The sequence below is a fragment of the Pedobacter nanyangensis genome (assembly GCF_003313505.1).
GTDB lineage: Bacteria > Bacteroidota > Bacteroidia > Sphingobacteriales > Sphingobacteriaceae > Pedobacter > Pedobacter nanyangensis.
In genome coordinates, this window is record NZ_QMHO01000002.1 from 418,332 (window position 1) to 476,002 (window position 57,671).

Annotated in this window: 45 protein-coding genes (2 of these 45 cut by a window edge); 11 read left to right on the forward strand and 34 right to left on the reverse strand. The window is 40.7% G+C overall.

The window, feature by feature from the left end; genetic code table 11:
- Nucleotides 1-261, reverse strand: the start of a protein-coding gene (kdsA, locus tag DUT71_RS04955) for a 3-deoxy-8-phosphooctulonate synthase (RefSeq protein ID WP_113661408.1). Its footprint begins 552 nt before the window's first position; only the first 261 of its 813 coding nucleotides appear in the window; its start codon is at nt 259-261; the stop codon falls past the left edge of the window.
- An 82-nt stretch (nt 262-343) separates the two neighbouring features.
- Complete coding sequence (recQ, locus tag DUT71_RS04960) at nt 344-2,533, reverse strand: DNA helicase RecQ (RefSeq protein ID WP_113661409.1); 2,190 nt, start codon at nt 2,531-2,533, stop codon at nt 344-346.
- A gap of 87 nt (nt 2,534-2,620) precedes the next feature.
- Here recQ and DUT71_RS04965 point away from each other — a divergent pair, with 87 nt between their 5' ends.
- The gene (locus tag DUT71_RS04965; RefSeq protein ID WP_113661410.1) at nt 2,621-3,586 is read left to right on the forward strand and encodes a KpsF/GutQ family sugar-phosphate isomerase; all 966 of its coding nucleotides are present in this window, start codon (nt 2,621-2,623) and stop codon (nt 3,584-3,586) included.
- Between the two features lie 21 nt (nt 3,587-3,607).
- Entirely contained in the window at nt 3,608-4,699 is a 1,092-nt protein-coding gene (locus tag DUT71_RS04970) for a mannose-1-phosphate guanylyltransferase (RefSeq protein WP_113661411.1), read from the forward strand.
- A gap of 38 nt (nt 4,700-4,737) precedes the next feature.
- Here the strand turns inward: DUT71_RS04970 and rlmB are convergent, their stop codons facing one another.
- Nucleotides 4,738-5,502: a 23S rRNA (guanosine(2251)-2'-O)-methyltransferase RlmB gene (gene rlmB, locus DUT71_RS04975; RefSeq protein WP_113661412.1), complete on the reverse strand. Its 765-nt coding sequence runs from the start codon at nt 5,500-5,502 to the stop codon at nt 4,738-4,740.
- Nucleotides 5,503-5,693: 191 nt separating this feature from the next.
- On the opposite strand from rlmB, the gene dnaB reads away from it, so the two are divergent.
- Nucleotides 5,694-7,250 carry a replicative DNA helicase gene (gene dnaB, locus DUT71_RS04980; RefSeq protein WP_113661634.1) on the forward strand — a complete coding sequence of 519 codons (1,557 nt, stop codon included), beginning with the start codon at nt 5,694-5,696 and terminating at the stop codon, nt 7,248-7,250.
- A gap of 193 nt (nt 7,251-7,443) precedes the next feature.
- Here the strand turns inward: dnaB and DUT71_RS04985 are convergent, their stop codons facing one another.
- Genes DUT71_RS04985 through DUT71_RS04995 form a run of 3 tightly spaced genes read right to left on the reverse strand, consistent with a single transcriptional unit; the run spans nt 7,444 to nt 9,769 of the window.
- Nucleotides 7,444-8,190, reverse strand: a complete 747-nt coding sequence (locus tag DUT71_RS04985) for an LOG family protein (protein WP_113661413.1) — start codon at nt 8,188-8,190, stop codon at nt 7,444-7,446.
- Between the two features lie 2 nt (nt 8,191-8,192).
- Nucleotides 8,193-9,392: a chromate efflux transporter gene (gene chrA / locus DUT71_RS04990; protein ID WP_113661414.1), complete on the reverse strand. Its 1,200-nt coding sequence runs from the start codon at nt 9,390-9,392 to the stop codon at nt 8,193-8,195.
- A gap of 41 nt (nt 9,393-9,433) precedes the next feature.
- Entirely contained in the window at nt 9,434-9,769 is a 336-nt protein-coding gene (locus DUT71_RS04995) for a tetratricopeptide repeat protein (protein WP_113661415.1), read from the reverse strand.
- A 181-nt stretch (nt 9,770-9,950) separates the two neighbouring features.
- Here DUT71_RS04995 and DUT71_RS05000 point away from each other — a divergent pair, with 181 nt between their 5' ends.
- The 5 genes from DUT71_RS05000 (at nt 9,951) to DUT71_RS05020 (ending at nt 14,902) form a co-directional block, all read left to right on the forward strand.
- Nucleotides 9,951-10,688: an electron transfer flavoprotein subunit beta/FixA family protein gene (locus DUT71_RS05000; RefSeq protein ID WP_113661416.1), complete on the forward strand. Its 738-nt coding sequence runs from the start codon at nt 9,951-9,953 to the stop codon at nt 10,686-10,688.
- 77 nt (nt 10,689-10,765) lie between these two features.
- Complete coding sequence (locus tag DUT71_RS05005) at nt 10,766-11,728, forward strand: electron transfer flavoprotein subunit alpha/FixB family protein (RefSeq protein WP_113661417.1); 963 nt, start codon at nt 10,766-10,768, stop codon at nt 11,726-11,728.
- A gap of 31 nt (nt 11,729-11,759) precedes the next feature.
- Nucleotides 11,760-12,377, forward strand: a complete 618-nt coding sequence (locus DUT71_RS05010; RefSeq protein WP_113661418.1) for a bifunctional nuclease family protein — start codon at nt 11,760-11,762, stop codon at nt 12,375-12,377.
- A 166-nt stretch (nt 12,378-12,543) separates the two neighbouring features.
- Nucleotides 12,544-13,812, forward strand: coding sequence for a nucleoside permease (locus DUT71_RS05015; RefSeq protein WP_113661419.1), 1,269 nt, complete (start codon nt 12,544-12,546; stop codon nt 13,810-13,812).
- Nucleotides 13,813-13,828: 16 nt separating this feature from the next.
- Nucleotides 13,829-14,902: a DUF3667 domain-containing protein gene (locus DUT71_RS05020; RefSeq protein WP_113661420.1), complete on the forward strand. Its 1,074-nt coding sequence runs from the start codon at nt 13,829-13,831 to the stop codon at nt 14,900-14,902.
- 307 nt (nt 14,903-15,209) lie between these two features.
- Here the strand turns inward: DUT71_RS05020 and DUT71_RS05025 are convergent, their stop codons facing one another.
- The 8 genes from DUT71_RS05025 to DUT71_RS05060 form a co-directional block, all read right to left on the reverse strand.
- Entirely contained in the window at nt 15,210-16,478 is a 1,269-nt protein-coding gene (locus DUT71_RS05025) for a citrate synthase (RefSeq protein WP_113661421.1), read from the reverse strand.
- Nucleotides 16,479-16,590: 112 nt separating this feature from the next.
- A complete protein-coding gene (locus tag DUT71_RS05030; protein ID WP_240186861.1) occupies nt 16,591-17,130 on the reverse strand; it encodes a DUF3347 domain-containing protein in 540 nt (179 codons plus the stop codon).
- 165 nt (nt 17,131-17,295) lie between these two features.
- Entirely contained in the window at nt 17,296-17,838 is a 543-nt protein-coding gene (locus DUT71_RS05035) for a hypothetical protein (protein WP_113661422.1), read from the reverse strand.
- Nucleotides 17,839-18,137: 299 nt separating this feature from the next.
- Nucleotides 18,138-19,262, reverse strand: coding sequence for a DNA adenine methylase (locus tag DUT71_RS05040; RefSeq protein ID WP_113661423.1), 1,125 nt, complete (start codon nt 19,260-19,262; stop codon nt 18,138-18,140).
- A 15-nt stretch (nt 19,263-19,277) separates the two neighbouring features.
- Complete coding sequence (gene miaA / locus DUT71_RS05045; RefSeq protein WP_113661424.1) at nt 19,278-20,216, reverse strand: tRNA (adenosine(37)-N6)-dimethylallyltransferase MiaA; 939 nt, start codon at nt 20,214-20,216, stop codon at nt 19,278-19,280.
- Nucleotides 20,206-21,057, reverse strand: a complete 852-nt coding sequence (locus tag DUT71_RS05050) for a hypothetical protein (protein ID WP_113661425.1) — start codon at nt 21,055-21,057, stop codon at nt 20,206-20,208. Before DUT71_RS05050 ends, miaA begins: the two co-directional genes overlap by 11 nt.
- Nucleotides 21,048-21,425: a hypothetical protein gene (locus DUT71_RS05055; RefSeq protein ID WP_113661426.1), complete on the reverse strand. Its 378-nt coding sequence runs from the start codon at nt 21,423-21,425 to the stop codon at nt 21,048-21,050. The genes DUT71_RS05050 and DUT71_RS05055 overlap by 10 nt, the downstream gene beginning before the upstream one ends.
- A gap of 179 nt (nt 21,426-21,604) precedes the next feature.
- On the reverse strand, nt 21,605-22,078 hold the full coding sequence (locus tag DUT71_RS05060) for a YMGG-like glycine zipper-containing protein (RefSeq protein WP_113661427.1): 474 nt from the start codon (nt 22,076-22,078) through the stop codon (nt 21,605-21,607).
- A gap of 331 nt (nt 22,079-22,409) precedes the next feature.
- On the opposite strand from DUT71_RS05060, the gene DUT71_RS05065 reads away from it, so the two are divergent.
- Nucleotides 22,410-23,798, forward strand: coding sequence for an MBL fold metallo-hydrolase (locus DUT71_RS05065; protein ID WP_113661428.1), 1,389 nt, complete (start codon nt 22,410-22,412; stop codon nt 23,796-23,798).
- Here the strand turns inward: DUT71_RS05065 and DUT71_RS05070 are convergent.
- The 16 genes from DUT71_RS05070 to DUT71_RS05145 form a co-directional block, all read right to left on the reverse strand.
- The gene (locus DUT71_RS05070; protein WP_113661429.1) at nt 23,795-24,778 is read right to left on the reverse strand and encodes a PorP/SprF family type IX secretion system membrane protein; all 984 of its coding nucleotides are present in this window, start codon (nt 24,776-24,778) and stop codon (nt 23,795-23,797) included. The two genes, DUT71_RS05065 and DUT71_RS05070, sit on opposite strands and share 4 nt — an antisense overlap.
- A 1-nt stretch (nt 24,779) precedes the next feature.
- A complete protein-coding gene (locus DUT71_RS05075; RefSeq protein ID WP_113661430.1) occupies nt 24,780-25,694 on the reverse strand; it encodes a T9SS type B sorting domain-containing protein in 915 nt (304 codons plus the stop codon).
- 30 nt (nt 25,695-25,724) lie between these two features.
- The gene (locus tag DUT71_RS05080) at nt 25,725-26,471 is read right to left on the reverse strand and encodes a hypothetical protein (RefSeq protein WP_113661431.1); all 747 of its coding nucleotides are present in this window, start codon (nt 26,469-26,471) and stop codon (nt 25,725-25,727) included.
- Between the two features lie 35 nt (nt 26,472-26,506).
- Nucleotides 26,507-29,515, reverse strand: a complete 3,009-nt coding sequence (locus DUT71_RS05085; protein ID WP_162795946.1) for an Ig-like domain-containing protein — start codon at nt 29,513-29,515, stop codon at nt 26,507-26,509.
- Between the two features lie 364 nt (nt 29,516-29,879).
- A complete protein-coding gene (locus DUT71_RS05090; protein ID WP_113661433.1) occupies nt 29,880-30,977 on the reverse strand; it encodes a hypothetical protein in 1,098 nt (365 codons plus the stop codon).
- A 59-nt stretch (nt 30,978-31,036) separates the two neighbouring features.
- Nucleotides 31,037-33,004, reverse strand: coding sequence for an alpha/beta hydrolase family protein (locus DUT71_RS05095; RefSeq protein WP_113661434.1), 1,968 nt, complete (start codon nt 33,002-33,004; stop codon nt 31,037-31,039).
- Nucleotides 33,005-33,166: 162 nt separating this feature from the next.
- Nucleotides 33,167-34,198: a pectate lyase gene (pelA, locus tag DUT71_RS05100; RefSeq protein WP_113661435.1), complete on the reverse strand. Its 1,032-nt coding sequence runs from the start codon at nt 34,196-34,198 to the stop codon at nt 33,167-33,169.
- Nucleotides 34,199-34,211: 13 nt separating this feature from the next.
- Nucleotides 34,212-36,146 carry a glycoside hydrolase family 88 protein gene (locus DUT71_RS05105; RefSeq protein ID WP_113661436.1) on the reverse strand — a complete coding sequence of 645 codons (1,935 nt, stop codon included), beginning with the start codon at nt 36,144-36,146 and terminating at the stop codon, nt 34,212-34,214.
- A gap of 4 nt (nt 36,147-36,150) precedes the next feature.
- Nucleotides 36,151-37,824: a glycoside hydrolase family 28 protein gene (locus DUT71_RS05110; RefSeq protein WP_113661636.1), complete on the reverse strand. Its 1,674-nt coding sequence runs from the start codon at nt 37,822-37,824 to the stop codon at nt 36,151-36,153.
- 509 nt (nt 37,825-38,333) lie between these two features.
- Nucleotides 38,334-39,806 carry a pectate lyase gene (locus DUT71_RS05115; protein WP_113661437.1) on the reverse strand — a complete coding sequence of 491 codons (1,473 nt, stop codon included), beginning with the start codon at nt 39,804-39,806 and terminating at the stop codon, nt 38,334-38,336.
- Between the two features lie 8 nt (nt 39,807-39,814).
- Complete coding sequence (locus tag DUT71_RS05120) at nt 39,815-40,768, reverse strand: pectinesterase family protein (RefSeq protein ID WP_113661438.1); 954 nt, start codon at nt 40,766-40,768, stop codon at nt 39,815-39,817.
- A gap of 35 nt (nt 40,769-40,803) precedes the next feature.
- Nucleotides 40,804-41,772: a pectinesterase family protein gene (locus DUT71_RS05125; protein WP_317048848.1), complete on the reverse strand. Its 969-nt coding sequence runs from the start codon at nt 41,770-41,772 to the stop codon at nt 40,804-40,806.
- Nucleotides 41,772-42,473: a rhamnogalacturonan acetylesterase gene (locus DUT71_RS05130; protein WP_205313848.1), complete on the reverse strand. Its 702-nt coding sequence runs from the start codon at nt 42,471-42,473 to the stop codon at nt 41,772-41,774. Before DUT71_RS05130 ends, DUT71_RS05125 begins: the two co-directional genes overlap by 1 nt.
- A 107-nt stretch (nt 42,474-42,580) precedes the next feature.
- Nucleotides 42,581-44,161 carry a DUF4957 domain-containing protein gene (locus tag DUT71_RS05135; RefSeq protein WP_113661441.1) on the reverse strand — a complete coding sequence of 527 codons (1,581 nt, stop codon included), beginning with the start codon at nt 44,159-44,161 and terminating at the stop codon, nt 42,581-42,583.
- Nucleotides 44,162-44,173: 12 nt separating this feature from the next.
- The gene (locus tag DUT71_RS05140; RefSeq protein WP_113661442.1) at nt 44,174-45,970 is read right to left on the reverse strand and encodes a RagB/SusD family nutrient uptake outer membrane protein; all 1,797 of its coding nucleotides are present in this window, start codon (nt 45,968-45,970) and stop codon (nt 44,174-44,176) included.
- Between the two features lie 21 nt (nt 45,971-45,991).
- Entirely contained in the window at nt 45,992-49,186 is a 3,195-nt protein-coding gene (locus DUT71_RS05145) for a SusC/RagA family TonB-linked outer membrane protein (protein ID WP_113661443.1), read from the reverse strand.
- Between the two features lie 231 nt (nt 49,187-49,417).
- Between DUT71_RS05145 and DUT71_RS05150 the strand changes: the two genes are divergently transcribed.
- Entirely contained in the window at nt 49,418-50,428 is a 1,011-nt protein-coding gene (locus tag DUT71_RS05150) for a LacI family DNA-binding transcriptional regulator (RefSeq protein ID WP_113661444.1), read from the forward strand.
- A gap of 1 nt (nt 50,429) precedes the next feature.
- Here the strand turns inward: DUT71_RS05150 and DUT71_RS05155 are convergent, their stop codons facing one another.
- Both DUT71_RS05155 and mscL read right to left on the reverse strand, forming a co-directional pair.
- Nucleotides 50,430-50,828 carry a nuclear transport factor 2 family protein gene (locus DUT71_RS05155; protein ID WP_240186862.1) on the reverse strand — a complete coding sequence of 133 codons (399 nt, stop codon included), beginning with the start codon at nt 50,826-50,828 and terminating at the stop codon, nt 50,430-50,432.
- A 118-nt stretch (nt 50,829-50,946) separates the two neighbouring features.
- Nucleotides 50,947-51,378, reverse strand: coding sequence for a large conductance mechanosensitive channel protein MscL (mscL, locus tag DUT71_RS05160; RefSeq protein WP_113661446.1), 432 nt, complete (start codon nt 51,376-51,378; stop codon nt 50,947-50,949).
- Between the two features lie 133 nt (nt 51,379-51,511).
- On the opposite strand from mscL, the gene rpoN reads away from it, so the two are divergent.
- The gene (rpoN, locus tag DUT71_RS05165) at nt 51,512-52,987 is read left to right on the forward strand and encodes an RNA polymerase factor sigma-54 (RefSeq protein WP_113661447.1); all 1,476 of its coding nucleotides are present in this window, start codon (nt 51,512-51,514) and stop codon (nt 52,985-52,987) included.
- Here the strand turns inward: rpoN and DUT71_RS05170 are convergent, their stop codons facing one another.
- Together DUT71_RS05170 and DUT71_RS05175 are read right to left on the reverse strand one after the other, a co-directional pair.
- Nucleotides 52,988-54,010: a PorP/SprF family type IX secretion system membrane protein gene (locus tag DUT71_RS05170; RefSeq protein WP_240186863.1), complete on the reverse strand. Its 1,023-nt coding sequence runs from the start codon at nt 54,008-54,010 to the stop codon at nt 52,988-52,990.
- On the reverse strand, nt 54,007-57,671 hold the 3' portion of the coding sequence (locus DUT71_RS05175; protein ID WP_113661449.1) for a PKD domain-containing protein. 406 nt of this gene lie beyond the right edge of the window; the window shows 3,665 of its 4,071 coding nt (coding positions 407-4,071); its start codon lies off the right edge, out of view; its stop codon occupies nt 54,007-54,009. The genes DUT71_RS05170 and DUT71_RS05175 overlap by 4 nt, the downstream gene beginning before the upstream one ends.

The following is a 57,671-nucleotide window of genomic DNA, read 5'->3' on the forward strand; positions in this document are numbered from 1 at the left end:
TACATTGAACTCTCTGCCTACTTTTTCCAATATCTTAAGGGCCTTCTCATCTCCTATTCCTGTAAATGAACTGCCTTTGCTTCTGTTCGCTTTTCGGTAAGAGCCTTTAAAAATATAAGGGATGTTTAACTTATCAGTAATGGTGACTATTTTCTCGGCAATGCGTAAAGCTATTTCTTCGCCTTCAATGGCACAAGGGCCAGCCATTAAAAAGAAATTGTTACTATCTGTATGTTTTAATTTATCTAAGTAGTTTATCATTTTCGTTTTTAGTATTAAGTATTTAGATATTGGTATTTAGACTTTCTTATAGCCGAGACAAAAAAGTCTTAAGATGCACCATCTAATTTCCTAACTCGCTCATGAATTTAATGCGCATGAGCTGGATTTCTTCTCTGGTATAATCAGTTTCACCCAGATCTCTCAAGGCTAAATCTATGGAATCGGTATCTGCGGATTGGAAGTAGTCAAAAACTTCATCTTGTCTATCTTCATCAATCATTTCATCGATGTAATAAGTTAAATTAAGTTTTGTGCCAGAGTTCACAATAGCTTCTACTTCTTTGATTACATCCGCGTAGGTAATCCCCTTTGAGCGTGCAATATCTTCCAAACCAATCTGCCTATCAATATTTTGAATAATGGACACCTTTAAGGCAGACTTATTTGCTTGAGTTTTGATCACCAAATCCACTGGTCTGTCGATATCATTATCCTCTACATATTTTTTGATCAGCTCGATAAAAGGTGCGCCAAATTTAAGTGCCTTACCATTGCCAACGCCTGAAATCTGCTTTAGTTCGTCGCTGGTAACTGGATAATGCGTACACATTTCCTCCAACGAGGGGTCCTGAAACACCACAAAAGGAGGTACGTTCTTCTGCTTTGCAATTTTTTTACGCAAGTCCTTTAGCAACTGTAACAACTGGGTGTCCAGTGCCCCAGTGGCTTGTTTGATATCATCTTCGTCTTCATCGCCAGCTGTATCAACAATTTCGTTTAATATAAATTTCAAGCTATACGGACTTTCTATAAACTCACGTCCTATTTTGGTAAGTTTTAAAAGGCCGTAGTTGTCGATATCTTTGGCCAAAAAATTATTGAGTACCGCTTGTCTGAGCAATGATTTCCATAAGTTTTCACCATCGGCTTTACCGGAACCAAACTCAGGGAGTTTACTGTGCTCATAAGCAATGGTCTGCGCAGTTTCGTAGCCCATAAAAACATTGATCAAGTGCGCATCATCAAATTTTTCGCCACTGGTTTCAACCAATTTCAGCAGTGTCAACAACTTATCTTCGGCCTCAAACTGTTGTTTCGGCTTTTTGCAATTGTCGCACATGCAGTTACAGCCGGTTTCATTGAAATTTTCGCCAAAATAATGAAGAATTTGCTTTCTCCTACAAACAGAAGACTCGGCATAGTCTATCACTTCCTTCAAAATCTGGGTACCAATTTCACGCTCTGAAACAGGTTTGTCTTTCATGAATTTGGCCAGTTTTTCCACGTCTTTCTGCGAATAAAAGGCAATACAAACGCCCTCTCCTCCGTCACGTCCAGCTCTTCCGGTTTCCTGGTAATATCCCTCCATACTTTTTGGTACGTCATGATGGATTACAAACCTTACATCGGGCTTGTCAATTCCCATTCCAAAGGCAATTGTGGCCACAATAACCTCCACGTCTTCCATTAAAAATTTGTCCTGGGTATCTGCCCTTACTTTTGGTTCCAGCCCGGCATGGTAAGGCAAGGCTTTAATGCCATTGATATTCAATGTTTCAGCTACTTCCTCAACCTTTTTCCTGCTTAAACAATAAATAATCCCCGATTTTCCGGGGTTATATTTTACATATTTAATTATTTCCTTGGTGATATTTTTTTTGGGACGGATCTCATAAAATAGGTTTGGCCTATTGAAAGAAGACTTGAATAAAGTTGCATCCGTCATGCCCAAGTTTTTGATGATATCCTGTTGCACCTTGGGCGTAGCGGTAGCGGTTAACGCAATAATTGGGATATTTTCACCTAATCCGGCAATTACCTGCCTAATCTTCCTGTATTCCGGTCTAAAATCATGTCCCCACTCGGAAATACAATGCGCTTCATCTACGGCAACAAAAGAAATTTTCAATAATCTCAAAAACTCTACATTCTCTTGTTTTGATAAGGACTCGGGTGCTACGTACAACAGTTTGGTTTGCCCGTTCAACAAATCGGTTTTTACCTGCGTAATTTCCGATTTGGTTAACGATGAATTTAAAAAATGTGCGATACTATCGCTACCACCAAATGCTCTAATCTGATCTACTTGATTTTTCATCAAGGCTATCAATGGAGAAATAACAATGGCGGTTCCCTCGCTCATTAAAGCGGGCAATTGGTAACAAATGGATTTTCCTCCACCCGTTGGCATAATTACAAATGTATTTTTTCCCTCTAATATGTTGGTAATGATCGATTCTTGATCACCCTTAAAATTATCGAAACCGAAGAATGTTTGAAGGTTATCAAATAAAGACTTCTTGACGTCCATTTCCTGTGCTGAATATTGTGTGCTATTATTGTTCAAAATAACATAATTTTGCAGTAATTAAAGTATTAATTTACTAATAAATTCTCTTTGGAAAGTAAAAAATCTATAATTGATTCGGCTATCTCTACACTGAAGCTCGAATCTGAAGCTGTTTTAAGGCTTATCGACTATATCGACGATGATTTTGTTGAAACTGTAGAGACTATTTTGAATAGTCGGGGCAGGGTAATTGTCACTGGAATTGGCAAAAGTGCCATCATTGCGCAAAAAATTGTGGCTACGTTTAACTCTACCGGAACACCCTCCGTTTTTATGCACGCCGCAGATGCCGTACATGGCGATTTAGGAATGATCCAAAAAGATGACGTGGTACTTTGCTTGTCTAAAAGCGGCAACACGCCCGAAATAAAATTACTGGCACCACTTTTAAAGCTCTCCGGAAATAAATTAGTGGCTATGCTGGGAAATATTAAGTCTGATTTGGCTCAACAGGCAGATTTGATCCTGAATACCGCTGTTGACAAAGAAGCTTGTCCGCACAACCTGGCCCCTACTACCAGTACTACCGCACAACTTGCCATGGGCGATGCCCTAGCGATTTGTTTATTGCAGGCCAGAAATTTCCAGTCCGCTGACTTCGCAAAATATCATCCAGGGGGGGCTTTAGGGAAAAGACTTTATTTAAAAGCCGGTGATTTGGCCCTAAAGAATGAAAAACCCGCAATAAGCGCCCATGCACCAGTTAAAGACATCATTGTTGAAATTAGTAAAAACCGTTTGGGAGCGGTTGTTGTTACTAATGGTAGTGAAATTTTGGGGATTATTACCGATGGTGATATTAGGCGCATGCTTGAAAAACATACCAATCTTGAAAACATCAAAGCCAGCGACTTAATGAATACCAACCCTAAGACGATTGATAGTGAGGAATTAGCGTTACTTGCTTTAGAAATCATCAAAAACAACAACATTACCCAGATTTTAGTGACCAAAGAGGGGCACTATTTAGGTCTGGTGCATTTACACGACCTATTACAAGAAGGTATTGTATAAAAACATATATTTGCCTTGAACATGAATAAAAACAGGTACGCATTAATTATGGCTGGCGGTGTTGGAAGCCGCTTTTGGCCAGTAAGTAGAACAGAATTCCCTAAGCAGTTTATAGATTTTTTTGGTGTTGGCAAAACACTTATACAAAGTACTTATGAACGTTTTCTGCAGATTTGTTTGCCTGAAAACATCTTCATCGTTACCAACGAAAGTTACGTTGAGCTTATCAAGGAGCAGTTGCCACAATTAAGTGAAAATCAAATTTTGGCCGAGCCCATGATGCGCAACACCGCTCCTTGCATTGCGTATGGTTCATCAAAAATCGCTCAACTTGACCCCGATGCAGTAATTGTAGTTGCTCCGTCTGATCATACCATAGGCAACCAAAAAGCCTTTGTTAAATCTATAGAACAATCTATGGACGCGGCAAGCCAGCATAATTGTTTAATTACTTTGGGAATAAAGCCCAACAGACCCGATACGGGATATGGGTATATCCAATTTAACAATGAGATATTGGCTGGAAATGAGGAGATACACCAAGTAAAAACTTTTACTGAAAAACCAAACCTGGAGCTGGCAAAGTCTTTTCTGCAAAGTGGTGATTTTCTTTGGAATGCAGGTATTTTTATTTGGTCGGCTAAAGCTATTATCAAGGCTTTAGAAAGGCACTTGCCAGATATGCACGAGATATTTACCAGTGGTAAAACCTCCTATAATACACCAAATGAAAAGGCTTTCATTTCAAATGCTTACCAGTTATGCACAAACATTTCTATCGACTTTGGCATTATGGAAAAAGCGGAGAATGTTTACGTACTGCCCGCTGATTTTGGCTGGTCTGATTTGGGCACCTGGGCCTCTATCTATGAAATGGCCGAAAAAGACTACGTAGGCAATGCCGTAATTCCCTCTGAACAGGTCATGATGTACGATTCCTCTAATTGCATGGTAAACGTTCCCCACGAAAAATTAGTGATTTTACAGGGACTCCATGATTATATCGTTGTAGAATCAAATAATACGCTGTTGATTTGCCCACGTTCCGAAGAACAAAACGTGAAAAATATTGTGGCCGACGTTAAGGCCAAATTTGCCAACAAATTTATTTAACAAGATATTACTTAGGATGGTAGATCACAAATGGTGGTCTACTGTCTTTGTCTTATTGCTTCATACAAGATTACACCTGCGGCAACAGAAACATTCAAGGATTCAATTTTGCCCGCCATAGGTATTTTGGCCAGATGGTTGGCTACCCTTAACAGATCGTTAGAGATTCCCTCATCTTCAGATCCCATTACAATGGCAGTGGGCATGGTATAATCTGGCGCATAAATCAAATCGTTTGTTTTCTCTGTACAGGCCACTACCTGTAAGCCACTATCCTGTAAAAACAAACACACTTTATGTAGGCTGGCATGTCTACAAACCGGAATGGAGAACAAAGCACCAGCTGAAGTCTTAATGGCATCGGCATTGATTTGAGCAGCATTTTTTAAAGGCACCACGATTGCGTGGACACCTACGCAGGCCGCAGTTCGGGCTATGGCTCCCATATTGCGAACATCGGTTACGCTATCCAGTACCAATATCAGTGGCGTTTCCCCTTTCTCGTAAACGGCTGGGATAATGTCTTCAATGTTTTGATAGGTAATTGGCGATACTACGGAAATGACGCCCTGGTGGTTCTTTTGCGTCATCCTATTCAGTTTCTCAACGGGCACCACACTCATCGGAATTAAAGAGCCTGACAATAGAGATTTCAATTCAAGAAATAAATCACCCGACAAGCCTCTTTGAACATATATCGTTTCTATATCTCGCCCAGCCTTTATGGCCTCAATTACAGCCCTAATGCCAAAAATAAACTCATTGTTCTCTTTATTCCTTTGCGGTCTTCTAAAATTATCCATGCCTATTAATGTAGTGCAAAAGTAACTATTAAAAGTTCAATACTGGCTTATCCACATAAAATTGTTTACAACTCTTTTACATTTATAATATAGCTAAAAAAATCATCAGATTAGCATTCAAGTTGTTGACAACCTAGTTAAAACTTCTTCAAACAATACGCCCTAATTTTAGTTACTTTTGCTCTATGAGCATGGATAACGAACAAAAGGGACAAGGCAAATTTTCTTTATCGGCCAGGAAAGGCCGATTGGCTAATACGATTGCTACAGTTGACAAAATACAGCCTCAGGCCACTGATTTGGAGGAAGCGGTATTGGGTGCGCTGATGTTGGAAAAAGACGCCCTATCTGCCGTTATTGATGTGCTTAAGCCAGAACTTTTTTACGACGAAAGACATAAAAAGGTTTTTGAGGCAATACAAGCGCTTTTCCAGAAATCAAAGCCTGTGGATATTTTAACGGTAACCACTGAACTGCGTACAAATGGGGCTTTGGAAATGATTGGAGGTGCCTATTACGTAACCTATCTTACCAACAGAGTTTCATCTGCGGCAAATATCGAATTTCATGCCCGTATCATCTCTCAAAAATATATTCAACGAGAACTGATCAGGATATCTACCGAAATTATCAAAAATGCCTACGAAGACACTACAGATATTTTCGACCTATTGGATATGGCCGAAAAAAACTTGTTTGACATTGCCCAAAACAATTTGCGCCGAGATACGCAGAAAATGGATGCCATTATCAAACAGTCTTTGGCCTCTTTGGAAGAACTGAGAACTAAAACCGATGGTTTAACGGGCGTACCTTCGGGCTTTACAGATTTAGATCGGGTAACTGGCGGATGGCAGAAATCAGATTTGGTGATTATAGCGGCCCGTCCGGCAATGGGTAAAACCGCATTTGTACTGAGCTGTGCCCGAAATGCAGCCGTAGATTTCCAAAAACCGGTAGTGGTGTTCTCCCTAGAGATGTCTTCGGTACAGTTGGTAAATCGTTTGATCTCTGGCGAAGCCGAAATTGAACAGGAAAAAATCAGAAAAGGTAACTTGGCTGAATGGGAATGGCAACAACTGCACAGTAAGATTGGCCGGCTTTCAGAGGCTCCGCTGCTCATTGACGATACGCCCGCATTGAATATCTTTGAGTTTAGGGCAAAGTGCCGCAGGTTAAAATCGCAATACGATATCCAAATGGTTATTGTCGATTACTTGCAGTTAATGCATGGTAAAGGTGAAGGTGGCGGCAACCGTGAACAGGAAATTGGTAGTATTTCACGTGCGCTCAAATCGGTAGCCAAAGAACTCGATGTATCCGTATTGGCACTTTCCCAGCTAAGCCGTGCCGTTGAAAGCAGGCCAGGGCAAAATGGCAAGCGCCCAATGTTGTCCGATTTACGTGAATCTGGTTCTATTGAGCAGGATGCGGATATGGTACTCTTCCTATATCGTCCAGAATATTACGGTATCATGGAAGATGAGAGTGGCCGTTCCAATGCTGGTGTAGGCGAGGTAATTATCGGTAAAAACCGTCACGGAGAAACCGGTATCGTACCGTTGAGATTTATTGGTAAATATGTGAAGTTTGCGGATTTGGAAGATAGTTTCCTCCCTCCTTCTAGTTTCTCGGCAGGAAGTGATAGTAGCATGATGCCTTCAGAAAATTTTGACAGGCCAGCTGGCAATATCATCATCAGGCCATCAAGCATGAACGATATGCCAGATGATGACCCACCGTTTTAAGATATTTTAAAAGAAAAGGGCTTATGAAATGTTTCATAAGCCCTTTTTTATTTGTATTAAAAGTTCGTCATTGCGAGGCACGAAGCAATCTTAAAGCGATAGTATAATATCAAAAGTGAGATTGTGCTCCTATGACGAAACGCCCTATACGAGACTTACGAAGTTTCTAAAACTTCATAAGTCTGAAAAGTAGCTAACTTGCTTTGGCATCTGGTTTTTCTTCGCCAAAAATCCACCAAGCCTTTTTAGGTGACTGTAATTTAAATATAGGTGCAGTTTCTTTATATTTCCTGATATGACTTACAACCTCTTCAATATCATCGGTGAACAAAAGTAAATCCATATCTGCTGGGCTAATGGTCTTTTCGGCCATCATTCGCTCAATATGCAGGTAAATTTCATGATGGAACTCTTTTCCCATAATCACTATAGGAAATTTCTCCACCTTTCCTGTTTGGATCAGTGTTAGAGTCTCAAAAAATTCATCCAAAGTACCAAAACCACCTGGCAGTACTACGAAGGCGTAAGAGTACTTTCTTAGCAACTCCTTTCTCACAAAGAAGTATTCAATGTTTACTGAGGTATCCAGATAGGGGTTTTCATGTTGCTCATGTGGCAGTACAATGTTACATCCTACAGATAAACCTCCTGCATCTTTCGCTCCCCTATTGGCTGCCTCCATAATGCCGGGGCCACCGCCTGTCATGATGGTAAAACCTAATTTCGAAATTTCGGCAGATACTTTGCGGGCCATTTCATAGTAAGGATGATCTTCCTTGAAACGTGCCGAACCAAAAACCGTCACACAAGGGCCCACAAAATGTAGTTTTCTAAATCCTTTGTAAAACTGATAAATTACCCCCAAAACATATTTCAATTCCTGCCAACGAGTTCTGGCTCCTTTAAAAAAACTAACTTCTTCTTTTACAAACTTATTCATCACTAGATTATATAACCCAAAAATAGGCCAGCGAGGATAATTAATGCCGGGCTTATCTTGGTAAAATTCAACAATAAAAATGTAGCCAGTACAATGCCCAAAAATAGCCAATTTAATCCAACTGGAGCGATCAACATTATAAATGCGGCAATGATAAAACCTACACTTACGGCATTAATGCCTGAAAGAGAATATTTAATTCTGGATATTTTTTTCAAATCGTTCCAAAAAGGCACAATAAAAAGCACCAAAATCAACCCGGGCAGGTTAATTCCCAATACGGCCAGCAAGCCTCCAGTAGCTTGTCCAAGTATTCCATATCCACCATGTTTCATGCCTAAAGCACCTATGTAACTTGTAAACGAAAACGTTGGTCCGGGCAAAATTTGCTGAAAGGCAAAGCCAGAAAGAAAGTCAGTTTGACTGAGATAATGTTTCATTTGCACAAACTCGGTAAACATCATGGGTACCAGAACTTGTCCGCCACCAAAAATGAAAATGCCGTTACGATAGAAGTTCTCAAACAACCTGATGGGCAAACTAAACGGCGAAGTCCTGTTGATTATGGCGCCCAGCATTGCCATAAAAAGAAGCACGCCAATAAAATAGCCCAGTTTTTTGGGATTGATATTTGCAAATAACCGTACCCTTAATTCTGTTTCTTCAGTAGGTGTGCCAATAGCCGAGGACACCATTCCGCCGATTAAAATAGCTAGTGGAAATACATAGGCCTCCCGCAATACCAATGTACCCACCAATGCTCCTACCGCTAAAAAAACCGACACTTGGGTAGTCAGTACCTTTCGTCCTAGCTGGAAAGCGCCATAGGCTACAACCCCCAAGGCAATGGGGTGTATATACTCCAGTGCCTCTGCAAATTTATGCTTTTGATCAAGTAAGGCATACCAAATTGCGGCCAGTGTCATGATAGCCGCTGAGGGTAAAATCCAGATCAAGAAAGTGATGATGGCCAATTTCAGTCCGCCAACTTTATAGGCAATGCCCACTAAGGTTTGGGTTGATGCCGGACCAGGCAGTACCTGCGCCAAGGCATTTAGCTCCAGCAATTCTTCTTCACTAATAAAATTGATGTTGTTTACAAAATAACGCAACAATAACGACAAATGCGCCTGCGCCCCGCCAAATGCGGTGAACGTAAAAAAGAACACATTTCTGATAAATAATAGTTGTCGTTTTGCCATTAACTTGCTTACCTGATCATTTCGTTGGGATGGGTTAATTGCTAGTCGTCTTCGTAATCTAAACCGGCAGCACTATTATATGCTCCCTGCAGTTCAGACAGGGCATGCATATCTCGTTTTTGCCTGGCCGCCTGCATGCCCGTTTGATAAATCCGTATAGCTTCGTCCTTATTTCCAATTTTTTCGTAAAGCTTACCGAGGTGATAGTAAGTACCTACATAGTTAGGATGCTTCTCTGTTAACTCAAGGTAATATTTAAGTGCATTTTCGGTATCGTTTTGCACATTATACTCTGTTGCAATGGCGTACAGTATAAAACTATCATTCGGATCGGCTGATAAAAATTCGAATAACTTGGTTAATCGTTGGTTTTGCATTTTAATTCCTTGCTTTTTTAATTAGATTTGCAAAAATACAATTAAGGATTACATTCCTTGTTTGCACAAACAAAAGTAGAATTTATGGGTTCTTTAACTTTGTTGGCAAACATATAACAGATCAACCAGTGCAATAATTTAATTGACATAGCTGAATTTTACCTTAATCAAATATATAAATATGAAAATTCTAGTTTGTATCAGTAACGTTCCAGACACGACCACAAAAATAACCTTTACGGCCGACAATACCCAATTCAATACTGCAGGTGTACAATACATTGTTAATCCTTATGATGAAATTGCGCTTTCTAGAGCCATTGAGCTTTGTGAAGGAGGTAAGGGCACCGTAACTGTTGTTAACGTTGGCGAAAGCAGTACCGAACCAACCATCAGAAAAGCATTAGCCATTGGCGCTGATGATGCTGTAAGAATAAATGCCGCTCCGAGAGATGCTTATTTTGTAGCTAAACAAATTGCGGAATATGCAAAATCTAACGAATTCGATATGATTTTATGCGGCAGGGAATCTATTGACTACAATGGTTCTCAGGTAGCTGCAATGATTGGCGAATTTTTGGACATCCCTTCTGTTTCTATCATTAAGAAACTAGATTACGATGGTTCTACAGCAACTATAGAACGTGAAATTGAAGGCGGCAAGGAAGTATTAAGCGTAAATGGGAAATTTGTGGCAAGTTGTGCCGAGGGAACTGCCGAAGCTAAAATCCCGAACATGAGAGGGATCATGTCGGCACGTACCAAACCGCTACAAACCATAGAAGCCGTGAATGTTCCTGAAATGAGCAAAATCAGCAAGTTTGAAACTCCCGCACCTCGTGGGTCGGTAAAGTTAATTCCTGCTGAGAGTGCCGAAGAACTTATCGGCTTATTGCATACCGAAGCTAAAGTGATCTAATCATTATTATGCAAACCCCTAATCGTTTAAACAGTTAAATTAGCAAAACATCCCGATGGGATTTCAAATAGATTAATATGTCAGTATTAGTATATGTAGAACAAGTTGAAGGAAAGTTCAAAAAATCAGTATTCGAAGCGGTATCTTACGCCAAAGCCCTTGCTGATCAACAAGGCACCAGCTTAAGTGCAATATCAATTGGTAATGTTGCAGATAGCGAATTGAATGAACTTGGAAAATATGGCGCAAGCAAAGTTTTAAAAGTAGAAGCAGACCAGCTTAAGAATTTTGTAAATCAGGCTTATGCATCTGTGATTGCCGAAGCTGCCAAAAAAGAAAATGCAAATATCGTTGTACTTTCTAACTCATTCTCCGGAAAAGGTTTGGCCCCGCGGGTTGCAGTAAAACTTGAAGCAGGCTTAATTGATGGCGCCGTGGAGTTGCCTTCCAGTGACTTTTCTGTAAAGAAAACCGCTTTCTCCGGAAAAGCTTTTGCCATTACTACCTTAACCTCGGCCAATAAGGTGATTGCCTTAAATCCAAATGCTTTTGGGGTAAAAGAAAACCCAACCAATATTGCCATTGAGGCTTTTAGCCCTGAGGTAAAATCAAGCGACTTAGCTGCCATGGTTAAAGAAATTGTACGTGCTACCAACAAAGTATCTTTACCTGACGCAGAGATTGTGGTTTCTGGCGGCAGGGGCTTAAAAGGCCCTGAAAACTGGGGAATGGTAGAAGAATTGGCAGACCTTTTGGGCGCTGCAACCGCTTGTTCAAAACCAGTTTCTGATGCCGATTGGAGACCTCACTCTGAGCACGTTGGACAAACTGGTATTGCCATTAGCCCAAACCTTTACATCGCCATTGGTATCTCTGGCGCCATCCAACACTTGGCGGGCGTAAGCTCCTCAAAAGTAATTGTAGTGATCAACAAAGATCCTGAAGCGCCTTTCTTTAAAGTAGCCGATTATGGTATTGTTGGAGATGCTTTTGAAGTAGTTCCTAAAATTATTGCAGCGTTAAAAGCACACAAAGGCTAGTTAACCATATTGAAGCGCTGATTTTTTAAGGATGAAGAAGGTTAAACTTGATATTGTAGGACTATCGTACAGCCAGACGCAATCTGGAGCTTATGCGTTGGTATTGGGAGAAGTTAACGGACGTAGAAGGCTGCCCATCATTATTGGCGCATTTGAGGCGCAGGCCATTGCCATCGAAATTGAGAAGATGTCTCCTACCCGGCCGTTAACGCACGATTTGTTCAAATCATTTGCGCAAGCATATCAGGTAGAAATTACCGAGGTATTGATCTACAATTTGGTAGACGGAGTGTTTTTTGCCAAGCTGATTTGTAATAAAGATGGAGAGCAGGTAGAAATTGATGCTCGCACCTCTGACGCGATTGCCATTGCGGTTAGATTTAACGCAGCCATATATACCTACGAATTTATACTCGCCTCGGCCGGGATTGTGATTGAAGGAAACGATTTCCTCTTTCTTGAAAACATCGAAAGCATCACCAGTGGGCAGGCAGCTGAAGAAACCCCGTCACCAATGCCAGTATCGGGATACCAAAGCTTATCCTTGGAAGAGCTTCAAGAAAAATTAGAAAAAGCACTAAGCGACGAGGCCTATGAAAAAGCCGCTCGGATTAGAGACGAAATTAATCGAAGAAATGCAGGTAAATAACCTGCATTTCTTGTTTCAGGGCAATTTTATCCCAGTTGCTTACGGCAAAAAAACTCCCAAAACCAATAGTGGTAAAAAATCTAGCCAGCTAACCAGCTTAAATTTGTCATGTACTAAAAAAAAGTCCTATCTTCAAACCGTTCAAAACTAAACGAAATTTATACTGATGAATATTAAGCTACGCTTAACAATCATGAGCTTCATGCAGTTCTTTGTATGGGGTGCGTGGTTAATCACAATTGGAACCTATTGTTTGAATGCAAAAGGCTGGACTTTCCCTCAATTTGGCGCAATATTTTCAACCTTGGCCCTAGCATCGCTCTTTATGCCAGCAATTACTGGCATTATTGCCGATAAATGGGTTAACGCCGAAAAATTGTATGGAATTTTACATATCATTTATGGTTTGATATTGTTCTACGTACCAAAAGTGAATGATCCCGATACCCTTTATTATGTTATTTTTGGCGCTATGATTTGCTACATGCCCACCATATCATTAGCAAATTCAATATCCTACACCATATTAAAAAACAGCAAATACGATATTGTAAAAGTTTTCCCTCCAATAAGAGTTTGGGGTACGGTGGGCTTTATTGTGGCCATGTGGGCTACCAACCTAACTGATAGCAAAGCAAATGCAAATCAATTCATCATTGCGGCTATTGGCGCAATTTTGCTGGGAATTTTTTCGTTTACACTTCCAAAATGTCCGCCGCCTAAAAACATCAAAGAAAATGCTTCCCTAATTGAAAAGCTAGGCTTAAATGCTTTTAAGCTTTTTGGAGAATATAAAATGGCATTATTTTTTCTTTTCTCAATGCTTTTAGGTGGTGCTTTGCAGCTTACCAACATGTACGGTGATGCCTTTATCACTGGATTTGAAAGCAATCCAACCTATGCCGATTCGTTTGTAGTGAAATACTCGACAATAATTCTTTCTATATCTCAAATATCAGAAACCTTATTTATTCTTGCGATCCCCTTCTTTCTCAGAAGATTTGGAATTAAAAAGGTGATGATTTTTTCAATGATTGCCTGGGTACTTAGGTTTGGGCTTTTCGCTTACAGTGACCCTAGTTTTTGGGGTACTATACATATCGTACTATCATGTATTGTGTACGGGATGGCATTTGACTTTTTCAATATTTCAGGATCACTATTTGTGGAAACCAATACCAGCAGCTCAATTCGTTCCAGTGCGCAGGGTTTGTTCATGATGATGACCAATGGCTTTGGTGCTTGGTTAGGGAGCAAAATTAGCGGTATAGTGATAGACGAGTACTTTATAGCCGCTGATGGAAGTAGAGATTGGCATCATATCTGGCTTTCGTTCAGTATTTATGCACTTATTGTTACCGTACTATTTGCCATCATGTTCAAGCACAAACATACCCGTGCCGAAGAAGAAGCTATCAATAGAATTAGTCATTAATTATATTTAAATCCAGATGTCATCCGTAAAGCTGAGGAAAGAAAAAAACTGTTTAAACTGTGGCCACCATGTTGAAGATACCTATTGCCCCCATTGCGGGCAAGAGAATATTGAGTTGAAGGAAGATGCGCTGCACATGATTACCCATGCTATTGCAGATTACTTTCACTTTGAGCATAAGTTTTTTGGTACAATAAAACCGTTACTTTTTAAGCCCGGTAAACTTACCGTTGATTATGTTGCGGGCAAAAGGGCGTCGTTCCTACACCCTATCAAGCTCTATATTTTTATCAGCATTGTGTTTTTCATCTTGATTTTCAGTGGAAGCGAAAAAAAGAAGCATGCAGAACTGGAAAAAACAGTAGCAACTGAAAAACTGCAGCAAGATTCGATAGTTATTGAAGATGTTGAAGAAGTAAAGCAGATCTTGAAATACTTGCCAATTGGCAAATCAAAAAGAGACAGCATTTTACAAGAAGTAAAGGCCGATATTAAAGCCAAAGGTAGTGCTTCGCTGAAATTTGACACCTTACAAAAGAAAAATAACAAATTTAATCTTCTCTCGAAAGATGGCACTGTAGAGGCCTATGAAAAGAAGCAACGTGCCCTGCCCAAAGAGAAAAGAGACAATTTCATCGTAAACTACTTTACCAAAAAGAGTATCCAATTTAATAAGTATCCAGATCCCAGTCAGAAAATAAAGGAGGATATGATCAAACTCATCCCTAAGATGATGTTTGTTCTTTTACCACTTTTCGCCGTGATTTTAAAGTTGGTTTATATTAGAAAGAAACGCTTTTACTACGAGCACCTTATCTATTCGTTCCATACCCATTCGGCCATTTTCTTGAGTTTTATCGTATCCGCTTTGCTGATGTGGCTAACTAAATTTGCGGTAAATATGGATTGGCTTATCGGTACTGTTGGCTTTATATACATCACGTGGTATATCTATCGCTCTTTAAGAACTTTTTATGGCAGCAGCCGATGGGTTACGGTGCTTAAATTCTTCTTCCTTATATTTTGTTACAGCATGTTGTTAACGCTTTGTTTCATAGCAATCATTGCTTTTAGCTTTATCACGATTTAACACAGTACTTTATTGTTTAAACAAAAAGGCTATATAGACTCATTAATCTATATAGCCTTTTTACTTTTAAGGTATTCTCCTCGACCTTTTAGGCGCTCAAAACTATTACTTCGAATTTTAGCCGATAAAGTTAATTACGTGCTTATGTGGCCATAGTTTACTTCCAAATAGACACGTAGCAGCGTTATTTCATTGGTGTGTAGTGCAATAATCTTTAAAGAGCAGCTAAAAGATATGGCAATAAAAAAAGCCGGCAATCCACCGGCTTAACAACTATATATTTGGTTGTAAAGAGAGTTCTTGTTAACTATAAGTGCTTGTCAACATCGCCAACGTAAATTTGACGTGGTCTGCCAATAGGCTCCTTATTCGTTCTCATTTCTTTCCACTGTGCAATCCATCCTGGAAGACGGCCTAATGCGAAAAGTACGGTGAACATTTCTGAAGGGAATCCTAAAGCCCTATAGATGATACCCGAATAAAAATCTACATTTGGATATAATTTACGCTCAATAAAATAAGGGTCTGTTAAAGCAGCTTGCTCTAGTTTTTTAGCAATTTCCAATACTGGATCGTTAATGCCCAAACTTTCTAAGATATCATCACAAGCTTTTTTAATGATTTTAGCTCTGGGGTCAAAGTTTTTGTACACACGGTGACCAAAGCCCATCATACGGAAAGGATCATTTTTATCCTTCGCTTTTGCAATCCATTTATCGGTATCGCCACCATCAGCTTTGATTTTTTCCAACATCTCAATTACGGCCTGGTTAGCGCCACCGTGCAATGGGCCCCACAATGCCGAAATACCTGCTGAAATTGACGCATAAAGGTTACAATCAGATGAACCTACAATTCTCACCGTTGACGTTGAGCAATTCTGCTCGTGGTCAGCATGGAGGATCAATAATTTGTTCATCGCACTTACAATTACCGGATTGGGTTCAAAATCTTCGGTGCGTTGGCCAAAAGTCATCCACAAATAGTTGGTAATGTAATCATATTTATTTTTAGGGTAAATTAGCGGATGACCTAAAGATTTTTTGTAAATAAAAGCTACAATGGTAGTCATTTTAGCCAACATCTTGATAATGGTCAGATCTTTCTCTTCTTCCGATTGGTTAGCTTCTAAACTCTCTGGGTAAAACGTAGAAAGTGAACAAACTAATGACGACAACTGGGCCATTGGATGTGATTTTGAAGGGTAACCATCAAAAAATTTCTTCATATCCTCATGGATCAGCGTGTGCATGCTGATATCTTTCTGGAATTTCTCTATTCGCTCTTGAGAAGGAAGCTCCCCGTAAATCAATAAATAGGCAACTTCTAAAAATGATGCTTTCTCGGCAAGTTCTTCAATAGGGTAACCACGATATTTCAATATACCTTGCTCACCATCTAAAAAGGTAATGGCGCTTTTGGTAGAACCTGTATTTTTGTATCCAAAATCTAATGTAATGTGACCTGTTAGATCTCTTAATTTTGAAATATCGATAGCCTTCTCTCCTTCTGTTCCGGTAATGATCGGAAACTCATAAGTCGCTCCGTCTATCTTAATTTCTGCAGTAGTTGACATATATCTAAAATTTTATATAATTATAAGTAGTTATTTCCTTTTATTAAAATTTACGTTAAAACAAATATAAGGTTGTTACACTTGTTTGACGGTTCTAATCTTGCTTTAATCTCTATTTGGCTTTAATTTCTTCGGCTACCCTTCCACATTCCATCATTTCATCTCCATAGTATGGGTTACGGATATTTTTTTCGCTCGCCAGCCAATCGCCACCATCACCATTGTTGGCCATAGGGCAATGTTGCAAATAAACAGTGCCTGATGTTAGTGAAGCATGTTTAAAAACAGGGATCAATTCTACATTCAAATCGGTAAAAGCTGCTCTTTGGGCCTTAATATCCGTGGCTTCAGCAATTTTATGCGCTATAGCAGCTGCGCTCTCACAACCGGCAAATCCTTTAAGTGATGTTGACAGTGCTGTAGCTGCTGGTTTTACGGTATTGTAATTACTGGCAACCAACTGATCTTTCAATTTGATGTAGGCAGTGTAAATTGTTTGCAGTTTCACGTCGCTAAAAGCAGGGTTAACCACTTTTGTACGATCAGCGGCAGATCCTGCGGAACTGTCTTTTGTTGCGGTGGATTTGTTAGCACTGTTACAAGCCAACAACAGGCCGACAGCCATTAAACTCAAATATTTTTTAACTTGCATATTTATTATATTATACCGATTGCTATTTGGCAAACAATCTGCGGAGAGCTTATTTTGTTTTGTGCTCAAAATAGCATTTATAATTCTAAAAACACAAAAAAAGCCCCGATAAAATTATCGGAGCCTAATAATATTATATTTTAATTATAATTTGTTAACCCACAATTATAGTTTAAAACCATAGGCCAAGCGTAAGCCCACGTAACCGTTGTTGTTACCGCTTTTTGAAAGTCCTTCATATTTAACACCCAAATCCAGACCATTGCTCCATGCGTAACCAATTGCAGGTGAATAAGTAAACCAAGTTCCTCCGCCGGTATTGGTGCTAAATGCCGCACCAGCTTCGGCTAAACCATAGGCTCCTGAACCACTATCGCTGAAGAAAATTTTCAAGCCGGCCTTAGCGGGGATATAGTTAAAATTGCTTACATCTACAGTGGTATTGCCCATGGTGATATCTTTATTGAAAATTGACGTAAAACCAGTAGTAATTGGGATGGACAATTGTCTGTCGATATCTATTTGGTAACGTAAATCGGCACCAAGTGCAAAACTAGAACCAGAATTTGTTGGAATACCTGCATTTAAACCTATGCCCAATTTCTGTCTAGATGGATTGGTAGGTTCGGATTGTGCCTGAACATTGGTAGTGAAGAAAACAGCCAGAGCAGCTACTGCAACAGCTATTGATTTTGTATACTTTTTCATTTGTTTTTTAATTAATCGATGCTATTCCTCATCATCATTTTAATGAACTTAAGCGAAGGGTTTAGCATCTTATTGTTTAACATTTGTGATTGCTTTTGTTACAACAAGCAATCGGCACAAAATGTTCAAACAATATGCCATTAAGCGCTAAAACTGCGCTAAAATCAACAAACAACATAATGATTATCAATTGATTAATCCGCTAAATAAGATTTCGTTTTTTAGATCTGTTATGCTGGAATCTGTTTCAGAATGATGTACTAAATACTAAACAAATCTGCTATACAAAAGAGAAATTTTCAGTAATTGGTGATGATGAGATGGGTGGCTTTTCTATTGTTTCGGCCCCTCATGTTATAAACATATTTCTTATCAAACGTGGCAATTTTAACCTCAGGATGATTATAAACCTCACGGATAAATGGCGTTTCTTTGATCACTACCATCCACTTGGCCGCACAGTTAATTAAAAAATTCGCCAGTCTTTTCTGATCATCTTGCGTAAAGGTATTCTGGTCGTATTCCGAAAATTCGCTATCATAGGGGGGATCTATGAAAATGAAATCTGTAGGCGTTAAATGTAAGCTGGATAAAAGCGTTTCAAAATCTTGATTATGAATTTCTGCATGCTGAAAAAGGGCTTGCACAGGCTTTACAAAAATTGAATTGGCTTTTTTTCTGAATTTTTTCCTGTTATATAAGATACCTCCATAAGGGATATTGAACACGCCCTTTTTGTTGTACCTAAACATTGAGGCATAGCAAAATTCTCTTACAAAATACCAATTGGCTGCCGCATCGGCTTCACTAAGCAGTTTTCGTTTAGTGTTCTTGTTTAATAGATTTCTAAAAAACAGGTAGGTTCCGCTTTTGAGCGCAGTTTCAAAGTGGACTTTGAATTCCTTGGGTCCAAAAACACCAACTGATTTTAAACTGATTTTTTGTAAACGTGAGGCCTTGCTTTCTATACTTTTTTTTAGGTGCAGATAAAAATCAGCAGAATTTTTTAGGAAATCTTCGTCGCTTAAAACCTCTAAAGTGCTCAAAGCTTGGCGAAGCTCTGTTTCAATGGAAACGGTTAAAACAGCAAGTGTAGCTTTGTTTTGTATAAACTCGCAGAATTTTTCGCCAGTACTCTCCCAAATCAATTCAGATAAGGCAGTCACTTCGTCCCAAGCATCAGCATATTGATGAAGTCTGGTTTTAAATGATCTGCTTTTAATTTGCCGATAAAATCGAATTAAGTCCTGACTTTTATCATTGATTATTGCAGGTGTTTGAGGCTGTAGTGCGAAAAAAACGCCTCCACCACCAAAAAAAGGCTCTATGTATCGCTCAAACGCAGGAATGTACTCCTGGAATAAGGCAAATTCCCTAAACTTCCCTCCTGTCCACTTTATAATTGGCCTTATTTTACGGTTCATGTGGCGAAGATGCAATTAATTTGAATTAAAATACTGCTTTTCAACCAAATCAATTGCCCTATTTTTAACCAAATTCTCATTATCTATTGCTTCAACCCAGTTAATTTTAACTCCGTCTTTTTCCATTTTCCGGAAAAATGTCATTTGCCTTTTGGCAAATTGACAAATGGCAATGCCCAAACGTTCTCTCAAGGTATCAAAACTGATTTCTTTTTTTAGGTACGAAACCACAAATTTATACTCTAAACCATAAAAAATCAATGTTTCCTCCCTAACCCCTTTGTTCAATAAATTTTGGACTTCCTCTACTAACCCATTGGAAAGGCGATCGTCTAACCTGGCTAAAATCTTGTTCCTTCGGATATCAACTTCGTTAAACAAACCAATTACAAGTGGGTTTAAGGGCGTTTTTTTAGTTGCAGACAACGAATGATGGGTTAAGTATTCGGCAATTTCGATGGCTCTAACCAGTCGTTTGTGCGAACTGGTATCTGCCTGTTGTGTTAATTCGGTGGGGTATTTGTACAATTCGTGTTGAAGTTCTTGTTTGCTTAACAACCCAAGTTGCCCCCTTAAGTGGTTATTCACAGGAACAGCCGTAAGTTCATGGTTTTGTAACAAGCTATGGATGTACATTCCGGTACCACCGCATAAAATTGGCAGTTTATTTGCGTTTTTCACTTTTTCAAAAGCTCCAAAAAAGTCTTGCTTAAAGGCATTTACCTGGTAATGTTCCCCGGCGGCTTTAATGTTGATCAAGTGATATGGTATTTTCTGCCCGTTTATTTCGTACTCGGAAAGGTCCTTACCCGTGCCAATATCCATATCTCTAAAAACCTGCCTACTATCAGCACTGATGATTTCACCGTTAAAAGTATGGGCCAATTGTACTGCCAGCTTAGTTTTGCCCACTGCGGTTGCTCCAAGTACAATCAACAAGTTTTTATCGGGCATTGGTGTATAAATGATATTTGAGATTTCCAGTATTAAACACTTTAACCAGATCAACGCTGGTCAAAAAACTATCCAAATTTAATACATTTTGAGCTTTATAGGCCGCCATTATATTTTTTGGCAGGCGATGCGCATAATGCCTTACCATGGTTTGGGTATCCACATAAAAAGTTACGGGCGTTGTATTTCCCGATAAGTGGAATCCAAGTTTATCATACCCCTTTCCTAATGACCAGTCTCTATCTGCGTAGGTCATTAAATCATTTACATTCACCTGCTCCAAAAAGTGTGAAATTATTTTGCCCAGCCCACCGGCAACGGTTGTACCATTTTGGGTAGCAAAACGTACCAATTCGGCCGATTTATAATGTGTACCCTTACTTTTCATCGGCCTAGATGCCGCAAAGCAAGCCACCGCTTTGAGCTCTCCATTAAACGTTAGCCCAAAATTGTATTTGGTTTTGACATATCCCTGTAGATGGTGCAAATCCAAAAAATCTTGGGCTACTTCTGCCCCAACTTCAGTAATTTTCCCCTTACGTCCATGCAGGCTTTGGTTTAAGCCACAAAATGAATGTAACCTGCTAAGTACCTGCATTCTTTTGTTGGCCCATATATCTTCCCAAAGATGTACCAATAAAATGCCTTTTTGTGCGTAAATTGCTTGTAGGGAAATAAGTTGTTGAGGTAAAAAAACAGCATTTAAGGGTAAAAGATTAACATATACCTGCCCTTTAATACTTACCACATAAAATGGATGTGTTTGTATTTCCTCTACAGCATGGTAGCTATTTTGTACGGTTAAAAAGAAATCTTCCTGAAATAACGGATTTAAACCCACTCGTTTTGCTTATAAATTTTGTAACCTTTATCCAAAGCGTCGGCGATGTGCTCCATCAGCAGATCATCAATTTTTTTGAGGTGAAAGCATGATTTTCCCTTGAGTAATTTCAACAAGTCAGGATGCACCATATCACGCGCTTCGGGATTGGTGTAAAGTAACATAAAATGAAGGGTTACATCGCTCTTGAGTACCTTTAAACCTGCGAAATAAATTTCCTTTCTTTCACGTCCCAGCAAGGTTACATTCTTTTCGCTCCATAGGTCATATTCTTGGTCTGAATTAAGTCTGGAGGTAAATCCCAATGCCTCATAAGGTTGCATCCCTGCTCTAACGGTTTGAAAAATTTCAATCAAATCTGTTTTCATGTATGTGATTGTTAATGGCTGACAGCAAACTTAATAAGTTATTTTTTATTAGGATAACACTATTTAACCAGAAATGTTTCTGCGAACTGGTAAGCGCAATTTTAATTGGTCTTTAAGAAATGTGGTATAAAAAAAGCCCATGCTTTTAGGCATGGGCGTTTATATATATATGATCGAGTTTATTGCTTTTTCTGCACCCGGCCGCTTTTTCGGTCTTCGGCCCTACCAATAGCATAGCCAGCACCGGCACCGGCCAAACCACCAATGATAGCACCACGGGCATTGTTCTTATCAATTAAAATACCACCTAGCGCACCAACGCCAGCTCCAATAGCAGTGCCCTTGGCGGCATCACTCCAGCCTTTTTTCTTAGCTTGGGTAGTGGTAACTCCAGCAGAAGAGGTAGTTACTGTACTTCCAGCGCTGTAGCTTGTAGCGTTGCTACGTCTAGCGGCTGCTAATTCTGCATGATGTCTTTCCTCTACCCTACGTTTTTCAGCATCTATTTCGGCTCTTTTAAAACTGTCCAATTTAATGCTGTCTTTATATTTGGCTATTGCTTGTTCCTTTTCCAAAGCGACTTGTTTATCGCTTTTACCACAAGAGACCAAAACTGTAGCCCCAATTGCGATCATTGCTAATATATTTTTCATCGTTTTTTAGTTTTAATTAGTTTATGGAAGTAACAACTCCTGAATGAAATAGTTTGTACTATATCGGTAATCTTACCCCATTTACGATACCTCTCGAAAAAACTATGCCAAAATACGATCTTAGCCAACAACATATCCTTTTGCCGAGCAGCCGAAATTCGAATAAAAAACAAAAAACAAGAAGTTGAAACACAAAATTGCGCTAAAAGCCTCTTATATCAGATCAGTTTTAGGAGATGAAAAACATTGAGTATTGCAGCCAAAATATTTCACAATTGTCGGCTATTCCGTACAAAAAACATATCTTGTACGCTGATTTTGATTTTGAAGAATGAGGTTAACGATATGGGGTGCCGCACAACAGGTTACTGGAAGCATGCACCTTTTGCAGCTGAAAAACTATACTATTTTAATTGACTGTGGATTGGATTATGAAAAGGGATCTTATCAGGAACAAAATTTATGCTTTCCCTTTAATCCTTCGGATATTGATCTGGTTATTTTAACCCATGCCCACATTGATCATTCGGGAAACTTGCCCACTTTGATCAGAATGGGCTATCAAGGCCAAATCCTTTGCACCGGACCTACCGCAGATTTAACTGAAATTTTACTTTTTGATTCGGTTAACATCTTTTTGGGCAAACAAAATAAAAAACATCGTGGTAAAAAAAGAGGTAATAGTGGCCCGCAACCTTTGTACCTTCAAAAACATGTGATGGAAACGATGGATAGGTTTGTAACGATCGGTTTTCACAAGCCATTTAAAATTAAAGGCGATATTGAACTCACTTTTGTTCCAGTTGGACATTTGCTTGGTGCTGCTGCCGTAGTTTTAAACATCAACGACGACGGGGTTTGCAAAAAAATTGCCTTCACTGGCGATATTGGCCGAAAGAACTACCCCGTATTAGTTGATCCAGAGCCCTTGCCACCTGTTGATTATCTGGTTTGCGAGGCTACCTACGGAGGCCGCTTACATAGCAATAAGTTGTCTTTAGAAGATACCTTGGTTGAGGTGATCAACGAAACCTGCATTAAAAATCCCGGCAGGTTAATTATTCCTGCTTTTAGTATCGGCCGCACGCAATCTTTGATTTTTAAACTTAACCAAATATTTAACAAGGGCCTGTTGCCACCCGTAGACGTATTTGTGGACAGCCCGTTGGCAAACTATGCCACAGATATCTATCGAAAACATCATCAATATGTGAATGATCAGGCCAAAGATTTTTATCTAGACAAAGGAGACGGGTTTGAATTTGAAAACCTTACCTACCTGCGTACGCAAAAAGAAAGTATGGCTGTGAGCAATTACTTGGATCCATGTATTATCATTTCTTCTGCAGGTATGCTGGAAGGTGGCAGAATACAGGATCATATTTACTACAATATCCAAAATTATTACTGCACAATTCTTTTTATAGGCTATTGCGCCAAAGGAACTTTAGGAGATAGGTTACTGCGGGGCGACCCAATTATCCGCTTGCGAAACAGAGATTTAATGGTTTACGCTAAAATTGCCAAAACAGATCTGCTGAGTGGACACGGCGACCATAATGACCTGATGGAAACGGTAAAGCAACAAGATGTATCCAAACTTAAAAAGGTATTTCTTGTTCACGGAGAGATCAGTAGTTTAACGGCTTTTAAAACCGCATTGCAGGAAGAAGGCTATCAAGTGGAGGTTGCTGAACGTGGCCTAAGCTATGAGCTTTAGAAATAGCAGAAATTGATGCGACGCTCTCTCTCAGTCATAAAATTCCAACTTACTGAAATTTCGTGGGTAGAACCGCTATAGCCAGCCAAACTTCCCACGCTATGATCATAGGAATAGCCCAACCTGAGTTTTTCGCTGATAAAAATTTCGGCCATGCCAATTAAGGCATTTGGATTTTTGGTATTGCCAACAACCGCAGGCTTATTGTACAATTTAACACCGGTTCGGTAGCCCGCACCTATCCATATTTTTTGTTTAAATAAAAAGAAAGCATTAAGATCCAATACCGTAGGCCCCTTAATATCATCCTTTATCAGGAAAAATGGTTTAAAATCTATCTCGTATTCTACTAATGGGATAAGTGTGCCCCCCGTGAGATAAAAATGAGGTTTTGGGGTTGGAAAATTGAAATCAAGCTTTTTCTTATCCATCAAAAATCTACCAATAATGTTATTTGCCGAAGCTCCTATGTACATTCGTGGGGTAGAAAAGAAAACACCTGCCCTTACATCTGGCACAATCTCTTTCACTGCGCCTGTTGGTATAAAATTGTCGCCTTGGTCGCTAGGCTCCAGCATATCGCCATAAATGCCAAATTGTTGCATCCCTACGCCCAATCCAAAGGCCAATCTGTTTGTTTCATCCTCATTAACCGGAAAACGATATGAATAATTGGCAAAAGCCGATAGATTTTTCTGAGCCCCCAACTGATCGGCAGCTAAAATTAACGATAAGCCAACTCTCTCATTGGGCATTAACATATCCGCTGCAAATGAAAAACTTTTAGGCGCACCGTTAATGCCAGTCCATTGATTTCTATATGTAGCATTGAGATTTAATCGCTCCCGGTAACCCGCATACGCAGGATTGATATAAATCGCATTAAAAATATACTGACTGTATTGTGCGTCCTGTTGGGCAAAACCAGCAAAGCTAAGTGTCGTTAATAAAAAGATAATATGCCAACGTCTTCTTCCCATACTATTTATCCCTTAATAATGTAATGTAGCCCGTTACGGCACTTTGGGCACCTTCTTTGGAAACTAATTTGAGCACATAGTAGTAGGTTCCTTCGCTCAAACCTTCACCGCTCCAATTATTGATATAATTTCCAGGGCTTCGATAAACTTCATTACCCCATCGATTGAAAATAGCCAAACTATTTTCCTTGTAAAGTTCAATGCCATCTATTTTCAGCACGTCATTTTTGCCGTCGCCATTTGGCGTGATTACATTTGGCACTTTTATGTTACCGATGATTTTCTTGACGTCAGTGGATTTGTTATTATCTGGGTCTGGATCTGTTAACGTTGGATCTCCACTCTCAACCGAAGCTGTATTTACAATGGTACCCGCAATTATGCCCTGTGCCTTTACGACCAAGGTTTCGGGCGGGGCACCGGCCACTAGCAAGGGAATGGTCCACGTTATTTGACCATTTGCGTATTGGGCGGTACCAAGCCTTGGCGGTTCCATGGAAATGAATTTCAAATTTGGAGGGAAAATATCCGTCAGTTGAACATTGGGATTATCCGTATTCTCGATATTACGAACCGTAATGGTATAAGTAAAAGGCTCGTTAGGGCCCACAAACCGATCTTCCGATTTCTTTTTAACCTCCAAATTTGAAAATTCAACAATTACCCTAAATATATCAGACAAATCTGATTGACAATCACCTTGGTTGATGGCTCTTACCTGGTAGTCGCCTTCAATACCTGCGGTGTACATAAAAGTGTTTGCTCCGGATATAGGTTTCCCATACCTATACCATTGGTAAGAATAAGTGCCGTTTGGGTTGTCCACTCTAAGATGTACCGTTCCTCCCTGACGTATTCTTACTTCTTTGGCGGTTTGCGCTTTTACCACAACTACCTGTAAAAGCAATGCAACCAAGTATGTTAGCCTCCGAAGCCCCACGCTTTATTAGTTGGCCAAAGAAATACTAGGTTTACCTGGTTTAGGTGTTATGGTAATGGTTTGTGTAGCAGTTGCACTTACCTCACATCCAGCACCAGCTCTTAACACTCCGATGTTTCCCGGCAAAAGCGTATAATTTACCGTTGCATTCAACACATAACTTCCTGCATCAGAAGCGGTTAATGTAAACACGTTTTGATTGGTTGTACTTCCGTTGCTAGAACCAATTGTAGTAATTGGCATTACCGGATTTCCATTAAACGTAGCGGTCCAAGTGTAAGTATAGCCAACACCATCTGGCAATGGCGACGCCGGACTTGCTGTTGCTGTGATTTGAGAACTGTTAGCCGCCGGATTACTGTTATCGCCGCAATAGGTTGTATTGGTTGGCGTACTTAGTGCCAAAGTTTTAGTTGGAAGTTTATAAACCGAAAATGGATCAGAAGGATCACCCAAACAGCCTGCCGCCGACTCAATGCGGGTGGTATAGCTATGTGCGCCTACCGGCAAGTTTCCAGGCACGGTGTAGTTAGCTGAAGTACCTCCGGCATAGGTGTAAACTGCAACCTCGGTAGCGCCCAAATACCAATGTACCTTATCGCCATTAGTTAAATTTGGCTCCTGTGGTTGTAATGTTGCTGTGGCGTTATCACACAAATAAACATCATAATACGTTTGAGCATAACTGGCAAAAGTTAGGCCCAAAAGCAGGATTAAGGTAGTTAAAATGTTGCGGGTAATTGTTGTCTTCATCTTTTTGAGTTGTTATAGTATCTACGATTATTTTGTTAATTAACTAGTTCTATATGTGCCTTTGATGGATAGGGTGTTATTACGATTTGAAACGCTAAATTTCCGCTACTGTCGCCTGCTGCATTTTTTACTCGCAGTAAGGCGTGGTAAGTTCCCGCTGGTGCGCTACTTGGCACGGCCACGCTGATATTTGCATTTGTTGCCGGTGCGGTAATGGCAGGTAAAATGGCATCGGTAACATTTACAAAGCCTAAAGCTTGTGCCGCGGCATCCCAAACAATACTATAACCAGTAGGGCTAACTTTTGGGTCGGTATAGGGCAAGGTAATGGTGGTTCCGCCAACACAAATACTCTGCACCGGTAAAAGTGTTACCAATGGAGGTTCGCGAACGATATAGGTTTCGGAATAAGTACAATTGTTAGCATCGGTTACCGTTAACGTGTATTGACCTGGTGCTAAATTGCTAATGTCTTTGGTAGTTACCACGTTTCCGTTTGGATACACCCAACGATAGGTATGCGCACCCACTCCACCTACCGAAACAATACTAACTGAACCATCATTTGCACCATACGTGCTGATGTGGGTAATGGTTTCCGTTAAGTCCAGTAAGGGTTTGGGCTGGTTGATGGTTAATGTTCCGATATCATATGCTCCCAGTGGATCGGTTACACGATACTGTATGATAATAGTGCCAAAAAAACGAATCAGCGGAACAAACAAAAAGGTTCCGTCCGAATTTAAAGTTAGCGTTCCCTTAGCGGTATCATAAGTTCCTTCCAAGGTATAAACCAACGTTGAGGCAGTATGAGCCGCATCTGGATCACTTGCGGTGAGTTGTCCCTGCGCTTTTGTATCACATTCAATTACATATTCTTCCAGGTTGTTAGGGCGAGGCTTAGCATTGATGTGCACATCTTCGCCGGTTGAGGCCCCTAAATCACCATTATAATTTACACCATTTACATTTCCAGCACCACCTGTTTCATAGGCGATATTACTTCCGGCAAAGGCATTGGTAGCCGCTGTAACTCTCCTACTTGGATTTGCAGATGTACGTGTAGGATCAAGGTAGCTGGCCTGTGCACTGGCATGGTGCATCCCCTCGGCCACGTTATTGGCTATACTCACGTTAATGGTAAATACCACTTGCCCACCAGGTGGAATATTATATGCATCAGCTAAATTAGTAGAACCGATATAATAAACGCCGCCTGCCGAAGCTAAGGGAGGATTAGTAGCGCCAGCGGTTCCGCCCAGTAGCGTAGCGCTAATTGAAGTTAATGTGAAGCCTGTTGGCAAACGGAGTTCTGCTTGCACACCGCCAGCATTTCCTCCCGTAGTACTATTGGTAATGGTAAGTGTATAAGTAGCGGTAGTCCCAGGATTTCTACTTCCGGGGATACCTGGATTAGCCTCTGTTAAAACTGTGGTGAGTGTAGGATAGCAAATTTGCCCACCGCCTTGTAAATGAGGAGGTAAGCTGGCACTGGTAAAGCCCAATGCCTGTCCGTCGGTACCACCTTCTGCTTGATGGGTTATACCCGCTCCGTTATTTGTACGCCCCGCTACGCCAGCAATAACCGAAGTTGAAATGATCGCACCTGGCACATTATGGTAAATTACCCCGCCGCCGCCGCCACCGCCTGGCCCGTGTTCGTCACCGCCATCATTTAAAGTGTTGCCGCCGCGTCCACCGTTGGCCTGCAATGTTAAGTTAGCTCCGGCGCTGTTGGTTAATGACCTTACAAATATGGTACCTCCTGCGCCACCGCCACCGGCACCATCGGGAGAGTTTGCAAAAACACCAGGTTGGCCTTCACCACCGTTGGCCATAATTAGCCCTGCTCCAGTAATTTTCTCTACATTAACCAGGATAATGCCACCACCAACGCCACCTTTTACACCGGTAGTGGCATTGTTGGCGTCGCCACCACCACCACCACCGCCCATAATCAAGCGGGTAACATCCACAGGAACGTTGCTGCCTGGTCTTCCCCCATTGGGATACGTGTTGGTATTTGAGTTATAAGATTCCCACCCTCTGCCACCAACCCCACCATAGCCGCCATTTCCTCCTCCGCCGCCGCCGGAGTTGTGATCATTACCACCACCGCCGCCGTTGGCCGGAGCACCTCTTCCGTAGGAACCTCCCGGCAATCCTTCATTTAAATTGTCAAAATCTTTATAGCCATCAAACATGTAACGTGGCGTACCCGCAATTCCTTCACCTTTACCCACCGAAGTTGTAATTGATGAATTACCCACGTAAACATCATTTCTGTTACGGTTAGAGGCGGCCACTGGACCAAAGCCACCTCTAAACCCTTTCTGAGAGGCATCTATTTTAAACCCGCCAAAATTCATATTACCAGCAACGTCAAAGGCAATTACCCCACCAGCCTTTCCGTTGTAGGGTACCGTAGTAATATCTGCAGTAAGTGTCAGATTTGAATACTGGGGCACCCTCACAATCTGAAATCGTCGTTGCCCTCTGGTAGGGGTTGGTGCGGCGTTTACGTAGGTATTTACCACGCCATTTCCACCTCCCGCACCGCGAAAATTCAATGTACCGCCGGTAATAGGCACTGCATTTAGTGCAATTACGTATTCAAATTTCCCTGAAAAGCCAATATCCGTATATCCTGTACCACCTAAACCATCAGCCCCGCTGTAGATTGTACCGCTGCCGTATAGGTTGCTGTTGCTGTAATTAATTAATGCGTCCTGCATTTGAATAATCAAAATCAAATCACCTGGACGAATACCAACATTCCCATAGTTATTTCCATAGGCATCTGTAGCGGGCACCCCTTCCAATAAAATAGAGTTTTGACCTGCGTTCAGGATTTTCTCTCCCGATACCGGATAATAAGTATTGATCGGATTTGTATTAGTGCTGGGTCCGTCTATTCCGGAAGTACCACAAACCTGTGCCTTGAGCTGGGAAGCCAATAGTAGCAAAAACACACAGACACAAAAGCTTTTGCTTAGTGAAGCATACCTTAACATCACAAACTTTAGTACATTATTTTCAAGCATAGCTATTTAAATATTTGCACTTCATTTGCTTAAATACTTTATTCCGAGCGGTATAAAATTTTAACAAAACGTGTGTCTACTCTTAATTGTGTTGGGCAAATGACTCCTTGGGCACCAAGCGCTTTCAGGAATAATTGTCTCGAAAATAAATGATATTTTACACATAGTGAAATTATTTCCACACATATTTTAAAATATCATGATAAAGCTATTTTTATGGGTATTTTTTTACACAAAACAATCATTCGTATTCGCATTGTAATACCACTAAAACGGTAGGATAATTCCCCATTTTTACCCAATAAAAAAGTCGCTGCAAATTGCTTGCAACGACTTAAAATTTAATGGATTAGAAAGTATAGCGCTACCTGCTCTTATAGTTGTAGCCGTACCACTTATTTAAATAACCTATAATTGCCCTGTTGAACCTCTCAGCCGCTACCTCCCTAATGTTTTGATTGTTTCTAACCGTTATCCCGGGTGTTTCAGCCTGTATCGCAGAAATTTTATTTTGAAAGCCTTTGGTAGCGCCCAAAATTACCGTGCCATATTTACGAGTGCAGTAGCCTCCGTTAAAATATGGCCTCTTTTTAGGCTTGCCATCCGCATCTGTTCCAAACAGGGAGGCATTCTCTTCAATTGTTTTTAAATTAGGGCTAGGTATGGCCATCACTTTCTCCTTCTCCAATAAACCCCCAAAACTATAAGGTCCTCTGAGCAGCTGCGAAAAAGGTATTTGTGGATTTGCTTTGGCAATTGCTGCAATAGAGGAAGAATCTGCCAGTTTATCTAAATATTCGTCACTTTGTGAAATGGCATAGTTGCTTAAACCATAGCCTAGTTCAGTTTGATCAATAAACTTGCTCTCCATGGTTTTTCCATTAACAGAAATATAGGTTTGAGGACTTTGATAGGTATGTGCCTGTCCGTGCAAATCTAGAAATAGGGCACCTTTATCCTTTTTCTGGTACTCGGCCATATACGTTATAGCTTGTTTCAACAAATCGTGATAACTCAAATAGCTATTTTTTGCATCTTCATTTTGATATCTTTTATCCACCTCTAATGGAAAGGTGTTTGGGTCCATTCTTTTTCTGGCAATAGTGTTGATTATCATCCAGGGGCGCTTTTTTGTAGAAGATTTGAAATTTGCGGCTATTTCGACCGCCAAAGGCAAAGTATTGATGTCCCTGCCCGTGGTACCCGTTTCTGGAATTTCGGGGTTACCGACGCTAGTTCCATCATGCGGGACTCCCAATATCAGCGGTGCCTCGGTATCTCCAACCACCAGTTTCACATATTGTTTGTATCCATACACAGTATCTCCTGGTTGATATGTTTTACCGTTGTAGGTAAACGGAGCCTCTAAAACTTCCTTATTGTTTTTAAATGAATAAATAACCAGCAACAACAATGGAAAAGCTAATGCGGTAATTTTAAATTTAGGTTGAATATATCTCATGAGTCTATTTGTTTTAAGATAGACTGTAGTTTATTGGAAATGGCTCGATAAAAGTTAAATTATTTATGAAATAGTACCTGAGTGTGTTTCATAAAACCAATCAAATCGGGGATATCATAATACTCAAGCACGTTATTGATTACCAAACCATACCTGTCCTTTACTAAAGGCTGTTTAAGGATCTGCTGGTAGGTTTCGAGGCATTGGTGTAATTGGAGTTTGCTGATTTCTGGCCTAAAAAAAGCCGCATGCAGCGCTGCTATACCAATATTTCCTTTTGAATTGATTTCTATTTTAACCGGTGATAACTTTTTATGGCTTGATACATAGTCCAGAAGTGTTATGATCTCCTCAGCCCTTAGCCCAATTAGCGGTTTACCAATATGCAAAGCCAACATTGCATTACGATAGTCTTTACTGAAATACTTTGGATCATTCATTTCTGGCTTATCCATCGTTTCTCCGGTTCCACTTAAGTCAGCGAAAATATAGGCTGTGCCTTCCTCAGAAATATCAACGCTATCCATCAACGTATTTTTCCCTTCGTCGCTCAGCCAGATTGCTATTTTTTTTATTTTGTTTTTGGGATAGGCCACCAAAATTGGCAATGGGATTTGTCCGTTTTTTCGAATAATCAGCTTATCAAAATGCAAACCTTTTACCAGCACTTCACCTACTTTTTCGGCATGCAGCTCCTGCGAGCTTAAATTCAAATTCAGCAAACTTTGGATGGCCTTTTTTCGCTGCACTGGATCCAATTTTCCAAATGCTTTACGGGATTCGGCATATTGTTCAAAAAGCGCTTCATTCCTCTTGTGAACGGTAACCTCATCTGAAAAACTTAAGTTTACCCCTTGTGTAGAAGTTGCAAACAAATCGGTATTGGGCAAGGTTTCTAACGGCGGCTCTTTAACTATTTTATCATCCTTATAAAACCATTTGCGAAGCCACTGTACGGCTTTTTCTCTTTTAGGCTTTGAAATTCCGTGACCATCATCAAAAGTAAATAAGGATATTTTTTCAGGATGGCCGAGGCTCGCATATATCTTTTTTAAATCTTTGACTGACTGCAAAGTGCCATTATAGTCAATAAAATCGTACCGGCCGGCAAGTACCAATATAGGTTTTGGCGCAGCGGCAATCAGGTAGTCGCTCATTTCCAAATGAAAAGCGCCTTCGTTGGGGACTTGCGCACATCCATCGGCGGCACCGGTAGTGGCTAAGGTATTTTCACGACTGGCCAAATAGCTGCAAGGTATAATGGCTTTCACCCTATCATCAATAGCGGCAAAGTAAATTGTTTGCATTCCCCCGCCGCTGTTGCCCATACATGCAATGTTTAACGAATCAACTTCCTTTCTGGTTAACAAGTAATCCAAACCAACCTGGTTATCAAGCAATTCGTAAGCAGCAACTGAAGTACCTAATAAGTTGGAGGACAAGTTGAGTAATGTGTGTTCAGTGGTTGAACCCCTGGTGAGCGCCTTTCCGTCTTTATTGGTGAGCTGTACCCGCTCACTTTGTGAGATGGGATCAATCACAAAAGCTACAAAACCATTTTTTGCTAATAGAATAGCCGTTTTTTGATAGCTTTCGGTGGCCTTTGAAATATCTTCGTGCCCACAAAAAAGCAATACCGCCGGAAGCTTATTGGCTGCCTGGGGAAGATATAAATTGGCGGTTACGTGATGATTTGGAAAACTTTGATAAATGATTTTTTCAATTTTGTAGCCATCTTGCTCAATTACACCGGTTACTTGAGCATTTAATGCTGTTTTTTGGGGCATTTTGCCAAATAGGGCTTTGACCTTTTGCCTTACGGATTTAATGTACGCAACTGTTTGTGCCTTGGAGTTTAATGATTCAGAAAAGTTAACCGCACGTTCCTCATATTGCCTCCGCATTTGTTGCACCAGATAGGTATTCAGGGAAACATCTCCTTTCCAATCAAGCACCTTGTATGGTTTTTGGGCAAAGGTGTTTGCACACCAAAAAACAAACAGAAAAACTAGAATTCGCTTAAGCATATTTTGAAATTCCTATACAAACTTAACCCAGTATTCGCTAGCCTGCTCTATAACACGGTTACAGAGATGGCTGCACTCACCAAAGGGGCCTTTCGCCTAATTCGCAATCAAGATACATTTACAACACTGATGGGCTTTAGTTTGTATCCATACCAGAAGACTTTACTTGCCGTTTGCCTTTAACCATTTAGGATATTCTTTGGCCAGTAAATTTTGCGCAAAAGTACCGTACCAGGCGTAGCCTACCCTTCGCTCCTTACTGATTTCTTCTATGCTAGCTTTAATAGAATTATCCCTATCTCCAAATATGGGCTTGTTGGTATTTAAATCGTAAAAACGGGCCCAACTAATTGCCGTTGTATCTGCAACCAACCCCTTATCGTTAGGAGCAATGATTCCGTATTTATAGCCTACAATTTTGGTACTTTCAAACCAATTTATGGCATTCTTTATAGCGATTTTAATTTCTGCTGTTGGATTTTTCAACTTCATCAGAAACCTTACAATGCCAACCGATTCTCCTGTACTTAGCGATGCTGGCTCAAAAGCCCTGGCTTTAGCAGGCTTTAAGGTGTTTTCGTCATATTGCGCTGCCCAAATTACAGGTTTACCATTTTGCACCACCTGGGTTTTTAAAATACAATCAATCCCATTTTTCAGCGCTTTATCGGCCTTAGGCCGATAATTAGCATTTACCACCTCGAAACCATTGGTTTGATAAACGATGTTCAATATCACCGTTAGGGCATTAATCATCGCATTATCATTATAGGTAATTTCTCCTCTGTAGCTGCTTTTATCCGGATAATATTGTGGCCATCCACCGTTGGCATATTGTGCTTTCAAAAGATAATCGATCCCTTTTTCGGCTGCCTTTAAATATGCTTTATTATCCGTTTGTTTATATGCTAAAACCAAAGCATTGATTTCTCTACTTGTAGCATTGTTGTCAATGGTTGCATGGAGCGGCGATGTCGCTTTGATCTTCTGCATCAAGCCCTCGGTTAGTGGATATTCGTATTTCACCACACTCTTATCTTCCAATTGCTTAGGCCAACCGCCATTGCTCAACTGGTACACCAACATTTTTTCCGCAATGCTATCCGTTTTAAGCATGGCGTTAGCGGCATTTTGAGCCGTTGCACAACTACTTAAACCTACACAAGTAATCAGAATACCTAGTACACTTTTCATGTCAATTTCAGTTTTATTTCTTTGCGGCAGCTTGCTTTGCCAACCAATTCACCAGTTCTTGACCTGCTTCAAAGTTTTTATATTTTGCGGGCAATTTTCTGCCATCTACATATTCATTATATAACCACGGATCCCCAATTACAAAAACAGTTCCCTTTCCAATTTTGGTTACCGACATTAGATCATCTCCATCCTTGTCCTTTAAAATAGTTTTGGCATTTCCCGACAATTTTAAACTGCTATATTCTTTAATGAACAGGTCTTTGGGGGTAAAAATTTCGTTTCCAGCGGGCACAACAACTTTGGCAGTTTCAAAGTTAGCGGCTACCGGAACTGTTCCCTTGCTATCGCCATTAAAATGCACACCAAAAACGTTTGCCAGCTTATTGAAATTAGTCAATTCCACGTTAGGCGCATCATTGCCCATCAACACCAGTACGCCACCGGCTTTTACCCATGCCGTAATTTGTTTAATATCTGGCGCTGTAATAAAATTTGGATTCGGATTTTCCTTTTCAAAATCAGGATCTACCACGATATAAACCGACGCATTTTTGAGGTTTGCCTGTGTTGGCGCTTGATATAAAGTATGGAGTTTAAAACCGGAGTTTTGGAACTGCTCTCCCCAAAAAGAAAATCCTCCGTTAGGGCGCTCATCCCATTTGTAATGCCACGATTGGTCATTACCGCTTTGATCTTTCTTGGTTTCGTTATTGAAATAAGAATCCAGCACCACGGTTTTGCCCTTTCCTATTTTAGGGGTAGCGGCCATTTCCATTTCATTAGCGGCTAACAAAAAAGCTCCAACTCCTTTTGGGTCGTTGGTAATTACTTTCTCACTTACATAATATTCGTAACTCCCATCGCGATAAGGTTTTCCGCCTAGGCCCGATACTTCAACCGTTCCCTTTAAGTTAACCTTTCCTGTAGCTCTCTGCTCAATAAATTCTCTTTGAATACCTTTATAGGCCTTATCTGCTACCGTGAAATAGGAAACAGGTAACCAACCATTCCTAATGGCTTTGGCAAAGGTGTACACAAACATGCTCGAAGCCGAAGCCTCCAGATAATTGCCTTTTTCGTTAGGCTTGTCTAACACATCAAACCATAAACCGCTTTTTGGGTCTTGTACTTTTTGTACAGCTTGTGCAAAACGATTCAAAATGGCGATAATTTCCTTTCTACGAGGGTGTTTTTCAGGAAAGTTCTCCAATACATCTACCATGGCCATGCCATACCAGCCCATGGCCCTGCCCCAAAAATTAGGTGATTTGCCGGTGGCCTTATCGGCCCAGGCCTCTGCCTTAGATTCGTCCCATCCATGGTATAATAATCCTGTTCTGGCATCCCTTGCATTTTTCTCCATCCATACGAACTGATTGGCGATATCGTCAAAAGCCCTTTCATCTTTAACTAAAGCGGCGTATTCGGCATAAAAAGGTTGCCCCATGTACAAACCATCCAACCACATTTGATAGGGATAGATTTTTTTATGCCAAAAACCACCCTCCTTGGTTCGGGGATGTTGCTTTAACTGCTCCCATAATGTGGTTGCTGCAGTAAAGTATTTTTTATTTCCGGTAACCTTGTACAAGGTGAGTAAAATACGACCATTTTTAACGTTGTCGATGTTATAATCAGCCTGTTTATATCGTTCGATTTTACCTTCCTTGGTCACAAAAAAATCCATGCTTTTTTGCATGTATTTGAAATATTCGCCGTTTCCGGTTCTTCTCCAAACACCATCAATCCCTTCTAAAACCACCCCTTGGTCGTAAGCCCATTTTACTTTTTTAGGCACTTCTGGATTAAGGTTTAAAGAGTCCTTCCAAATTTCCATTACCGTAGCAGCCATTTGCTGCGAAAGTGGTTGCGTTTGCGCCACCGCATTGAACGATAAAACCGATGAAGCAACCGCTACGACACTATAATTAAAAACCTTGTTCATGTACTTACTTGTTGATTTGCAATGATTTTTCCTGAGCGCCCCCTAAAAACACTGATTTTTGTTGCGCTTTTGAAACGTCTAAGCCCCACGTTTTAATGTTACTGTTTCTATCGCCACTAATTCTGAAAAGCAAATCGGCGCTACTATAACTGATATTTTTCAAGCTCACCTCATTACCATTCTGAATATTGATTAGCGGATTACTATGCTCAATCGTTAATTTTACATTGCTCAAGTTAATCTTCTTACCTTCTTGTATATCAATACCTTGTTTTGATTTGATATGGATATTATTAAGGTTGATGTTGGCAATACTCATTTCTGGCAAACCACGTATAAAAATGGCTTTTCCTGCACCATCACAAACCACATTATCAATGTAAAAATCTTTAAAAACGGGTGTTTCCTCGGTTACAGGCAAAGCTTCAACTTTTGGCGCCTCACGTTTATCTCCCAACAGTGCAATGGGGTCAACCGCCGCATAGTACATATCAAATAGGATAGCTTCTCCCGGAATATCCATCATATTAATGTTTTTGATGTGTATGTTTTCAACCACACCGCCTCTACCCCTAGTGGTTTTAAAACGCAGGCCTATATCCGTCCCAATAAAAGTACAGTCGTACACAAATATGTTTTTTGCACCTCCACTCATTTCGCTGCCAATAACAAAACCACCGTGGGCATGATAAACCGTGCTATTCCTAACAATTACATTTTCCGTAGGCATGGCACGTTTCCTGCCCCAGGCATCACGGCCTGATTTGATGCAAATTCCATCATCACCCACATCAAAAGTGCTGTTTTCTATCAACACATTTTTGCATGATTCAATATCAATACCATCACCATTTTGTGCGTACCATGGGTTTTTAGCGTACACATTTCTCACGGTCACATCTTCGCACATCAATGGGTGAATGTTCCATGCTGCCGAATTTTGAAAGGTAACTCCTTCCAATAAAACCTTTTTACATGAAGTAAACACCAATAAGTTTGGCCGAAAGAAATCTTTGATAGAATCGTAATATTCAGCATTCCTATCAGCGCTAATTTCGCCCGGGTTCCCTTTTATTTTAGATCCATCCAAGCTCTTTTGCGAAGGATACCAAGTTTTCTTATCGTCGGAAAGTACCCCGCCCGAAGCTACCAGGTTTTTCCATTGGGTTTCTGTCAGTTTACTTTTTTTAACCATTCGCCAGGCATCGCCACCACCGTCAACAATGCCCTGTCCCGTTACGGCAATATTGGTTTGGTTGGTAGCCCATAACGGCGATTGGTTGCGCATTTGCGGCAGCCCCTCCCAGTTACTTTGTACCAGGTTGTATTGGCTAAAATCTCGGGTAAATTGTAAAATAGCATTTTTTTGAAGGTGCAAATTGACATTGCTTTTTAGTTCAATTGGCCCCGTAATCCATAAACCTTTTGGAACCAACACCACACCCCCACCTTTTTTACTACAGGCAATAATGGCATCATTAATATTTTTGGTCACCAAAGTTACCCCGTCGCCTTTAGCGCCGTAGTTAACAATATTGAAAGTATCTTTTTTGAAAGAAGTTTGAGCTACTACAGGCAAGTTATTAAACGAATAGGCTTTTGAGGAAGCCTTTTGCGCCTGCGAAAACATTGGCGCAGCTATTATCACGGCAAATATCGAAGCTACAATTTTCTTCATGTTCATGTGGGTATTTATAAATGGTTTAAAACTGTTGTGAGCACTTACGATCAAGCACCAATACAACTTTTACGCATAACGTATATCATGTTTCCATAACAAGTCTACATAGTTTAGGGCAGTAAACGAACTAAAACCTCGAAAATAACTGTGCAAACGTTCCCAATAGATCGGTTGTAAACAATAAGTTACAACCTAAATGTTTTACACCTTTTGAAAAGGAAATTACCTGCACTTTTGAACCTGCTGCCCTGCTTTCGCTCATAGTCCTCGGTTTCGGCAAGCTCAACCTGCGGGCTAATCCGCTCAATCAGGTTTATTACCGAGCGTTAGTAAACCCGGCACAACATCAAAGCTCAAAACAATCGTGTAAAACTTGTGGTTTACCTAATCACCTCAAGATCAAAATAAGTAGCAACTGGCTTTGGGATTTACCTTTGAGCAAAATAAACCAAACAAAGTACCATGAACAGAATTGCAGAAATTCATTTCATTTTGCCAACGGCCAGCTATTTATATTGCGCTTCGGTAATGGTTTTTACCAAGCTATTGATGTAAACTTCAATATTGTCATAAGCAGTGCTTAAATCCCTACCGTTTGCATTAGCCTTATTCGGATCTAGTTTATTGGCAATTTCCCATTCATCAGGCATGCCATCGCCATCAGTGTCTTTCAAGGCTGCAGTTTGATTTAAAACTGGCCATCCGCCTACATCGGTTTGCGAGTCAATAATTCCTTTGAAACCTGTTTTGGAACCATTATAGGTAACCGTGCCATTTTTCACCTCATTGGCTATCCTAGTGTCCACTGCATCACGTTTGTAACTCGCTCCGGCATAAAGCAAAACCATGTTATAGGCTTGTTCGGCAGTGTGTATGGTGGTAGGCTCGGCTGTAAAAGGGTTTGTTTGCTTGGCCAGTGCAAAGTTTGCCGTACTTAAACTCGAATTTCTATCCACGCCGCCATTCCAATTATCGGCCGTAACGGCAGTACTGTTGGTCACTACATTTCCGGCTACGTAAAACTTTCCATATCCAGGAGCATAAGTAGCTACATCTGTTTCCATATACAGTTCTACAATTCGGTTGCGTTTGCTTGAAGAAGTGCCCGGCCCAGCTTTATAATAGTTGTTCACAATGTTGTATTCGCCATTTTCGCCGCCGTAACTACTATTTGCTCCCCAATTGTAGATCACGTTGTTACGGTAATCTACCCGGTCAACACCAAAAGTGCTTTTCCCCGTTCCTGCCCTACTGCCTCCATCAAACCTGGGGTTACGGCTATTGTGGTGCGCCAGCAAATTATGGTGAAACGTAGCGCTCGAACCGCCCCAAATCGCACCATAACCATGATCGTCCTTTTCGTGAAAGGATTTGTTCAGGCTTTCTGACAAGATGCACCATTGCATGGTAAAGTTTTTGTTGGCATAAAATGACGAACATTCATCAATAGACCAGCTCATAGAGCAATGATCAATCACGATATTTTCCTTACCACGTCCCCAAAGCGCATCCTGCTCATTTTGTGTCAAATCGCCCATACGGAAACGCATATACCTGATGATCACGTTATTTGCGTTCACGTTCATCTCATAGTTTTGAATACAAATGCCATCGCCAGGCGCCGTTTGGCCAGCAATGGTTAAATCCCCATTGGTAATTTGCAATTTACTTTTAAGGATGATATTACCCGAAACCTCAAACACGATAATTCGAGCTCCAGAGGTAGCAATGGCTTCCCGTAAGCTTCCTGCTCCCGCATCATTCAGGTTGGTCACCTTAATGATTTTTCCGCCTCTGCCGCCCGTAGCGTTTTTGCCGTAGCCTTCGGCACCCGGAAAGGCATAAGCATTTTCCTGCACCGGAACAGGCTTATCTTCGTTACCTACCGGATCTTTTTTTACCACGGGAGCTTCCGTTTTTTTTGAGCAACCTAAAAACATGAATGCGCCCAACAATAGGTATAACTGATTTCTTCTCATCTTTCTATTTAATTAGTTTCTGACAGCCATTGATTACTACCCTTGAAAATATTTTTTAGGGTGTATTTTTTTAATTCCTTTTTACTGAGCCGGTGCGACCAATCTACCCGTTGGCCGGCAACATAACCTGGCCCGAACGAGCCATATTCCGCGTAGTAGCTTTGTTTGTGGTTTTCATTTTTATTCCAGGTGCTCCAACCTTGGGGCAAAATATGGTCGCCCATTTCCGTATGGATAAACACTGTTTTAGCGAAAGGTCTCCAAGGTCGGCCCAGATACACTTTTTTAACTGCTGGTTCGGCAGTTAGTTTACAGTTAAAAAACACAAAGCCAAAAGGCTGATATTCGGTAGTGGAGGCCGCGGTAATGTAGGAGTTTTTTTTGCTATGGATATGGCAACGTTCAAAAACAACTGTTGCCGCTCCAAAAATAAAATCGGTAGTACCTTCAATATAACAATCTACATAATATTGCCTGCTGGTATCTGCCGAGGCAAACAACGTATCTTGGTGACCAATGATTTTACAATTTTTAATGATTACCCGATCAGCTTGTACGTGCAGGGCTACTGCTTGTCCAACTGGACCTGCACTATTCTCGAAGGTTAGGTTTTCTGCAACAAACTCATTCCCTTGTACCAAAACCGAGTGTGAAGTATAGGTATTGATGTTACCTTTCCCCGCATAGTCATCATAAGTGATGATGGTGTTTTCCTTGCTTTCTCCAACAAGTTTAATTTTCGTTTTTTGCGCCGGAATAATTAGTTTTTCCCTGTAAACGCCAGCTTTAACATAAATCTGCACCGGTACATCGCTATAATCACGAACAGCCATTACCGCTTCTTGGATGGTAGTATAATCTCCACTTCCATCCTTGGCTACCTTTATTTCCTTGGGGTAATCCTGTGCTTTTGAAGCTAAAACCCCAACAATACAACACCATAAAAAGATGAGTTTTTTCATGTGCTAAATAGATTTCATGACCTAGTAACGAAAGGTTACTCCAACGGTTTCCAATTGTTAAAAATTTTCTGGAGCGTGTAGTTTTCGCTTACTTCTTTTGCTGTAAGCTGGTGTGACCATTTTACGCGTGCATTATTGTTGGCTCCCAAGCCCTTGCTTTGGTACTCGGCGTAAAACGATGTTTTTTCAGCCGCTGGTTTATTCCAGTTGTGCCAACCTTCGGGCCTGATGTGCTTTCCCAAATCGCAATTGATGAATACTGTTTTGGCATACGGACGCCAAGGCCTGCCTAAGTAAAAGGAACCCTCGGGCGCATCGCCGTAAATGCGGCTGTTAACAAAAACATAGCCGTATTTAGTACTATCAGGTGTAGATGCCGCAGTAACATATCCCGCTTTTTTGCAGAAGATTTCGCAATCCTCAAAAACCGCGGTAGCAGAACCAAAAATAAAGTCCACAGTTCCTTCAATGTAGCATTGATAATAGTATTGCCTACTCCCGTAGCCATAGGTATAAAGTGTATCTTGAAAACCCAGCATCCTGCAATTGATAAACCGGGCTTTATCGCCAGCCACAAACAACGCCACGGCCTGACCTACTGGACCAGCTGTGTTTTGAAAAGTAATGTTTTGTGCACTAAACTCTGGGCCATAAACATAAAAGCTAGATGAACCAGAAGTACCCTTCTCCTCTCCAAAGATATTTTTCTTTTGCGCCCAGTCATCGTAAGTTAAGATGGTTTTAGTAACATCTTCTCCAACGAGGGCCACCAGGTGTTTAGATGGCGAAAGATTAAGTTTTTCTTTATAAATACCATTTCTGATGAAAATTTTAGTAGTTACCTTCCTAAAATCAGGCACGGCATTTAACGCTTCCTGTACGGTTCTAAAATCACCGGAGCCATCTTGAGCCACTACAAAATCATAGGGAGTTTTGGATTGAGCAACAGCTGAAAAGCTACCGAGCAATACCATCACCAAAACATATAAGCCCTTTAATCTCACTATTTTTTAAGTATTGGTTTGATCACTTGGTTAGCTATTGGCAAGTTCAAATTCTTGATTTCCTGAAGCACCATTTGGGCTATTTTCCTAGCGCCCAGCTCGCTGAAGTGCGTGTTGTCTACCTTCCCATCGGGATAATTTGGATGTTCATTAGGCTGTAGCTGCAGAAATAGCAGTTTGGAATGTTCCTCTCCCATTTGTTGGTAAAGTGTGCGGCTTTTCTCATCCAAATCAATCAACGGCACGTTAAGCTTTGCGGCAATTTCTTTCACCAAAGGCGTATATTCCAAATGGGTTTCAAGAGCATTTCCGTCCTTATCAAATTTTCTTCTGGATACCGGTGTAATTAAAATTGGCATAGCTTGTTTGGCCCTGGCTTCATAAACAAATTTTGTTAAGTTTTCTTTGTATTGTTCCGGCGTAGTATAACGATCTTCCTTCTGCTTACTTTCATCGTTATGTCCAAATTGGATCAATACATAATCTCCTTTTTTCATGGTCGACAAGGCCGTCGTCCATAAGCCCTCACTAAGAAAAGTACGGGTACTCCGTCCGTTCTTCGCCAAATTATTTACTTCTACCGTTTCGTCAAAAAAATAGGTAAAAGGCATGCCCCAACCTGTTTCGGGATAAGCGGTAGTGAGCTTATTGGCGGCAGTAGAATCCCCAATGATGAAAATAGTGGTTTTATCTTGTTTCATGGGAAATAAAAATGCGAATAAGAAATAAGAAGCTAAAAGAAATTGGCGAAACATATACTAAAAAGTGTTAAAAAAAGATGGGGCTTTGAGCCCCACCCTGAAGATCATTATTGTCTCCACCTTGGATCACCTACTCCATTGGTTTTTAGGTCAATGTTAGAGATGGTGAAATTACCGGCGGCAGCATTGGTAAATCCTGGGTCCAAAGTGGTATATCCATTACCAGCAACATCGTATAAATAAGCCGCATTTGTGCCACCATAAAAATTTGCAGATCCAAAGTAATTGTTCTGCAACATGGCAACCAGGGTTGGTGCCGTAGAACTTTTAAAATGGAACGCATTTACGTTAGCAAAAATATTCTTATTAATAGTTACCCCTACCGAAGTTAAACGAACATATAAAAATCTATGTATTACCGTGGCACTTGGCAAGAAGTTATAAATGGTATTGTTAACAATATCCAATTTGTTATTTATAACGGTAGGGAAATTGGTAGTGGCGTCTAATCTTATAAAGTCTCTTACAGAAGAATCGTTGGTAGTAAGATTATAAAAAGTATTATTTTTAATCGTAAGCGTTTTGGCGAAACCAGCTCTCATATCTATAAAGCTAGCACCGCTAACATTAATATCTCTAATGATGTTATTTTCTATGGTAATGGATTCAACCAGAGATTTAACATTGATATAAATTAACCCTTTCTGATAGTTGTAAATTTCACTATTTAAGATGGTAACCGCACCATAAGCGGCTTCTAACGCCTCATTGTAAACAATTAACTGGTTGGTATTGGTTGCTTGGTTCCCATCTAATTTCACATTATTTAAAACCAGGCCAGCATTTGCAGCCATTTTAAATACTGCCCTATTAATTATTGGTTTATTAACGGCACTTGTACCCACTATGGTGATATTTTTATTGGCAGTGATATCACTGGTAAAAGTATAGGTACCCGGATGCAGGGCTATCCTAACAGGTCCGGAAGTTGCTAGGGCAGTTGCAAACTCCGAGTCGTTATGTACCTGCGTAAATGCGCTAACATCTACCGCAGTGGTAAATGTGGTAGTGCCTCTTTGTATAGTGTTGTTAAAGATAGCCACCGTATAAAGTGTTTCGGCGGTTAAACCCGAAACAGTTGCGCTACCTGCGGTAATATCTGCCGGAGTTAAATTGTAAACGATATTGCCTGGGGTGAAAACTAGCCTGGTTACCGTTTCATTAGCTGGCCAGGTCACTTTCACCGAGCCGGCGGTTATATCGCCCAAATTAACTGCATTTAAAATTTGTTCCGGATCAGTTTTAAAGGTGGTGCTTACCCATTTTGATTCAGCTGCTCCGTCACGTCCTATTGCTTTAACCCTTACTGAATGTTGTTGGTTACCTGCCAGTCCGGTAATGGTATATGGCAATTGAGCATCTACGATATTACTAACGGTTTTAACTGGTGTTCCGGCTAATGTAGCATTATCAAATACCTCGATCGTATAGGAAACTGCGTTAGCCACCGGTTTCCAAGTTAACCTCACGTTTACTTTATTCACCACATTGGCGCTTAAGCCAGTGGCCGAAAATGCCCTGTCTGTTTTAAGTTCGGTAATTTCGTTAAGCATATCATCCTTACACCCAGTAAAAACAACTACGCTCAACACCAAGCTTGCAAAAATATTCTTATAATTAAAATTCATGGCCTATACGAATTATAGATTTAAATGTTTGTTATTTAGCATTCCGTTGGAGGCATCTAGGAACACTTGCCAAATTGGCCAATATTGCTGTTTGCTAGGTTGTTTCACATAAAGGGCGTTCCAATACGGTACAGCATCGCTGGAAGACACCATTGTCCAGGTTTTATTGGCCGTGTAACCACCTGCGGCGCCAATAGCGTCAGTATCTCCAAAGTTTAAACCATAAATTTCCACTGTTTCGCCGTTGGCAGCAGTTTTATAATAAATTTTTGCCGGCAATGAGGCATATTTTCCTTGTCTGTTTTCCAATTGCTCTAATTTGGCTCTAGCTTCGGCCAGTTTTGCATCCAATAAATTCCAACGGATCAAATCACCTTTCCTCAACATTTCGCCAGTAAACTCGAGTGCTCTTTCATTAACAACGGCATCAAAAAACGCTTGTTTAGAAGTGGTAGCAGCAGTCATAAATGTTGCAACCTTACCTGAGTTTCCTGGATAGGCTCTATCTCTAATCATTTTCAAGTACGGAGCAGCCGCATTAGGGCCGTCAATTTCATTAATAGCCTCTGCAGCCATTAATACGATATCAGCATAGCGCATGTACATCCAATTCAGTCCATCATCATTGGTTGAGATAACCCTTCTTTTCATCCACTCGTAGCGGTATTTACCAAAATACAAGCGACCCAAAGCCGTTGGAACTTGATAGGCGCCTTTGGTGCCGTCTCCTCCATCCCATTCGTAAGGTACAACGGTTACATCCCTGCGTACGTCTTCTTTTTCATATTCGTACAGCATAATTGGATTTGGTCCATTGGTACCGCCTTTGTTTTGGCCGGTATATTGGTCTGTCTTTAAATGTTTTACTCCCAAATCAAAAATCACCCTGCCTCTTCCTTCGCTAAAAGGAATTTCCCATATAGATTCTAGTCCAGCGGCGCCGCTTTCTTCATTGAGTTTCCTAAACACCTCCTCAAAACCCAATAACCTTAATTTTCCGCTATTGATAATATCCAAACATTCCTTTTTTGCGATTTCATACATTTTAGCGGGAGCTAAGTCTGGGTCAGCGCTTAAACGCACCGTACCATCTAAACGTTGTGAATAGCCCCCCGCTGCCAGTGCCAAACGAGCTCTTAAACCTTTTGAAAATGCTTTGCTTACTCTTTCTACTTTGCTCGTAGCTGCACTTTCGTTTGGCCAAGGTAAATAGCCCGAGGCCTCGGCCAAGTCAGCTAGTAACTGTTTGTAAATCACGTCTCGATCTGCTCTAGGCAAATAGGTAGTTTCGGTAGATATTGGTTCAAAACGTGCCGGTACGTCGCCCCAACCTCTAATCAAATCATTATAAAGCACTGCTCTTAAAGTCAAAACTTCGCCCAAAATTTGCGCCATTTGCGCATTACTTTCCACCTTGCCATATTTTCTGATTCCTCTAATGGCCATATTTGCCCGCTCAATACCTTCATAAAATTTTGCGTAGGCATTGTTATCGGTATTCATCTGACCATTATTGACATTGGTGTTGTAGTTTGACAATCTCGATTTATCATCATCTACCGATTTTAGCGAATTGTTTACTTCGGTGTCATTATTGATTCCGTAAAATACCAAAAAACGACCGCGATAAGAATTGGTTTCTGCAAATGATTGGATAATCCCTGCAATTGAACCCTCCGCTAAAGCAGGCGTAGAGAAAATTACCGATTCATCCAATGTTGACTTATTTGGCGCATCCAATGTATTTTTACAACTGGTTACTACAGCAATACCTGCAATAGCCACGAGCATATAGATTACCTTTTTCATATTCTTTTTGAAATACTTTTCTTAAAAATTAACATTTAAACCAAACAAGAATGATTTACTTCTTGGGTAAGCAGAGTAATCTACTCCAGGAGTTAAACCGGTTGCTCTTCTTGTTGAAACCTCTGGATCAAATCCTGAATAATTTGTTAAAAGCCACAAATTATAACCAGATGCATATACCCTCACTTTCTTCATTTTAAGTTTAGCTGAAAGCTCTTTTGGCAATGTATAGCCTAAAGTGATGGTAGAAAGTCTTAGGAACGATCCGTCTTCTACTGCCCAATCACTCAAAACAAAAGTTCTCATAAAAGGCGACCACAACGTCGTGTTGGCATTCATGGCTTCCAGCTCCGCAGGATCGTTGCTGATTGTTCCATCAGCACGCAAATTAGTCCAACGATTGCCACTGGCCATCACATCAATCATATTTCTTGAGTGGTACTTACTGGTTGAAGTATATTCGATTTTATTGGCATTGTAAACCTTGTTGCCATAGCTCCAGTTGAAATATGCCCCTATGTCAAAATTGAATATCCTGGAATTAATGGTAAATCCTCCGGTATTTAACGGATTGGTGTTGCCAATAACCGTTCTATCAGACAGGCTTATGATACCATCGTTGTTTAAATCCTGTATTTTCATAGAACCAGGGCGTACATTGCCGATAAATGACGACGCATCAGCTACTCCTGGCTTTAAAATCCAACGACCTGTAGAAGCATTATATCCAGAAAAATCAGAAACTTCATACCTGCCGGCATTTTTGTAGCCATATATTCTTCCTAAGGAAGCTCCTGGCTCAACTAAATAGTCGATACCAACTTCTGTTGATGCCCACCCAGATGTACCATTAATGTTTTTAACTACCCCAAGAGAAATTACTTTGTTTCTGTTGAAATTGATGTTACCACCTACGGTTAAATCAAAGTTGGTTTTTCTAACGGCATTCCAGTTCAAACTAAATTCTATGCCTTTATTTTCTGTTTTGCCAATGTTAATGTAAGTATTATCATAACCTGTACCAGGAGTTGGATACAATACCAGTAGGTTATTTGTTCTATTTAGGTAGGCATCTACGGTACCGGTAAGTTTTGAGCCCCACAGCGAGAAATCCAAACCGATATTCCTGGTTACCATGGTTTCCCATTTCAAATCAGGATTGGCCTTGGTTTTTGATGGCGCCCAGAAACTATTGAAACCGTTTACCCAGTTGGTTGGTGTATTTTGAAAAACCTGCACGGTTTGTCCTCCGGGAATACCATCGTTACCAGAAGTACCGTATGCCAGCCTAAGCTTTAAGTCAGATAGCCAAGATTTAGTATCGGCCATGAAATCTTCTTGTGAAACTCGCCATGCGGCTGAACCTGAAGGAAAGTACCCCCATCTGTTTCCCGCGGCGAAGTTAGATGACCCGTCTGCCCTGAACGTAAAATTGAATAGATATTTACCTTTGTAATCATACAGTGCTCTAGCAAAAAACGACAACTTTTTTAGATCAGCGGCTTGGTTATTATCAATTGAATTGGCTTTTCCCTGAGTAGATAGCACCCTAGCTTCCTGAAATCCGAACGTTTTGGGGAAACCATGAACTACCGCGGTTAAGGTAGCTTGCTCAGTTTTCAAAAATTCCTGGCCCAATAACAAATTAAGGTTATGGTTTCGCTTTAAAATTTTATCAAAACTATAGTTTAAGGTGTTGGTATTCCTAAAACTATTTCTAGTGCTGTTGGTAAAAATTATAGCAGGCAGATTTTGATTTTCTGCAAGAGGAGCATTCCTTACGTAATAAGTGGTTGTACCGTAAAACCGATCCTGATCATTTCTAAAACCATCGTATCCAACATCAGAACGCAATTTCAGATTCTCGAAAATCTCATAGGTGGCGGCACCACTGATATTGTACGTTTTACGATGGATATACTGATCATTATCAGAAATAGAGATCAATGGATTGTATAAGTTGAACTCATCATCTGTTTCAGTGGTGGTAGTTAAATTAGGCACCGGAAAAGACGGATAGAGCATAGCGTTTTTAAGACGCGAATCGGCCGATGAAAATTCTTTCACTTCGTTGGCCCCGCCACCTTCGGTCTTGGTATCTGCGTAGCGCACACCAAAATCCAGGGATAGGGTTTTGTACAATTTATGGTTTAGCTTAAAATTAACGTTTTGCCTTTGGTAGCCTGAAAGCTGCATAATTGCTTTATCTTTCACGTAGGTATGACTTATGGTATATTTGGTTTTATCACCACCGCCGCTAATGCTGATATTGTTATTGAAAGTAGTGCCTGTACGACCGAAGATAATGTCCTGCCAATCGTTAGATGCTACATTTTTATACAAATCAATATCCTGATAATTACCAAAGTACTGCGTATAGTCATTTGGAGAGTTATTATCGAGCAAAGCTCTTTCATACTGCCAAGTCACATAATCATAAGGAGATAGTACCCCTAGTTTATTGGCTAACTTTCTGGTACCACCAAAAACGTTGTAACTGATAGCGGTTTTGCCATCTTTAGAGCTTTTAGTTGTAATAAGAACCACGCCATTAGCACCGCTGGCACCATAAATTGCTGTTGAAGACCCATCTTTTAAGATATCGATACTCTCGATGTCTTGAGGAGCTATATCAGCAATTGAATTTACCACAAATCCATCTACAACATACAGAGGCTCGTTACTTAGGTTGATTGATCCTCCACCACGAACCCTAACGTTCATGGTAGCATCTGGTGAACCTTCGGTAGCGGTAATGTTAACACCAGCAACCCTGCCTTGGATGGCTTCCAAGGCCGATGATACGGGTGCGGCCGAAATTACATTGGCCCCTACCGAGGACACAGCCCCAGTTAATGCTTCCCTTTTTACTGTACCGTAACCAATATTTACAATTTTTACTTCATTTAATGTTGTGGAACTTTCTTCTAAAGCTGCATTAACCTGTGTTTTCGCAGCTACCTCTATTTCTAAGTCATTAAAACCGATAGATTTAAATACTAATGTGGTATTGCCCGTTGTTGGAATACTAATCCTGTAAGTTCCATCAGCACCTGTAGATACCGCATTTTTTGTTCCTTTGATGGTTACAGCTACGCCAGGAAGTGGTGATCCGGTAGCCTTTTCAGTAACCTTTCCTGTCACTGGTCTTGTTTGTGCATGCACTAACTGGATACCCATAGCCAATACACAAAAAAACAGTAAGATTTTTTTCATACAATATGGTTAAAATTTGGTTATATGCGGATGGTTTTAGTGCCATCCCTTAACAATTCTACAATGTTTTTTTAAGATATTACGCTGATGGGCAGGTATAAATTTATGCAATCGTTCCCGACAACGTTGCCAAAATCAAGCAAAAATTATATCTTTAGTACTATGGAGAAATAGTGCTATTTTTGAGCTGCCTATTTATCCTGATAAACCGCATAATTTAATAAGCAAAGCATGTTCGAGCCCGTAACCATAAAAGATATAGCTAAAGCACTAGGCCTTTCTACTTCCACTGTTTCCAGAGCCTTGAGAGACACCTACGAAATAAGCCCGGCCACAAAGAAATTGGTTACCGATTATGCTAAACAAATTGGTTATAAGCCCAATCCAATTGCTTTAAGCTTAAAGGAACGCCGAAGCAAATCTATTGGAGTGGTGGTTAGCGAAGTGGCCAACAGCTATTTTTCGCAGGCAATAGACGGCATTGAATCCATCGCTTATGACAAAGGTTACCATGTAATCATTTCCCAAACGCATGAATCATACGAACGAGAGGTAATTAACGTTAACCATTTGGCTTCTAGATCTGTAGATGGACTTTTAGTTTCACTTTCTTCGCAAACTTCCGATATTTCACACCTAAAATCTCTGCACGACAAAGGCCTGCCCATCGTTTTTTTTGATCGCGTGGCTGAGGATATTGTAACGCACAAAGTTATTGCCGATAATGAAAAGGGTGCCTTTGAAGCTACTGATTACCTGGTCAAATCAGGTTATAGAAAAATTGCCCACTTAACCAGTTCAAGCTATCTGTCCATTAGCATCGAACGTCTTTCCGGCTACAAAAAAGCCTTGGCGCACCACGGCATCCAATTTAGGGACGATTATGTAAAATACTGTCCGCATGGGGGCATGCTCTACGAGGAAACGGAAACAGCCATTAAGGAACTGCTGGCGCTAAAAGATAAACCGGATGCTATTTTTGTAGCGGGCGATAGGTTGAGCACCGGTTGTTTAAGCGTATTTAAAAATTTGAAGGTATCGGTACCCGCTGATATGGCCATTGCAGGTTTCAGTAATTCGGATGTGCTGGATCTTTTCAACCCTTCGCTTACCTCGGTAAGGCAGCCCGCATACGAAATTGGCCGCCTTGCTACCGAAATGTTGCTTAAAGTTATAGAAGCCAAATATCCAATCGAGGAATTTGAGAAAAAAGTATTAGATACCAACCTCTATATCAGATAATTTAATGAGGTAACTTATAAGCCTGCCTGGCTAACAACTTCCAGTTTTTACCCTGTAACTGCCACACCAGCAAAATACCGAGATGCACTTCGCCTGGCTTGCCTCCATCATTGGTTTTCGCATGTAGTTCATGTCGTACAACACCTATGTCGCCCGTAACCTTGATGGTTTGGTTGGTCAAATCAATGCTTACAAAATCAGATTTACCGCTCGCAATGGTTTCTACAAAAGTGGCTTTGTCTTCTATTTTTCCGCCAGAATGGCCATAACTTAATTCAGTGGCAGCAATTTCTTCCAAATCTTTGCGTTCGCCGCTAACCATGGCGTTCTTCATTTTTTCTACCACTGTTGCCAGGCTTTGCTCGGCTTTATTTTGGGCAAATGCGTAAGATGTTGACATCAGTGCAAAGATTAAAACAAGTTTTCTCATATATCATGTAGTTTATGGGCATAAAAAAGCACACCCTTCTATTTTGATGCTATCTAGTAAAAGAAAGGTGTGCTTATGGTCAAGTATCTTATTTATTTTTTAGTAAATCTCTAATTTCAGTAAGTAAAACTTCCTCTTTGGTTGGCGCTGGTGGAGCTGATGGCGCTACTTCCTCTTTTCTTTTCAGGCTGTTTATTCCTTTAACCATCAAAAAGATCACCAAAGCTAACAACAGAAAGTTAATGGCAACAGTGATAAAATTACCATAAGCGAAAATTGCAGTCTCAGGTATTTTTCGGGCCTCCTCTAAAGCCGTATTGGCCGGCACCTCGCCTTTCAGCACCACGTATAGTTGGCTAAAATCAGGTTGGCCAATAATGGCCGAAACAATTGGCATTACCAAATCCTTCACTACGCTATCGATAATTTTACCGAACGCGCCTCCAATGATCACACCGACAGCCAAATCCATCACATTGCCTTTTACGGCAAACTCTTTAAATTCTTTTACAAATCCCATATAAACGTCTTTTTAGTTAGGTAATTAAATTTTAGTTATGGTAAACTTACTGAAAAGATGATTAATTAATCAAATTAAACCAACAAAAATCTAAAGCATTTGTTTATTTTTGAAACTCGAATTCATCCCAAATATGTTAAAACAACATCTTCAGCAAAAGTTATTGCAGAAATTATCGCCTCAACAAATCCAATTCATCAAATTGTTGCAGGTACCCACAGTAGCTTTGGATACGCGTATCAAGGAGGAACTGGAAGAAAATCCCGCTCTTGAAGATTCCAGTCTAATGTCTTTAGAAGAACCCAAAGGCGAATATGACGACTTGCAAGACGACAGAGATGATTTTAACAGTGAAAGTGGCGAAGAAGCCAATGTTGATGAATTTAATGTAGATGATTACCTGCAAGACGACAACACCAACGACTATAGTACTTCATATAGTAATGGTGATGACGAGGAAGACAAAAAGGAAACGCCTATTGCCATTGAAACAACCTTTTTTGAAAGCTTGCAACAACAATTGGATTTGGTGCCTTTATCTGATCAAGATTTCATTATCGGAAAACAGATCATTGGTAGTTTAGATGATGATGGCTACCTGCGCAGACCGATCACTTCGATGATTGACGATTTGGCTTTTTCGCAAAATGTGATGGTTGAGGAAGAAGATGTCCTGGAAATGCTTAAGCTTATCCAAAGCTTTGATCCACCGGGAATTGCAGCCAGAGATTTACAGGAATGCCTTGCCTTACAGCTGAAGAAAAAAGACACCAATAATCCGTTGATCAAAAAGGCTATCGAAATTGTTGAAAATCACCTTGATGAGTTTACAAGAAAACATTACGATAAGCTAGAACGTGCGGTTGGCTTGAACAGCGATGAGCTCAAGGAAGTAGTTGCCGAGATTTTACGCCTTAACCCGAAACCGGGAGATTCCAATCAGGTGACCACCAAGCAAATGCAGATCATTCCTGATTTCCATATCAATAATAATGACGGGGTATTGGTGCTTACCTTGAATGCCCGAAACGCTCCCGAGCTAAGGGTAAGCCGTTCGTATATGGACATGTTTGAGCATTATGACAAAGCTTCCCAAAAAGATAAAAAGATGAAGGAGGCTGTTCAGTTTGTAAAGCAGAAACTTGATTCGGCCAAATGGTTTATTGATGCAATTAAGCAAAGGCAACAAACCTTGCTTAAAACCATGAATGCCATTATGCACTACCAATATGAATATTTCTTAACTGGCGACGAGCGCAAGTTAAGACCAATGATCCTGAAAGATATTGCCGATAAGATTGACATGGATATCTCCACCGTTTCGAGGGTGGCCAATTCTAAATATGTGCAAACAGAGTTTGGAACTTTTCTATTAAAATCTTTCTTCTCTGAAGCTATACAGACCGAAAGTGGCGAGGAAGTTTCAAATAAAGAAGTAAAGAAAATATTGGAAGATTGTATTGGAAAAGAAGATAAGCGCAAACCTTTAGCGGATGAGCGCTTAACTGAAATCCTCAAAGAACACGGTTACAATATTGCCCGAAGGACCGTAGCCAAATACCGTGAGCAGATGAATATACCGGTAGCCAGATTAAGGAAAGAGCTTTGATTACCGCCAGGTTCTGCCGCCGCTAAACACCTGATAAACATTATTAAGCTGGAAACCAAGTACAATCTCATGGCTGCCATTGGAAACAGTATTTAGTTCTGAAACCGTAAAATCATAGGCGTAGGTTAAGTTGAGGAACCTCTTGAAGTTAATTCCCATCATTGCCGAATACGAATCTGATTTCCGATAACTGCCTCCAATCCATATCTTATTTTTATAGTCAAGTTTCAAGTTTATATCAAAGGAAATAGGCAAACCTTCTACCCTTTTTACCATAAATGAAGGGATTGCAGAAATATCTTCATCAATAAAGAGCTTATAACCAGAAGTTAAGAAAAAGTGCGGGACCGATTTGCCCGTGTTGTAATTGGCGCTATTGGTAAAGCTTAGTTTTTGCGGCAATATCTGTTGCGCCGAGGCACCGGCAAAAAACCTGGCGCCATAGTACCAAACCCCTACGGCCAAATCTGGTTTAAACTGGCTAGCTACAACATTGCCCAGTGCAGGATCATTGGCATTTTCCAGCGTGATCTGCTTCATATCCAAAGCAATGCGGCTAACTCCCGCATAAACGCCAACCGATAGGTTATTGGTACCGCTCATTTGAAGATGATAAGCATAACTGAGTCCTCCATCAAATCTGGAAATGGGTCCCGCCTTATCGGAAACCATCATCACTCCCATGCCGTGATGCGCTGGAGATGACGTATAATTTTGCAGGTAACTCCTGCTCATCGGATCGTCACCGTTTCCAGGAAGCGACAAGGGGTTTCCCCAAAGGTAATCGTCGCCTAAGCTCCAATGTGCAGACAGAAACGAAGTTTTAGGCGCATGCTCTATCCCCGACCATTGCGAGCGGTGCCCTACTTTGATATCGGTATAATTCTCCGTGCCGCTTAAAGCCGGATTCAATAAATAATTATTAAATATATACTGTGTATATTGAGGACGTTGTTGCGCAAACAATTGATTAACTACTACAACCAGGAATATAACATAGGCAAATTTTGTAAAGCGCATCATCTAATTATTGTAAGTGTGCCTGTTATAGGCTTCTTTCCTACCGCTAAGTTAATAATATAATAATATACTCCAACGGGTAATGGATTTTGTTGGTAGGTCCCATCAAATGGTTTGGTATATCCTTTGCTCCTAAATACATTCTGGCCCGCCCTATCAAAAATTTCAACGGTTGCTGCCGGATAACTGTCGATATATTTAATATTCCATTCATCGTTGATCAAATCGCCATTTGGGGTGATGGCACTCGGAATTTCCAGGTTTCTAAGTAGTTTTACAAATACTTCATCGCTTTGTACGCAACCTTTCTCGCTGGTAACGGTCAATCTATAGGTCATGTCTTCTGTTGGGTGTACCACCGGATTTAATACATCGTCTCTATCCAATCCAATAGCTGGGGTCCATTTATATCTCAGGTTCTTTCCAAATCCCATTGCCGAAGCGGATAACGTTGCCATTCCTCCTTCTAGTACGTGCTTATCCTCTCCTGCATCAACTACCGGGGTTTCATTTACCGTGATATTTTGCGTTTTTTCTACCTTGCAACCATTTGCAACCTCGTAGCTATAGGTAATGGTATGCACGCCTACCCCTGCTTTTGCAGGATTGAATAGTCCACTTGCATTTACCCCATTGCCACTAAAAGTTCCCTGTCCGGGAATCCCGTTTTTTTCCGAAGCCAATAATTGCACAGTTGGCGCCTCCAAGCAAATTTCCATGGTTTGGTTAAATGCTATTTCGGGAAAGGCAGTAATGGTAATTGTTTTTTCGGAAATACCCACACAGGTGTTTCCGGCATAAGCAACCATCCTTACCACATAATTCTTGTTAAGCGGATAATTAAAAACTGGGTACTGATGGGTGTAGGATTTCGGATTTAGATTTGTACCGGGCGAAAAATCGCTTTCCAATTGGCTTGGGTTATTCCCAAAATCGTAATACCAATCAACCCGTGTAATATTTCCGAAAGCAATGCTTGATTTGTCTTCAAAAACCACCGGCAACTGGCTACATAAAATATTGCTGTTTTGAACGGCAAAATCAGCATGAGGCACTGCCCCTTCTACATTGATTTCCTTTACCATAGTTTTGGCACACGCGTAAGGAGAAATTACCGTTAACGATACCTGATATTTGCCCGCCGCACTATATTGATGAGATGGGTTTTGCAAAGTGGAAGTATTGGGATTTTGTGCATTTGCATTTTGATCTCCAAAGTCCCATAGGTAAGTAATTGCAGCATTTGGCGCTATATAACTGGACAAGTTTTCGAAATTTGCCTGTCCGTCAACCAAGCAAGCGGTTTGCAGTTTAAAATCTACTGTAGCTTCGGGATAAATGGTAATATTTTTGGTTTCTTCGCTCAAACATGAACCGCCTGAATATACCCGCATTTTTACCACATAGGTTTTAGAAAGTGCATTGGTAAAGGTTGGATATTTAAAACTGTACGCCTTAGGCGCATCGATTCTTGAATGGGGATTTTCGTCTACCAAATCTGCGGTAGTTTTATTGGCATAATCAAAAAACCATTCTATTTTGGTAATCTCCCCGAAATCAACGGTGGCTTTGTCTTTAAAAACTACCGGACGGTTACTACACAAGGTTTGCTGGCTTTCTATCTCAAAAACTGCTTTGGGTACGCTGCCGTTAACTCTAAATTGTTTCTTAACCGTTACTACGCAACCACTTGCCGATTTTACCGTTAGGGTTACCTCATACAAACCAACGCTGGTGTAAATGTGCGAGCCGTTGCGAAGTGTAGAGGTGTTTGGCCTTTGGGCTGAGGCATTTGGGTCGCCAAAATCCCACAGATAGGTTAGTTGCTCATTAGAGCTGATAGAGGTTTTGTTGGTAAATATTGCACTTCCGTCGGCGAGGCAAAAATCTGGCAATTCAAAATCGACACTTGGCAGCACGTTCACCTTAATTTTCTGGATAACAGTTTCCTTACAGCCATATTCGGAAGTAACGGTTAATTTCACCTCGTACTCGCCGGCCAGGTCATATACATGGGTAGGGCTGGCTTCCGCAGAACTGGTGTTGTCGCCAAAATCCCAAGCCCACGCCACAATCTGCCCGTCTAAAGAAGAAGATTGATTCTCGAAAGCGATGGTTTGTTTTTCACATAATGATGGCTTAGCAACAAATTTGGGTACAGGTAAGGCTAAAACACGCACATCCCTGGTAAAAACTTCAGAGCCACATCCACTCTCAGTAGCTACGGTTAATTTAACGGTAAACAGGCCAACACTGGCAAATACGTGCTTGGGGTTTTGTTCTGCGGAAATTGGGGTGCCATCACCAAAATCCCAAGTCCATTTTTTAACTGCCCTATCGGTCAAATTTGAAATACTCGCATCACTAAAAGCTAACTCAGTGCCGTAACAAGACTGCGCCGTCACATTAAAATCAGCAGTTGGCTTGGGGTCCACATTAAAGAAAAACTCAAAATCGGCAGTAGTACCGAAACAGCTATTTGAATTTGCAGCAAAGTAACCTGTAGCCTTGATCACTTTTTGCCCTTCTACGGTGTATGATTTGTTCACGGGAGCAGTGTAATCGTAAAGTGTTTCTCCGTTCACTGTCCTTACCGTTGGCGTTGGGACTGTGTCATCGTAGTTTGGGGAACCATCATCAAACTGCCATACCAAACGCGTGAGCAAATATGGTAGCGTGATTTTAAAATCAGCTTTGTCACCTATGCAGGCATTGCTATGCTCCTCTTGAGTAGTTTTACTGATTACCGTAAGGTATTGGTTGGCCGCCAAGCTTGTTCCGGCAGAATACCCGTAAGATTCGGCATTGCCAAATCCGTAGGCAATGGCATTAAATCCCTCGTCGGCACTAAGGGTTAAACTTTGGTCAAAAACCCGAATTTGTATATAAGAGTAGGTAGGATTATTTGGAAAAGTTTTCCAAGTGCCATTAGCAGGTACAGCGCCATTCACCCTAAAGGTAGCTTTACTAGCCGTTTTGATCACTACATTAATGTATTTCTCTAAAATAGCCTGTTGATCAGAAGAGAACAGGGTGATTTTGGTAATGCTAAACTCCACCGGATTGAGTAAAATCATATCTGGGTCTCCCACCAAATTACCACCTGTTATCGAGGAGCAATTTTGTGTTAAGGAATATTGGGCCACACTGATCAATTTGTCTGCCGTAACCATAGTTCCCTCTGTTAAAGTACCGGTTTCGTAAAAGCTCCCCTTGTTAAGCATTACTATGGTACCATCAATATTCACCTTGGTATTATCCTCTTGGGCCAACACCCTCACAATGCTCCTTCTATTGAAAAAGGGTGCTACCGCATAAGTTTTCCCCCAGCTATTGGTGGTATATAGTTGCTGTAGCAGCGGGTCTCTGGAATTGGTACATTGGATATTTAAGGACGTACTTCCTGAAAAGGCGGCAAATCTTTTACATTTTGAGCTTGTTTCATCCACTTCTACATATACCCCGGTTAAGTCGGTAGAAGCAGAACCAAGATATTCGTAAACATCGCCCGCTTTGGCCAAAGTGATGGTCCTAATATTCCCGTTTTTTTCAGTCAAACGTAAGGTGGTATTATCTTCGGCGGCCACCAGCACCAAAAAGTTACGGCCGTTGGCATCCTGCTTATAGTTCATCGAATAGTACTTTTGCCCTAATGCCTCAAAAG

Coding starts and splice junctions, on each gene's coding strand:
- recQ (WP_113661409.1), bottom strand. CDS start 2,533: ATGGACGTCAAGAAGTCTTTATTTGATAACCTTCAAACATTCTTCGGT.
- DUT71_RS04970 (WP_113661411.1), top strand. CDS start 3,608: ATGAATAAAAACAGGTACGCATTAATTATGGCTGGCGGTGTTGGAAGC.
- rlmB (WP_113661412.1), bottom strand. CDS start 5,502: ATGGATAATTTTAGAAGACCGCAAAGGAATAAAGAGAACAATGAGTTT.
- dnaB (WP_113661634.1), top strand. CDS start 5,694: ATGGATAACGAACAAAAGGGACAAGGCAAATTTTCTTTATCGGCCAGG.
- DUT71_RS04985 (WP_113661413.1), bottom strand. CDS start 8,190: ATGAATAAGTTTGTAAAAGAAGAAGTTAGTTTTTTTAAAGGAGCCAGA.
- chrA (WP_113661414.1), bottom strand. CDS start 9,392: ATGGCAAAACGACAACTATTATTTATCAGAAATGTGTTCTTTTTTACG.
- DUT71_RS04995 (WP_113661415.1), bottom strand. CDS start 9,769: ATGCAAAACCAACGATTAACCAAGTTATTCGAATTTTTATCAGCCGAT.
- DUT71_RS05000 (WP_113661416.1), top strand. CDS start 9,951: ATGAAAATTCTAGTTTGTATCAGTAACGTTCCAGACACGACCACAAAA.
- DUT71_RS05005 (WP_113661417.1), top strand. CDS start 10,766: ATGTCAGTATTAGTATATGTAGAACAAGTTGAAGGAAAGTTCAAAAAA.
- DUT71_RS05010 (WP_113661418.1), top strand. CDS start 11,760: ATGAAGAAGGTTAAACTTGATATTGTAGGACTATCGTACAGCCAGACG.
- DUT71_RS05015 (WP_113661419.1), top strand. CDS start 12,544: ATGAATATTAAGCTACGCTTAACAATCATGAGCTTCATGCAGTTCTTT.
- DUT71_RS05020 (WP_113661420.1), top strand. CDS start 13,829: ATGTCATCCGTAAAGCTGAGGAAAGAAAAAAACTGTTTAAACTGTGGC.
- DUT71_RS05025 (WP_113661421.1), bottom strand. CDS start 16,478: ATGTCAACTACTGCAGAAATTAAGATAGACGGAGCGACTTATGAGTTT.
- DUT71_RS05030 (WP_240186861.1), bottom strand. CDS start 17,130: ATGCAAGTTAAAAAATATTTGAGTTTAATGGCTGTCGGCCTGTTGTTG.
- DUT71_RS05035 (WP_113661422.1), bottom strand. CDS start 17,838: ATGAAAAAGTATACAAAATCAATAGCTGTTGCAGTAGCTGCTCTGGCT.
- DUT71_RS05040 (WP_113661423.1), bottom strand. CDS start 19,262: ATGAACCGTAAAATAAGGCCAATTATAAAGTGGACAGGAGGGAAGTTT.
- miaA (WP_113661424.1), bottom strand. CDS start 20,216: ATGCCCGATAAAAACTTGTTGATTGTACTTGGAGCAACCGCAGTGGGC.
- DUT71_RS05055 (WP_113661426.1), bottom strand. CDS start 21,425: ATGAAAACAGATTTGATTGAAATTTTTCAAACCGTTAGAGCAGGGATG.
- DUT71_RS05060 (WP_113661427.1), bottom strand. CDS start 22,078: ATGAAAAATATATTAGCAATGATCGCAATTGGGGCTACAGTTTTGGTC.
- DUT71_RS05065 (WP_113661428.1), top strand. CDS start 22,410: ATGAGGTTAACGATATGGGGTGCCGCACAACAGGTTACTGGAAGCATG.
- DUT71_RS05070 (WP_113661429.1), bottom strand. CDS start 24,778: ATGGGAAGAAGACGTTGGCATATTATCTTTTTATTAACGACACTTAGC.
- DUT71_RS05080 (WP_113661431.1), bottom strand. CDS start 26,471: ATGAAGACAACAATTACCCGCAACATTTTAACTACCTTAATCCTGCTT.
- DUT71_RS05085 (WP_162795946.1), bottom strand. CDS start 29,515: ATGCTTGAAAATAATGTACTAAAGTTTGTGATGTTAAGGTATGCTTCA.
- DUT71_RS05090 (WP_113661433.1), bottom strand. CDS start 30,977: ATGAGATATATTCAACCTAAATTTAAAATTACCGCATTAGCTTTTCCA.
- DUT71_RS05095 (WP_113661434.1), bottom strand. CDS start 33,004: ATGCTTAAGCGAATTCTAGTTTTTCTGTTTGTTTTTTGGTGTGCAAAC.
- pelA (WP_113661435.1), bottom strand. CDS start 34,198: ATGAAAAGTGTACTAGGTATTCTGATTACTTGTGTAGGTTTAAGTAGT.
- DUT71_RS05105 (WP_113661436.1), bottom strand. CDS start 36,146: ATGAACAAGGTTTTTAATTATAGTGTCGTAGCGGTTGCTTCATCGGTT.
- DUT71_RS05110 (WP_113661636.1), bottom strand. CDS start 37,824: ATGAAGAAAATTGTAGCTTCGATATTTGCCGTGATAATAGCTGCGCCA.
- DUT71_RS05115 (WP_113661437.1), bottom strand. CDS start 39,806: ATGAGAAGAAATCAGTTATACCTATTGTTGGGCGCATTCATGTTTTTA.
- DUT71_RS05120 (WP_113661438.1), bottom strand. CDS start 40,768: ATGAAAAAACTCATCTTTTTATGGTGTTGTATTGTTGGGGTTTTAGCT.
- DUT71_RS05130 (WP_205313848.1), bottom strand. CDS start 42,473: ATGAAACAAGATAAAACCACTATTTTCATCATTGGGGATTCTACTGCC.
- DUT71_RS05135 (WP_113661441.1), bottom strand. CDS start 44,161: ATGAATTTTAATTATAAGAATATTTTTGCAAGCTTGGTGTTGAGCGTA.
- DUT71_RS05140 (WP_113661442.1), bottom strand. CDS start 45,970: ATGAAAAAGGTAATCTATATGCTCGTGGCTATTGCAGGTATTGCTGTA.
- DUT71_RS05145 (WP_113661443.1), bottom strand. CDS start 49,186: ATGAAAAAAATCTTACTGTTTTTTTGTGTATTGGCTATGGGTATCCAG.
- DUT71_RS05150 (WP_113661444.1), top strand. CDS start 49,418: ATGTTCGAGCCCGTAACCATAAAAGATATAGCTAAAGCACTAGGCCTT.
- DUT71_RS05155 (WP_240186862.1), bottom strand. CDS start 50,828: ATGTCAACATCTTACGCATTTGCCCAAAATAAAGCCGAGCAAAGCCTG.
- mscL (WP_113661446.1), bottom strand. CDS start 51,378: ATGGGATTTGTAAAAGAATTTAAAGAGTTTGCCGTAAAAGGCAATGTG.
- rpoN (WP_113661447.1), top strand. CDS start 51,512: ATGTTAAAACAACATCTTCAGCAAAAGTTATTGCAGAAATTATCGCCT.
- DUT71_RS05170 (WP_240186863.1), bottom strand. CDS start 54,010: ATGATGCGCTTTACAAAATTTGCCTATGTTATATTCCTGGTTGTAGTA.